Raw genomic sequence first — 54971 nt, 5'->3', positions numbered from 1 at the left:
CGGAAATCCTGTCGGAAGGCGTCCAGTTCCGCCTGTGGGCGCCCGACGCCGAGGTTGTGTTCCTGACATTCGCGGATGGGCGGCAGTTTCCCATGATGATGGGACCGGACGGCTGGTTCGAACTCACCACCGCCGAGGCCGGCGCCGGCACCCGCTATCGCTATCGGATCGGCGACGCGTTCTATCCCGATCCGGCCTCGCGCAGCCAACCCGATGACGCGCTCGCCGTCAGCGCGGTCGTCGATCCCAATGCCTACGACTGGCGCGACGGCGGCTGGCAGGGCGTGCCTTGGGCCGAGGCGGTCATCTACGAGCTGCATCCCGGCACTTTTTCCGAAGCGGGCGATTTTGCCGGGATCGCGCAGCATCTCGACCATCTGCTGGCACTCGGCGTGACTCTGATCGAACTGATGCCGGTGGCCGAATGCCCCGGCCGCTGGAACTGGGGCTATGACGGCGTGCTGCCGTTCGCGCCCGCCCAGCGCTATGGCGGTCCGGAGGCGATGAAGCGCCTGGTCGACGAATGCCATCAGCGCGGCATCGGCGTGATCCTGGACGTGGTCTATAACCACTTCGGCCCGGCCGGCAATTTCCTGCACGCCTATGCCAGCCGGTTCTTCACCGACAAGCACCATACGCCCTGGGGCAGCGCCATCAATTTCGACGATGTCGGCGCCGCCAACGTCCGGCGCTTCTTCATCGAGAACGCGCTCTATTGGCTGGACGAATTCCATCTGGACGGCCTGCGCTTCGATGCGGTGCATGCGATCGAGGACACCAGCACCCAGCCGATCCTGGAAGAACTGGGGGAGACCATTCGGACCGAGTTGCCCGGCCGGTTGATCCATCTGATCCTGGAGAACGATCGCAACCAGTCGAGCTTGCTGGGCAATGGCGTCGGTGGTCCGGGTCCCTATGACGCCCAGTGGAACGATGATTTCCACCACGCCCTGCGGGTGGCCCTGACGGGAGCCGCTGGCGGCTACTACGACGATTATGCCCGCGATCCGGTAGCACGGGTCGGTCGCGCGCTTGCCGAGGGCTTCGTCTATCAGGGCGAGGCGTCGCCCCATCGCGACGGCCGCCCACGCGGTGAGCCGTCGGCCGATCTGCCGCCGAGCGCCTTCGTCAATTTCATCCAGAATCACGACCAGGTGGGCAATCACGCCTACGGCTGGCGCCTGCCCCACTTCGCCGACCGCGCCAGCCTGCGTGCCGCCGCCGCCATCCTGCTGCTGAGTCCGGCCGTGCCGATGCTGTTCATGGGCGAGGAATGGGCGACGGACCGACCCTTCCCGTTCTTCTGCGATTTCGACGGCGACCTGGCGGGCGCGGTGCGCAAGGGCCGCGCCAAGGAATTCGCCGGCTTCGCCGAATTCCGCGACGAGGCGGCCCGCGCGCGCATTCCCGATCCGCTCGCCGAGGCGACGTTCCTGTCGGCGAAGCTCGACTGGCCAGCCCTCGATGAGCCGGCACATGCCGAAATGTTGGCGTTCTACCGACAGTTGCTGGCGCTGCGGCGCAAACACATCGCGCCGCTGCTGGCTCACAGCGACCGTCCCCAGGGTCAGTTCGTCCGCCTGGGCGCCGGCGGCCTCGAGGTCCGCTGGCGGCTCGACGGGGCGGAGCTGACGCTGCTCGCCAACCTGTCCGACGAGCCGCTCGCCGCTACCCAACGCCCCGGCCGCGGCGAGCTGATCTATCGCAGTCACGAGGCGGTGGAAAATCTGCCCCCGCGCTTCGTTTCCGTCACGCTCCAGGGAGCCGCGCAATCATGAGCGTCCATCGCGCCCTGCTCCATCGACTGGCGGCCCATGCGGGGATCGCGACGGAGTGGCGCGACGTCTGGGGCAAGCCCCACACCGTACCGGCCGATAGCCTGATCGCCCTGCTGGACGCGATGGGGGTTCCGGCCCAGACGGAGGCAATCGCGCGGGTCAGCCTGAAGCGGCGTGCGCGATCGACCGCGCTGCCGGCGGCGCTCGTCGTCGACTCCGGCAAGGGAACCTCGGTCGCGGTGCCCGACGCCTCCGTCGGCCGGCGATGGACGCTGTCCTGTGAGGATGGCCGGGACATCGAGGGCGAGCTGACGGAAGGGGAGCGTGCCCTGACGCTGCCCGCGTTGCCGGACGGCTATCACCGGTTGCGGTTTGCCGACGACGGTGAAACGATCCAGGTCATCGCGTCGCCCGGCGAGTGTCATCTGCCGGTGGGCGCCGAAGCGCGCGATTGGGGCCTCGCGACCCAGCTCTACGGCCTGCGCACGCCGACGCAATGGGGCATCGGCGATTTCACCGACCTGGGCACGATCGGCGCCGGCGTGGCGGCCCGCGGCGGCAGCATGATCGGGGTCAATCCGCTCCATGCCCTGTTCCCTGCCGCGCCCCATCGGATCAGCCCCTATTCGCCATCCAGCCGCCTGTTCCTCAATCCACTCTACATCGACGTCACAGCCGTGCCCGACCTCGCGGCCTGCGAGCCGGCGCGGCAGCGCATCGCGAGCAGCGAATTCGGCGACCAGTTGGCGCACGTGCAAGCGAGCGAGCTCGTTGAGTATCCGGCGGTGGCGCGGCTCAAGGCCGGCATCCTACGCCTGCTCTGGCGCTCGTTTCGCGACGATCACCTGGCGTCCACGTCCAGCGAGCGCGGTCAGGCGTTCCGACGATTTCAGCAGGAGTTGGGCCAGCCGCTGGTCCGGTTCGCCCAGTTTCACGCGCTGCAGTCCCATCATCTCGACCATACCGGCTTCGCCTGGAAGGATTGGCCGGACGGGCTTCGTTCGGCCGACGGCGCCGATACGCCACGGTTCGCCGCCGCCCATGAGGACGAAATCCTCTATCACCAGTATCTGCAGTGGGAGGCGGACCGACAGCTGGGCCAGGCAGCCAGGACGGCGGGCCTGTCGATCGGTATCTATCGCGACCTGGCGATCGGCGCCGATCCTTATGGTGCAGACACCTGGAGCGCGCCCGACAGCTACATCACCGGCGCCTCGGTCGGCGCGCCGCCGGACCTGCTGAACCGCCAGGGACAGAACTGGGGGCTGACCGCCTATAGCCCGCTAGCGCTCAGGACCCAGGCCTACCAGCCGTTCATCGCGGCGCTGCGTGCCAACATGCGCCATGCCGGCGCCCTGCGCATCGACCATGTCATGGGGCTGAAGCAGCTGTATCTCGTGCCAGAGGGACAATCGGCCGAGCGTGGCGCCTACATCCGCTATCCGTTCGAGGACATGGTCCGCATCCTGGCCCTGGAAAGCCGGCGCAACCGGTGCCTGGTCGTGGGCGAAGACCTGGGCACCGTGCCGCACGCGTTCCGCCCCCGGATGGCGCGGGCAAAGATCCTGTCCTGCCGCATCCTGATGTTCGAGCGCGGCGCGGGCGACCGGTTCAAATCGCCCACGGCCTACCCGCCCCTCGCCGCCGCCGGCGCCGGCACCCACGATCTGCCGCCGCTGAAGAGCTGGTGGCAAGGCGTCGACATCCATGAGCGCGCGGCGCTGGGGCTGTATCCGACCGCCGCCGCGCGCCATCGCGATGAGGCGGCGCGTGCGCTGGACCGGCATCGCTTGGTTGCGGCCCTGCGCCGCCAGGACCTGATGCCACCGGACCTCGAAGCCAAGCTGGCGGAGGATTTCCACCACGACCTGATCGCGGCGGTGCATCGCTTCCTCGCGCGCACGCCCAGTGCGCTGCTGCTGGTCCAGGCCGAGGATCTGCTGGGCATCGAGACCATGGTCAACCTGCCGGGCACCATGGACGAGCATCCGAACTGGCGCCGGCGCCTGCCGATCCCGATCGCGGAGCTACTGAACGACGCGCGCTTCGCCGCCCTTTCGGCGCTGCGCTCGAACCCCGATACGGTCGAGCCGAGGCAAAAACGTCATGGTTGATCCTGCCTGGGCCCCGCCTCGTGCGACCTACCGGCTGCAGCTGACCCGCGACTTCACGTTCCGGGACGCCCGCGCCATCGTGCCGCTGATCGCCCAGTTGGGCGTCAGCCATGCCTATCTCTCGCCGATCTTGACCGCCCGACCCGGCAGCACCCATGGCTACGACGTGACCGATCACGACGAGATCAATCCGGAACTGGGCGGCGAGGCCGGTTTCCTCGACCTCGCCGAGACGCTGCATCGTCACGGGCTGGCCATCCTGCTCGACATCGTGCCGAACCACATGGGGGTCGGACCCGGCAACGGCCGCTGGATGGATCTGCTACGCTGGGGCCGTCATTCCACGTCGGCGGATTTCTTCGACATCGACTGGCATCCGCCCCAGCCCGACCTCGTCGACAAGGTGATGCTGCCATTCCTGGGCGGGGCGCCCGATGCCCTGGTGGCGAAAGGCGAGATCGAACTGGCCTTCGACGGCGCCCAGTTCCTGGTGCGCTATCACGATCATGCATGGCCGGTCACGCCGACCAGCGTCGGGCCGATCCTGGAATATGCCGCGAACGGCGCGCCGGAGTTAGTGCATCTCGCGCGCGATTTCGCGGCCCTCGACGCCCTGACCGGAGCCTCCGCGGCGCTGCGCCAGCGGGCTGAACGGCTGGAGGCGGAACTCGCACTCCGCAAGGACGCCCATGCCGCGGTGCAGGCCGCCGTCGCCGCGTGGAATGGCAGCGGCCGCCACCGCCTGACCGCCCTGCTGGAGCGGCAATGCTGGCGCCTGGCCGATTGGCGCCGGGCGGCCGGCGAGATCAACTATCGACGTTTCTTCGCGATCAATGACCTGGTCGCGGTCCGTGCCGAGCGTCCGGAGGTCTTCGATGCCAGTCATGGCCTGATCCTGCGCCTGGTCGCCGACGGGCTGGTCGACGGATTGCGTATCGACCATATCGACGGCCTGGCCGACCCGAAGGCCTATTTGGATCGCCTGGCGTCCGCCGTCAGGTCCCGGGGCCGGCACCCTTACATCCTGGTCGAAAAGATCCTCGGCGCGGACGAAACGCTGCCCGCCGCCTGGCCAGTCGCCGGCAGCACCGGCTATGACCGGCTAGGGCCGATCGACCGGCTGTTCTGCGATCCCGACGGCGCCGACACGATCATCCAGGACTATTGCCGCCTGACCGGGCGCCCGGCGGATCCGGCCGGGATGGTCCTGGCCGCGAAACGCCGGTTCCTCGAAACCGAATTCGCCAGCGAGATGTCTCGTCTGGCCCACGCAACCCGAGCTGTCGCCGACGAGGGTTGCCGCGCGCTGCCGCTCGACGCCTTCGAACGAGCCTTGATCGAGGTGATCGCCCGCCTGCCGGTCTATCGCACCTATGCCGACGCCGAAGGCATCGATCCGGTCGAGCGGTCGCGCATCGTCGCCGCGATCGAGGCCGCCGCGGTCGAGCCGCCCGTGCTGGCGACTTTCCTGACCGCGCTCCTGACCAGCGATGTCGAGGCAGAGCCGGCGCAGGCGGCGGTCGTGCGCCTGTTCCAGCAGCTCTCCGGACCGGCCATGGCCAAGGGGCTGGAGGACACCGTGTTCTTCCAGCACGTGCCGCTGCTGGGTTTGAACGAGGTGGGTGGTGAGCCCGGCGGCATGTCGCTGGACCCGGCCTCGTTCCACAAATTCAATGAAGCGAAGCTGCAGGCGCACCCGAACGAATTGATCGCCGGGTCGACCCACGATACGAAACGGGGCGAGGACGCGCGCACGCGGCTGCTGGCCTTGACGTCGGTTTCCGCGCTGTGGCGCGAGCGGCAGGAAACGTGGCGACGGCTTGGACCAACCGCCCCGAGCCCGAACGACGCCGCCTATTTGGCGCAAACCCTCGTCGGCGCTTGGCCGCCCGGCCTCGCGGCCGACGACGAGGACGGTCTCGCAGCCTTTGCCGCCCGTGTTGGTCCTGCGATGCTGAAAGCGGTCCGGGAGGCCAAGGAACGCACGAATTGGAGCGAGCCGGACGAGGTCTACGAGCAAGCGCTGGAGGCCTATGTCGCGGCATCGCTCGATCCCGATCGTAGCGGGCCGTTTCTGGCCGAGCTCGCCGGCTTCTGCGAAACGACGGGATTCTGGGGGGCGCTCACCTCCCTGTCGGCCACTCTGCTACGCCTGACGACGCCGGGCGTTCCCGACATCTATCAGGGCGCCGATGGCTGGAACCTGTCCATGGTCGATCCTGACAACCGTCGGCCGGTCGACTATCGCGCGGCGGCGACGCGCCTCGGCACCGCGCGGACCGGCTTGGATCGGTTGCGCGGGAATTGGCACGACGGCGCGGTCAAGAGCGATCTCGTCCGGCGGACGCTGGAGTTGCGGCGAACTCACCCCGCCCTGTTCGCCGAAGGCAGCTATCGCCCGCTGGACGTCCAGGGCGCGACAGCGAGCCTGCTCGTGGCTTTTGCCCGGGAAGGACAGGGCCGCATCCTGGTTCTCGCCCCGCGCTTCTGGCCCCGCCTCTGGCCCGGCGATGCGACCGGGCCGGCTTGGGGCGATATGAAAGTAACCGTCCCGGCCGGTACCTACCGGAACGTCTTCACCGATGGCCGGATCATCGTGGCCGATGCCGAACCGACGGCCGTCACGACATTGCTTGGTAATTTTCCGGTCGGCCTGCTCGTGACCGACACCCCCGTCTCGTGATTTTTGGCAACGCAGGCGCCGGTCTGCGCGTTGTTCTCACAAGCAGCGGCTCGATCGGAAAGCGATCGAGCAGACCAGCGAACGGAGGATATCATGCGATGGACCACCGGCATTCTGGCGCTCTGGCTTGCCGCTTCCGGCGCGGCCTACGCGCAGACGCGGATAACGCCCCAACCGGATCCCAACAGCGCGCCGCCCGATAAATTCGGCGCACCGATCGATCCGCATCCGAAATCGACCGATGGCTCGGCAGCGCCACTCAGCGAAGAGCTGTCGCGGTCCCAGGGCGTCGTGCATCCAACCGGGTCCGTCGATCCCGGCATGAGCCAGACACCGCCGGACCCGGGGCCGAGGAGCATGCCGGTCATCAAGCCGCCGGCAAAGGACGACGGCATCGCTCCGAAGTGACGCGGACATGAAAACCCCCGGTCGAGCGATCGACCGGGGGTTTATTTACGTCGCTATTCTCCAGCGCGGCGAGGTCGATTCTCGTCGAGCTTCAAGGCGAGCCCAGCCCACTTCTCCGGCATCTCGACACCGTGCAACTGGGCCTCCAGTTCGGCCCGCGCCCGGGAAACGCGGCTCTTCATCGTGCCGACCGGGCAATGGGCGATCTCGGCCGCCTCTTCGTACGAGAAGCCGCTGGCGCCGACCAGCACCAGGGCCTCGCGCTGGGTCGGCGGCAACTTGCGGAACGCCGCGTTGAAGTCGCGGATCTCGACGCTGATCTCCTGGCCGCCGTCGACGGCGGCCAGGTCGCCCTGGTGCTCCATGCTGACTTCGGACTTCCGGCTGCTCCGACGCATTTCGTTGAAGAAGCGGTTGCGCAGGATGATGATCAACCAACCTTTGAGGTTGGTTCCCGGCCGGAACTGATGGCGATTGGCCAGCGCCCTGACGATCGTATCCTGCACCAGATCTTCCGCGAGAGCATGGTTGCGCGCGATCAAATGTGCAAAAGCGCGCAGATGTGGCAGATTTTCCACCAGATCTGCTTTGAATTCATCCTCGTAGGCCACATTCATCCCCAGTCCTGATCGGATGCGAGCCGGCGATATTCCCGATCATCAACTGATAAAAGGGCGCTCGACTGAATGTGTCTGGTATCTAAGGACAAACATCACTTGTGAATTCAAAGTTCCGACCGAAACGGAAATGAGATATTCTGGTGCGTCAGGAACCTTTTACGGCCGGGTCCTCGCCATGGCTGTGGCTCTTGCCGACGAGTTCCGCCTCCCGCAGCTTCTGCGCCTCGGGGCCATCCAGGTCCGCTTTTGCCTTCTGCGCCTGGCTTTCGACCGGCCCGGTCTCGGCGAACTGCTTTGCCTTGCGGTTATAGGCCCGCGTGGCCGTACGGTTGCCCTCGCCCTCGTTCGCCTGGGTCGGCTGGTCGATCTCCCGTTCCGCCTGGACCCAATGATCGAGGTCGCGGCCCGCGGGCTGACCTTCCTGTTCCCACAGGCGATAGGCCTTGTCCTTGATCTGCTTCGCGCGTTCGTCAGACATCGCAATCTCCTTTTTAGACTTAGGGACAAGCATCGGAGCCTCCGGACGGTTCCGCGAAAATTGCGGAACCGTCCGAACTTTTCGACCAACATGTCGTCATGTCGCACCCATCGGTGCCGGTCAGATGATCTCGCGCCGCAGGGTGGCTTCCGCGGTCAAGCCGTAGTAGGACCGAAGCCCGGTATCGAATTCGACCGCGCCCATGTCGGGCCAATTGTCGGAATCAAAACCGGGCGCCTGACGGAGCACCTCTTTGTCGATGCCGATGACATAGGCATCGACGCCCTCTTCATAACTCAGCAGCTCCCACGGCAACGCGAACAGCTTGCTGCCCAGGCCGAGGAAGCCGCCGAATTCCAGGACGGCGTAGCGCACCGAGCCATCATACTTGTCGAGCACCACATCGCGAATGGTGCCCAGATCCTCGTTGGCTCGATTGGTGACAGCGGTTCCCTGGACCTTCGCGGCGCGGATGACCCGGGCGTGGGAACCCGGCGTCCGGGTTTCGATGATCGGCTGCATGAGAATTCCTTTCTGCGTCCCGTGCCGGCGACGGCATGGACAGCGTTACGAAGCGAGGTCGCCTGTCAGGCGCCGGATCGATCGGTATCGTGCGGCCGGGCTTTCTCGGTCGGATCGGTGTGATCGGGCCCTTGGCTCGCGGCAGGCGCCCGACGGTGGTCGGCATGGTCGTCCGGCGTATGGCCGCTCGGTGCGCCCCGATCCGGCCGGGTACCGTGTGCTTGGCCGAGGTCGGGTTTCTGAGTGGCATGGGACATGGCGCATCTCCTTCCCCGACTCAACCGATGGACCCTGCCGCCGGTTCCGCTGGAGGCAAGGGCACCCCGAACGGATGGGCCATGCGGAATAAACTGCTCGGGAGGATCGTTTTCGAAGCAGATGGCATCGGCAAATCCTGACGAGCGTCATCTGTCGAGTCGCGAAGAGACAGTTGCGGAATATCGGCCGATCGTGGATGTCCCGGGGTCCGCAGCGCCGTCGAATTTCTCCCGTACACCTGGATTTTCCCCAAAATGCGGTCAGAAAATCACGACATGAGATTTAGATCATCGCGCCGCATGTCGGATTTATGTCATCAGAGCATTTAGCAACTGACCGTTAACCGGGCAGGCGCACGCTACGATCGTCTATTCATTGTGCAGTCGAGTCTCGAATGCCTCATGATTCAAGCCCCGCTTGGTGGCAGGGCGCCGCGATCTACCAGATCTACCCCTTGAGCTTTGCCGACTCGAACGGCGATGGCTGGGGCGATCTTCCGGGCGTGATCCAGCATCTGGATCATGTCGCGTCCCTCGGGGTCGACGCGATCTGGCTTTCACCCTTCTGCCGTTCGCCCATGCGCGACTTCGGCTATGACGTCGCCGATCACACCGCGGTCGATCCGCTGTTCGGCACGATCGAAGATGCCGACGCGGTCATCGCCCGGGCGCATGGCTTGGGTCTCAAGGTCATTCTGGACCAGGTCTGGAGCCACACCTCGGACCAGCATGCCTGGTTCAAGGAAAGCGCCTCGTCGCGCACCAGCGACAAGGCCGACTGGTACATCTGGGCCGATGCCCAGCCCGACGGCACGCCGCCCAACAATTGGCTGTCGGTCTTCGGCGGCAGCGCCTGGAGCTGGGAACCCCGGCGCCGGCAATATTATCTGCACCATTTCCTGTCGAGCCAGCCGAAGCTGAACCTGCGCCATCCGGCTGCCCTGGACGCGATCCTCGCGACCGGCCGCTTCTGGCTCGACCGCGGGGTCGACGGCTTCCGTCTCGACGCGATCGATTTCATGGCCCACGACCCCATGCTGCGCGCCAATCCACCCCTGCCGCCGGCCGATGGCGTGACGCCGACGAAGCCGTTCGCCCTGCAGCGGCACGACAACGACATGCTGCACGCCGACGCGTTGGCCATCATGGGACGGATCCGCGCGCTGACCGACGAGTATCCGGGCACGGTCACGCTCGGCGAAGTTTCCAGCCAGCCGGGCGCGTTCGACCGTATCGCCGAGTACACGCGGCCCGGGCGCCTGCATCTGGCCTATACGCTGCGTCTGCTGCGCAGCGGCGTGTCGGCCGAGATCCTGGAAGCGACGCTGGCGGAAGCCGCGACCGCGATCGGGAGCCAGGGCCTGTGCTGGGCCTTCGGCAACCACGACGTCGTGCGGCTCGCGAGCCGCTGGGCAGGCTCCGATCCTGCGGCCGAGCGGGCATTCATGACCCTGCTCGGTTGCCTGCCGGGACCGATCTGCCTCTATCAGGGCGACGAACTGGGCCTGCCCGAGGCGCAACTGACCCACGAGCAGCTGCGCGATCCGTTCGGTATCGCATTCTGGCCCGAATTCCGCGGGCGCGATGGCGGCCGGACACCGATGCCGTGGCAGGCGGATGCTCCTTCCGCCGGCTTCACCATCGGTACGCCCTGGCTACCGGTGCCGGCGGAGCATCTCGCCCGCGCGGTCGATCGCCAGGAACGGGATAGCGAGAGCTCGCTCGCCCACTGGCGGCGATTCCTGAAGGCCCGCAAGGCGATGCCGGCGCTCGTCCGAGGCTCGATCGAAGACATTCGCCGCAGCGGCGAGGTCCTGAGTTTCGTCCGGCGGCTGGGTGCCGAAACCGTGCAATGCGTCTTCAACCTGTCGGCCGAGCCGGCCCGCTTCGAGATTTCCGACGCCAGCGGCGAAGAGAGTGATGTTTTAATGCCGCCCTGGGGTACAATGGTGCTGGACGACGGTCGCGCAATTCGCTCGATCGCAGCCTGACGGCGCTTCTTCGGCAAATTTTCTCGTCGAAAAGTGTGGAACTTCCGTCGCCGCTCGAGGAGGAACGTTTCCTCGCGGCGGTCCGTTTGCCCTGGAAACTGCGGATTGATGATGGACGCCCGACCGATCGACGCCCCGGAAATCCTCATCATCGAGGATGAACCGCTCATCGCGATGTATATCGAAGACGCTCTTGCGAGGTCCGGATATCGCACTGCCGGCCCTTTCGAGACCGTCGAGAGCGCCGTCGAGGCGGCCTATCGGTTCAATGGGGCGGGCGCGCTCGTCGATCTCATGCTGGATGGCGTCGATGCCAGTGTGGTCACGGGCATTCTCGCCAAGCGGAACATTCCGTTCGTCATCATGACCGGCCGGGAGGAGACGGTGTCCCTGTCGGTCGGCGTCGGCGCGCCGGTCCTGAAGAAGCCCTTCTTGGCGGGCGATCTTCTGGAAAAGGTACGGGCGGTCTGCGCGAAGTAGGACGGAAGGCAGCCTATGAGCAACCATCCCCCGGCGCCACCGGCACCCGCTTCGCGGATCGACGCGCCCACCGCCGGCCTTGCCCATGATTTCAACAACCTGCTGCTCGCCATGACGGCGTGTCTGGAACTGATCGAGGGCCGTTCGAGCGAGGCGAAGATCGTCAGCATCGCCCGCCATGGTCTCGATACGATCGACCGCGGTGCCCAACTGGTCGAGCGGCTGCTGGCATTGGGCCGAAGCGGGTCGACCGATCGGCCCGCCCCGCCGCCGCCAGTGGAACGCGTCGCAGTACAAGCGCCCTCCAGGCCGCAATCGACGGTACTGGTGGTCGACGACGATGCCGACGTGCGCCTCGTCCTGGTCGAACTGCTGCAATCCCTCGGCTACCGCCCCGTCGAGGCCTCGAATGGGCCCGACGGCATCGCGGCGTCGGAACGGGATCCGCTGCCCGACCTCGCGATCATCGACTATGCACTGCCGGGCCTCAACGGTGGCGAGGTCGCGACCGAGTTGCGCGCGCGCCGCCCAGAACTTCCGATCGTCATCGCCACCGGCCATAGCGACGTCCAGGCGCTGGATCCCCGCTGGCGCCATCTGCCGATGCTGCACAAGCCGTTCCGCATCGCCGATCTCGCGCAGACGATCGCCTCTGCCCTCGAAAGCGACCATCCGCCCAAATGAAAAGAGCGCCGGCGGTTGCCCGCCGACGCTCCTCGTCGCTCGAAGAAGTCCGCTTACTGCTTCGGCGCGCTGGTTGCGTGACCGCCGGTCGCCGGGACGGGTCCCTCGCCACTGCCGGTCATCTTGTCTTCCAGCTTGTATTGCGGCATCGCCGCCAACTGATCCTTGGTCTGATCCAGGGTCAGCCGGTTGTTGTTCAGTTTGAGGCTCGCGAACGGCACGGCCACATACTTGCCGCCGATGCCGGCCGTCGAGCCGTAGCTCAACACCACGTCGGCGACCTTGCCGTCCTTGTCGAGGATCAGATCTTTAACGCTGGCGACATCTTGATTCTGCCGATCATAGACGGACGAGCCGATGATCTTGTTGGCACGCACTTGATTGGCCTGGATCATAGTGTCGGCGGCGAAGGCGCTCGAGCCTGCCGAAACAGCCATCACTACAGCAAGTCCAGTCGCCGCGATGATCTTATTCATTATGGTCTCCATAACCTATCTAATCGCTCCACTGAGCGAACGGTTTACAACCGTCGTGTTCGAAACCGGTTCCGCGACGTCAGGATGATTTGTTTCGTTCTTTATCATCCTCGTGACTGGCGACATGGTCGGCGAGGTGCTCTTCATCGGCCACGACCGATCGGTGGGGTGCGCCGGGCGAGATCGGATCGCTGGCCGGAAAACTGTCGGCCAAGGCATCGTCCAAAGCCTCTTCCTTGGGCGCTGCAGGCTTGCTGGTCTGGGGCTGCGGAATGGCCATGTTGCGTCTCCTCGTGTGAATGGGACTGCCCTCTCAACACGCGTCGCGCGGTGCGGTTGCCCCGTCGCTTAGATCCTGCTCAGTTCGAATGCGGCCCCGACGAGCGCCACATGGGTGAAAGCCTGGGGGAAATTGCCGACCAGCCGTTTAGCGGCCGGGTCATATTCCTCGGAGATCAGGCCAACGTCGTTGCGCAGCGCCAACAGCCGCTCGAACAGCGCCTTCGCTTCGTCACGGCGGCCCTGCTGGAGATAGGCCCCGACCAGCCAGAAACTGCACGGCAGGAACACGCCCTCGCCCGGCGGCAGGCCGTCGACCGCGGTTTCGGTCCGATAGCGCAGCACGAAACCATCGACCAGCAGGTTCCGCTCGATCGCGGCGATCGTCCCTTGGACGCGAGGATCGTCGGCCGGCAGGAAACCGACCGTGGAAACCAGCAATAGGCTGGCATCGAGCTCCGGGCTGCCGAAACTCTGCGTGAAACTTTGCTGGCCCGCATCGAATCCTTCGCGACAGACCGTCTCGTGGATCTGATCGCGCAAGACGCGCCAATGCTCCAGCGGCGCGTCCAGACCATAGGTCTCGGCATCCTTGATGACCCGATCCATTGCGACCCAGGCCATGATCTTGGAAAAGGTGAACTGGCGCCGGCCGCCGCGCACTTCCCAAATGCCTTCGTCGGGTTGCTGCCAGATCGTCTCCAGATGCCCGATCATCGTCCGCTGCAGGTCCCAGGCGGATGGCGGCGCCGCCAGGCCGTTTTCGCGGGAGCGATGCAAGGCGCCCATCACCTCGCCATAGACGTCGAGCTGAACCTGCCCTGCGGCCGCATTGCCGACCCGGACGGGCGCTGCTCCCTGATACCCCGGCAACCAGCTGACCTGCCATTCCAACAGCTGCCGCTCGCCGGCGATGCCGTACATGATCTGCAGCTGATCCGGGGCGCCAGCGATGCTGCGATGCAGCCAGTCACGCCAGGCCTGCGCTTCCTCGAAATAGCCGCCACGCATCAGGGCCATCAGGGTCAGGGTCGCGTCGCGCAGCCAGCAGAACCGGTAATCCCAGTTGCGCGGGCCGCCCAACTGCTCCGGCAACGACGTCGTCGGTGCCGCGACGATGCCGCCGGTCACCTCGAAAGTGAGCGCCTTCAAAGTCAGCAGCGATCGCTGGATCGCGTCCCGCCACGGGCCATCCTGGGTGCATCGCCCGCTCCAATCCCGCCAGGATCGTTCGGTCGATACCAAGGCCGCCTGCGCATCGACGGGATCGGGCGGCGGCAGGTGCGAGGGCGAGTAGGTCATGACGAAAGGCACGGTCTCGCCGGCGCCGACGACGAATTCCGCGACGGTCGCCATCCCCTCGCCCTTGAGCTCGACCGGTGTCCGCAAGGTGACGCCGTTCGGTCCGGCAATGATGCTGAGGCCCGACTTGTCGTTCAGCTGGGTGACCCAGGGCACGGAGATGCCGTAGTCGAAGCGGATACTGAGATCCATCTGCATCGCAACCCGGCCGCGCCGGCCTTCGACCAGACGGACCAAAGATGAATTCGCGCCGCCCTTCGGCATGAAATCGATCAGCGCGACTTCGCCGTCTGCCGTTTCGAACAGGGTTTCCAGTACCATCGTGCCGTCGCGATAGCGGCGCCGCACCGCGACCTCGGCCGCCCGCGGCGCGATGCGCCACCGGCCATTCTCGCTCGTGCCGAGCAGGGCGGCAAAGCAGGCGCTGCTGTCGAACCGGGGCCAGCACAGCCAGTCGATCGCGCCGTTGCGCCCGACGAGGGCCGCAGTCGTGCAATCGCCGATCAGCGCATAGTCCTCGATCGGTAGCGGCAGATCAGCGGGATTGGTCAAGGCGAACTCCTGCATTTTGTCCACCGAGAACAGCGGCTTGCCGGCAGACGTTCCGTCGGGCTTCGGCACAGTTCCCCGGCACGAGCCAGGGAACGAAACGCCAGCGGGGCTTGTTGCCCCTACGGGCCGTCCTGCCGACCGATCCACGGACGGCGCAACGATGAAGAGAAAATCCCCATGGCCAGCGAAGCCCTACATGTTCCCGAGGCGCGTTTGTCCAAGACCGCGCGTCTGCTGCACTACGCCGTGTCCTCCCTGATGGAGGAACTGGAGGCGGTCGATTGGTATCGCCAGCGTGCCGACGATACCGAGGATGACGAATTGAAGCAGGTGTTGCTGCACAACATGCGCGAGGAGATGGAGCATGCCTGCATGCTCATCGAATGGATGCGCCGCAACAACCGCGACTTCGCCGGCCATATCGACACCTATCTCTATTCCGAAGGTCCCCTGCTCGAGGTCGAGAAGAAGGCCGAGGGCGGCGGTGGCAGCGGTCCCTCGCCCAAGCGCGGCGGCTTCACCGTCGGCAAGTTGCAGCGGGAGGATTGACCATGACCTCATCCGATCGCCTGCCCTCGCCCTTGCCGCCCGAAATCTGGGATGCGCTCGATGCGGCGGCCGTCGAGGCGGCCCGTGCGCGCCTGACCGTCCGGCGCTTTCTCGATATCGAGGGGCCGTTCGGCCTGGGCCTGACCGCCATCGAGGTCGGCGACGACTCTCCCTTGCCCGATCCCGATCCTGATGCCGCCGATCTGGCGCTCGGCCATGCCGTGGGCGTGCCGATCATCCGCCGCAGCTTCGCGCTCAGCACCCGCCGGGTCGCGGCCTATCTGGAAAACAATCAGCCGCTCGACCTGTCTCCGGTCGAGGACGCGGCCGAAGCCGTCGCCGATCGGGAGGAGGACCTGATCTATCACGGCCAGCCGGCCTTCAACCTGGCCGGTCTGCTGACCCATCCGGAGCGGCAGAGACTGGCGGGCGGCGACTGGCAGGATCTGTCGCGCGCGCTCGACGACGTGCTCGCGGCGGCGACCAAGCTCGATGATGCCGGCTTTCGCGGCCCTTACGCGCTGGCGCTCGCCCCACCGCTCTACAACGGATTGTTCCGCCTGTATCCCGGATCGGACGTGCAGCAGCTCGACCATCTGAAAAGCCTGTGCACCAGTGGCATCTACAAGGCGCCGATCGAGGGCGGCGCGCTGATCGATCCACGGGTGGGGGTGCTGATCGTCGGGCAGGATCTGCGGACGGGGTACGCCAGCCAGGATGGCATCCATTATCGGCTGTTCATGACCGAGACGCTGGTGCTGCGGATCGACGATCCCGCCGCGGTCTGCACCATCTCCGCGACCGGCGATTTCCTGAAGCGCGGCGATCTGCTGAAGAAGCCCGAATCCGTCCGGAAGTAGCGCCCCGGCTTAGGGAGGCGTCGTCGGGCCGGTCGTCGGGTTCATGGGCACGCCCGGCAGGCGCGGCGCGCCGGCCGGCGGCATGACGGCCCCCGTATTCGATGTGTCGCCCGACTGATTGACGCCGCTGCCATCCACGGTCGGCAGCGGCGTGTTCGCCGGTTCGAGGCGGATGCCCGGAACGGAGGTCACCGGCGTATCGGTTCCGCTGGGCGCAACGGCGCCAGTGGTATGCGGCGCCGTCACGGCCGGCGCGCCTGCCGTTTGCGCCAGTGCGTACCCCGGACTAGCCAGGAGCAGCGCGAGCGCCGCAAGCGACGATTTCCTCATGATGACACTCCTTTGTACACCAACCGGCGGTACTCAGATCCAGCTAGCAAGAACCCCGCAATTCAACGATCGGTTCCCCCGATCGAGCGGCCGCACTTTCGCGAAAAAAATTTACTCGAAATCGGCTTTTGCAGCGCAACCAAGATCGCCGTCGCGTGTTTTGAAAGCGGTCCCCGCAACCGGAAGGCGCTTTCGATGAAGCCATACCCCGCCAGAGCGATCGCAAATCGCGTCCGCGTCCTTTTCGTTTCGTCAGAGATCTATCCCCTGGCGAAGACGGGCGGCCTTGCCGACGTGTGCGGCGCACTGCCGTTGGCGCTCGCCCACGACGGCGACGTCGACATCCTGGTGATGATGCCGGGATATGACAGCGCGATCGCGGCGGTTGACGATCTGCGGGAGATCGCACGGCTGCCCAACCTGCCGGGCGGGCCGGGGCGCCTGCTGATCGGGACCATGCCGGGCAGCGACCTGGAGGTCGTCCTGCTCGACCAGCCCAACTCGTTTCAGCGACCGGGCGGCCTCTATATCGACGACGACGGCCGCGAATGGGCCGACAACGCCATCCGCTTCGCGGCCCTGGCCCATGCCGCGGTCGAGCTGTCGATGGGACGGGTTCTGCCCAACTGGCGGGCCGACATCGTGCATTGCAACGATTGGCACACCGGCCTCATCCCCGTGCTGCTGGCCGGGCAGTCCGGCCGCCGGCCGCGCACGATCATGACGCTGCACAACCTGGCGTTCCAAGGCCTGTTCCCGCCCTGCATGCTGCCGCAGCTCGACCTGCCGCCCGGCAGCTTCTCGGTCGATGGCGTCGAGTATTTCGGGCAGATCTCGTTCCTCAAAGGCGGCATCCATTTCGCGGACAAGCTGACGACGGTCAGCCCGACCTATGCGACCGAGATCGTGACGCCGGAATTCGGCATGGGGCTGGAAGGCGTGCTTGCCCGCCGCAGGAACGATCTGGTCGGCATTATGAACGGCATCGACGAGACGCTGTGGAACCCGGCCAACGACCAGACGATCGCCCATCCTTATTCGGCCGCAGATCTGGATCAGAAGGCCCTGTGCAAGGCTGCGATCCAGCAGGAATGGGGCCTGACGGTCGATCCGGCCGCCCCCCTGCTCGTGTTCGCTGCCCGGCTCGAAAGCCAGAAGATGGCCGATACCCTGCTCGAACTGATGCCCGAGTTGATGGAACGCTCGTCGGTTCAGGTCGCGATCCTGGGCAAGGGCGCTGCTCACCTGCAGGATGGGTTCGCCGCTTGGCCGGCGCGGGCGCCGGGCCGCGCCGCGGTTCGTATCGGCTACCAGGAAGACTGGGCCCATCAGCTGCTCGCCGGGGGGGACATCCTGGTTCACGGCGCGCGATTCGAACCTTGCGGCCTGACCCCGATCTACGCGATGCGCTACGGCACCGTGCCCATCGTGCGTGCCGTGGGCGGCCTCCGCGACTCGGTGACGGCCGTCGGCGCCGTACCGATCGCCGGCGGCAAGGCCAGCGGCTTCCAGTTCGACCAGGCCGATGCGGTCAGCATGCTCGATGCGATCGACACCGCGCTCGAGTTCTACGGTCGGCCGGATTCCTGGCGCCAGCTGCAACGCAACGGCATGACCCGCGACTTTTCCTGGCGCGGACCCGCGGCTCAATATCGCCGGCTTTACGAGGATCTGGCCTTGGATGCTGCTTGATTACAGTATCCGTCGGAAATTCCGGAACAAATACGACCCGATCGGGTTCTCGTTGGGACGATAAAAATCGGAGGCGGCGATGTTACTTCTACTTATCATTCTCATCCTGCTTTTCGGCGGCGGCGGCTTCTACGGCTATCGGCGTAACTACTACGGCGGTGGCGGCGTCGGTATCATCGGCGTGATCCTGATCGTTCTGGTCGTGCTGGCCTTGTTCGGCGGACCGCACTGGGGCGCATAGTCCCGCACCCGCTTCTTCAACGCGCCCCGCGGCCATTGCCGCGGGGCGCGTTGTCATGTCGGGATGATCGATGACGGGCGGCCCTTCCAGCCGCCGTGATGGAGGTCCGCCTTGCCGATCCTTGCGACTGCCTACCTGATCGTCCTGGTGGCCATGGCTTTGATGGACGGCTGCTGGTTGGGCCTCATTGCCAAGGGGTTCTATCAGCGCAGCATCGGACACCTGATGGCGGACCAGGTGAATGTCGCGGCGGCGATCGCTTTCTATCTGCTCTATGCGGCCGGCCTGACCGTGATGGCAGTCCGACCGGCGCTCGTCTCCGGCGACTGGCGCGACGCCGCGCTGCAAGGCGGCCTGCTGGGTCTGTTCGCCTATCTGACTTACGATCTCAGCAATCTGGCCACGCTGAAACTGGTTCCGGTCACCTTCGCGATCGTCGATATCCTGTGGGGCGGCATCCTGAGCGCGTTCGCGACGGGGATTGCGGTCGCCATCGCGTCGAGGTTGTTTCGCTAAAAAGCTTTTCGCTCATACGGTTAATGGGCGTAAGCTGAGAGACGATCATTTGGCTAAAATCTTTCATATTCTTTTGTCGGATCGATCGATTCCGCTTCGGCGTAAAGAATTTGTTTTGTCTTTCTCGTTAGGTTCCAGCGGGTGCGGCGGGCGGTGACGCGGTCGCACGAGCCGAACGCGAAGAACCTTTTCAAACGACGCCGGGTAACGCCGGTGTCAGGCCGGCAGGTCGTAAGTCGCGGTTCGTGTCCGCTGTACATTCGAGAAGGTTCACGATGTCTATTTTCCCGTCGGGCGACACTCTTGGTTTGGTTCTGTTTGGATCTCTGGTCCTGAGCATCATCGGCCTGGTCATTTTCCTTTTGGCCAAGCTGGGCGCCCCAGCCAGAAGTCTCACGCATCGCGGGCTGAAGATCAGACTCAATGCCGGCTTGCCGGCCGGCAAGATCGTACTGGTCGATACCGAATGGCGTCCGATCGGCGAAACCACGCCGGATCAGTTCGATAGCTTGGCCCTGCCCCGGGACTGTGCCGCGGCATGGCTTTCGACGCGCGATTTCGGCCGCCTCGAAGCATCCAAAACCAGTTCGCCTCGGCCGATGGCACTGCGACCCGACGTCGGGATCGGGCGCTAACCCAGAAAGCTTCGCGCCAAGGCCGGATGATCGCGGATCTCATCCGGCACCCCGTCTGCTTCGATCCGCCCGCGCGCGACGACGAGGCCACGATCGGCGACGGCGAGCGCCGGGATCACCGCCTGCTCGGCAAGCAGAACGGTCAGACCCTCGTCGGCCAATTTCCGCAACAGATCGAACAGATCGGCGACCAGCACCGGCGACAGGCCACGCGACGGTTCGTCGAGCAGCAACAGGCGAGGCTCGGTCATCAGCGCGCGACCGATCGCCAGCATCTGCTGCTGACCGCCCGACAGGGTCCAGGCCACCGCCGTGAGCTTGTCGCGCAACGCCGGCAGCCGCTCCAGCACCCAGGCGAGACGCCGCCGCCGCTCGCCGGCCCCCTTGGTCGCGACCAGTTCCAGATTCTCAACCACCGTCAATCCGGGGAAGGTCCGCCGTCCTTCGGGACACCAGCCGATGCCGGCGCGGGAGCGCCGTTCGGGCGACCAGCGGGCAATGTCGATGCCGTCGAGCTGGATGCCGCCACCGCGCGGTGCGCGCAAGCCCATGATCGCTTCCAGCAATTCAGTCTTGCCGGCACCATTGGGTCCGAGCAGCGTCGTGATGCCGGCGCCAGCCAGCTCGATCGTGATCGCCGCACTGCGCCGGATCTCGACATGGTCGAGAGTGAGCCGCACGCTCATGCCGACGGCTCCCCCAGATAGGCCGCTCGCACCCGCGGATCGGCCCTCACTTCGTCGGCCGTACCGGCCCGGGCGATACGCCCGTCCAGCAGCACCGCGATCCGGTCGGCCAGCCCCATCAGGAACACCATGTCGTGCTCCACGACCAGCAACGCCCGCCCCTCTGTCGCCAACGCGCGCAATAACGTGCCAAGCCGGTCCCGCTCCGCCGGATCGAGCCCGGCCGCCGGCTCGTCAAGCAACAGGACGGCAGGATCGAGCGCCAGGGCGCGCGCGATATCGACGAGGCGCACGCTCCCACCCTCCAGTGGGCAATCGGAATCGACCCCGACGCGGCGAAGCAAAGCCGCCGCCTCTCCCCGCAGCGAAGCGATGGCCAGAGCGTGACCGAAGCCGGCCCGACCTTCCCGCGCCGCCAGCGCGGCCATGACGAGATCCGTCGGCATCATCGCATCGGGCACCGCCACCGACTGAAAGCTGCGCGCGATGCCCGCCCGCGCGATACGATCGGCGGACAAGCCGTCGAGCCGTGCGGTTCCGAGTGTGATACGCCCTCTATCCGGACGATCCTGGCCGCCGACCAGATTGATCAAGGTGGTCTTGCCCGAACCGTTCGGTCCGATCAGCCCGACGATCTCGCCCGGTCGTAGCTCGAGCGAGATCCCGTGAAGCACAGCGATGCCGCCGTAGGATTTTCCGATGCCATCGACCCGCAGCACCGCGTCGGGGCGCGGCAAGGATGTGGTGACGGCAAGGGGTGCGGGCATGGAACGCCTGGGCCAGAACCGCTCCAGCGAGCCGACCAGGCCCGCAGGAGCCACCAGCAGACAAACAAACAGGCCCAGCCCGTAGGCGATCCGATAGGATGATCCGAGCGGGCGAAGCCATTCCGGCAAATGGCCGATCAGCAGGGCACCCAGCACGCCACCCGCGACCGAGCCGCGCCCGCCGATGACCACCATGGCGAGGCACCCGACCATGACCGAGAATTCCGCCACGTCGGGCGAGACCAGACCCAGCACATGGGCCTGCAGCGCCCCGCCTGCCCCGGCAAATCCGGCTGCCAGGACGAAGCCCTGAGTCCGGATCCGCCCGGGGTCGAGACCGCTTGCTCGGGCCAGGGCCGGATCGTCGCGGACCAGCGCCAGCGTCGGCCCGTTGCCGCCGCGCTTCAACCACAGGGCAAGCCCAGCGCCGATCCCGGCCAGCGTCCAGCCGGCCAGCATCGTCCCGGCGCCCCGCGACAGGCCGAGCCAGCCGACAGGCAGCGGCGGCACGCCGATCAGGCCGTTGGCGCCGCCGGTCAGGCCCTGAGCATCGACGGCGACCAGCCGGACAAGCACCGCGAGGCCGAGGGTCGCGAGCGCGAAATAATGCCCGTCGAGCCGCCGGACCGGTCCGTGAGCGACGGCGGCGAGCAGCGCCGGCAGCAGGATCGCCGCTGGGAGTTCGAGCCAGATCGGCCAGCCGAGCCGGCCGCCCAGGATGCCGGCCGCATAGGCGCCGATCGCGAAACAGGCGCCCTGGGCCAGCGACAGCGCGCCGACCTGGCCGAACACCAGCTGATAGCCGATCGCCATCAGCGCGGAGGAGGCCGCGAGCGCCATCAGCCGCTGCTCGTAGCCCGATCCCGTCGCCACCACGACCAGCAGCCAGCCGGCGATCGCCAGCCCGACGAGCGGCGCCGGCCGCACGAACGCCTTCACGCGCGTCGTCCAAACGGTTCGGGAAACAGGCCGGCCGGACGGACGGCCAGCAGCACCAGCACGAGGCCGTAGAGCGACGCCGTCGCCACCACCGAACTCGCGTAGCCGGCCACGACGCTTTCGAACAGCGCGATCAGCAATGCACCCACGACCGCGCCCTTGAGCGAGCCCCATCCGCCGATGGTGACGGCGACATAGGCGCGCAAGATCAGGTCGTTACCGGACGTCGGCGTCACGAAATACGGGCCGGACAGCAGCAGGCCGACCGCGCCCGCCAGCGCCGCCGCCAGTGCGAAGCTGGTCGCGATCAGCCGGTCGACCGGCAATCCCAGCGCTCGCGCCGTCACCGGATCCTGCGCGCTCGCCCGCAGCCGGCGACCGAACTGCGTGCGGCCGAGCAGCCAGCCCTGGGCCGAGCCCAGGACCAGGCAGGCGACGAGAATGCCGAGCGAGGCGCGCGACAGGCCGAGCGGGCCGAGGTGGATTTCGCCCGTGCCGATCAGCGTCGGACCGGCCTGGGGCGCTGCCCCTTCCAGCGCGTTCATCGCCTCCTGCAGCGTCAGACCGAGCGCCACCGTCGCCAGCAGGCCGGAAATCGGCGGGCGACGACGGAACGGGCGCCAGGCCAACATCGAGAACAGCAACCCGAAGCCCGCCATGGCGAGCGTGACCAGCGGCAACACGGCCAAACCCGAGAGATCGAGCAGGCGGGCGAGCGCGATCGCGACATAGCCGCCGAGCATGACCATGTCGCCCTGGGCGAAGTTGATCGAACCGGTCGCATTCAGCACCAGCACGAACCCGAGCGCCACCAGGGCGTAGGCGGAACCCAGCGCCAGCCCGTTCAGGAGCAGCTGGGCGAGGCTCAACAGGTCGGCCACCACCGCGTCGATGCCCGTCAGTCGGCCGCCGCCACGTCGAGCCCGTCATAGCGTCGGACGATCTGCGGAATGCGCGTGACGCCGTCGTAGCAGAGAATGACGACGCTATGCGCCATGTCGCCGTGCCCGTCGGACGCATAGCGCATGGCGATGCCGTCCCACGATTTGCTGGCCAGTGCCGCGCGCACCGCCTCTCCGGTCCTGGCACCTTGCGCAAGCACGTCGAGCAGCATCTCCGTCCCGTCGTACTGGGCCAGCGCATAGGCGTCGGGATCGGCGCCGAACGCCGCCCGATAATCGGCCAGGAATTTGGTCATTCGCGGCGAACCGCCGGACACGGGCGACGCAGCGGACTCGGCGCAAATCCCCTTCAGCTCCTTGGGGTCGAGCAGCGCCGCCGTGGCCGGCTGGTGCAGGGCGGACCCGGCGATGACCGGCAGGGCGATGCCGAGCGCCGCGATCTGTCGGATCGCCAGCGCGGTCGGCCCCGCATGGAGATGCAGCAGCAGCGCATCCGCACCAGACGTCGAGGCCCGCTTCAGGATCGGCGCCAGGTCCTTGACGTCGGTGTCGATGCCTTCGCTGAACACCAGGTCGGCGCCGTGGCGTTTCGCCGAGGCCGCGATATAGGTAGCGCCGCTCTGGCCATAAGCGGTGGTCTGGTAGACCAGCGCCAGCTTGCGCTTGCCCAGTTGCTCGACCGCGTAGCGGACGTGCGCCTCCTTGGCGAGTCGGTCCGACGGAAAGAAGCGGAAGACCCAGGGATTGCCCTTTTCGGTCAGCGAGGCCGTGCCGGAGACCGTGAGCAGCGGTAGTTTTTCGTCCGCCGCCATCGGCATCAGTGCCAGCATTTGCGTTCCCAGCATCGACGCGACGACTGCCGGAACCGGGCCGCCATCGAGCACGCGCAGCAAGGCATTGACCGCATTTTCCGGTGCCGTCGCGGTATCGACCACCTCGCCCGTGACCGCGAGGCCGGCCGGTGCCTGTTGCAGCGCGAGGAGCGCGCCGTTGCGCTGGCTGGTGCCCTCGAGCGACAGGAACCCGGTGACCGGCACCAGGATCGGCAGGCGCACCGGGTCGGCAGCCGCCGTGGCGCCCGCCACCACCAGCATCAGCAGAGCGAGGCGCCTCACGATGCGCGCGCCGTCGCGACCAGGCGACCGACCAGATCGACGATCTCGCCATCGGTCAGGTCGTCGGCCGCGTCGCCGACGCCGATCTCGGCCATGGTCAGATCGGGCACAGCGGTCTCGGCGAACCGGCCGAACAGCCAGACCCCGCTGTCGCGCGCCAACGCCTGATGGGCCGCGTCGAGCGCCTTGGCCGATGCCGGCAGATAGAGTTGAAAGGCGTTGGTGTGCGGTGGCGCCGGCACCGCGGTCACGCCCGGAACGGCCGCGAGCGCCGCCGCAAGCCGACGCGCCCGGTCGCGATAGGCCGGCATCAGCGGCAGGTAGCGCTTCAGACCCTCGGCAGCACTGATGACGAAAGGAAATGCGGTCCATAGATTGCCGCCATGGCGTCCCTGCCAGACTCGCGCTGCCGCGATGAAGTCGACCGGGCCGGCCAGGATCGATCCGCCGAGCCCGCCCAGCCCCTTGTAGAACGAGACATAGGCCGAATCGGCGAGACCGGCGATCTCAGCCAGCGGGCGGCCGTAGTGTGGCTGGGCCTCCCACAGCCGCGCGCCATCGAAATGCAGCGGCACGCCCCGGCTGCGGCACCAGTCCGCGATGGCGACGAGATCGTCCCAGTCGGGCAGCTTGAACCCGGCCCGTCGCAGCGGCAGCTCCACGGTCACGACACCGAATTCCTCGGCCGCCGCCTCCAGGTCCGTGACGCCGAACGGCCGATGGTCCAGGCCCAGGCGGACGCCTTGGAGCCCATGCAGCCGCTCATATGCCGATCGTTCGTCCAGATCGATATGGCATTTGGGATGCAAACCGACGGTGTGCAGGCCGGAACGATCGGCCCAGATCCTCAGTGCCGCCTGTTGCGCGATCACACCCTTGGGCATGAAGACCGCCGCCGGCTTGCCCAGCAGGGCCGCGACGTCGCGCTCGAGCGCCTGCATCGCCTCGCCCTCGCCATAAATGTCGCGGGGCAGATCGGCGAACGGTGACTGGGCGAGTTGGTCCAACGTTTCGCGAACGGTCTGGCGGCGGTGACCGGACAATGCGCGACGGCACAGATCGCGGATCTCGGCATGGGCGGTCGGCATAACCCTCTCCTGCCGCGCGGACCGCGGCCGTGGTAAGCTTCGTTTCCGGTGGACCCTAGAAGCGGAACCCATGTCGAGACAAGGCGTCGTATTGCGGATCGCCCTCGCAAGCTGCCTCATGGCTTGGCCGATGGCCGGCAAGGCGACGGAAAACCTGCTCGATTCCCAGGCGCCCTATTGGGAGGCCGGGCCCCGCGACCCGAAGCTGAGCAACGCCTGCTCGCTAGGCCGGTTCAACGAACGGCAGATGGGCCGCTTCATCGTTCGCCTGCATGCCAAGGCCGGCGGTGCCGCCGTACTCGGCGTCGCCAAGGGCAGCGGCCTCAATCTCTGGGACCCGAACCAGCTTGCCGTCGCGACGGAGGATTATCTGTTCCGCCAGGACGGCACGAGCGCCTGCGAGGTTTTCGTCGGCGGCCGAAAGACCCTGCTCCCCGGACAGAAGGCGCCAACAAAGCCTCCCGTTCCCGTTCCTGCGAACCCGGCGACGCCGGCTCAGCCGACCGTCCCCGGCGCCTCGCCGAAGAACGGGCCGCCGACCTGACTTTACAGCCCCGCACCGGCGTGGTCGAACAGTGCCCGCTTGAGCATTATCGACAAGGGGACGAGATGATCGGACGAACCATCGCTGCAATGATGATTTTCGCGCTGGCCGGCGGGGCCGCCGAGGCCGGCACGTTGCGGAACGGGACCTGGACGCCGACCGGCTGCGGAACCGAGCCGACGCCGCCCGCAATCAACGGGTCCGGACGTGCGGCCTACGAGGCGAGCGTCAAGGAGGCCAATGCCTACCAGCAGGCGGCCAAACAGTACGAGGATTGCTATTTCAACGAGGCGCAGGCCGACAATCACGCGATCGGCGGCGCCCTGTCCGACCATCAGCACGAAGTCCAGGCGCGGTTCGACAAGCTGTCGGCCGATTCCAAGGCGGCGGCCAATCGCCTGAACGGCAAAAAGGACTGACAATGGAATGGCCGGTCCGGGCTGTGCACCCGGCCGGTCGAGTTTCCGGAGACGCGGTCGCGATCAGATGATCGTGATGCCGAACGCCTCCAGCCCCTTCTTGCCGTCGACCACGTCGACGCGCACCCGCACGCCCGGATCCAGGCCCTGCAGTCCGCTGCGGCGCAGCGCGGTGATATGGATGAAAACGTCCTTGCCGCCACCATCGGGCGAAATGAAGCCATAGCCCTTACCCGGCTCGAACCATTTCACTGCGCCGTCGAGCGAGCCTGATGGCGTCTGGACCGCATCGCGATCGAACCCACCGCGCGGCGCCGAGGGCGCCACGATCGTGGTCAGGTCGACATCCAGCACATTGACCACCAGCGGTCCCTTGGCGCCGTCGCCGATCTCGCAGACCAGCGAGGCGCCCTCGCTCACGTCCTCGAACCCGGCGCGACGCAGGGTCGCCATCGGCAGGAACGCGTCCTGCGTGCCATCGGCCGGCGTGACGAAGCCGAACCCTTTGCTGGCGTTGAACCATTTCACCTTGGCATCGACCCGGCGGCCGGAAGGTGGATCATCGGTGCGGAAAAAGCCCGGACGGTGGTCGTACATGGCTGCTCTATGCTCGGATTGACACCAAGAGAACACGAGCATAGCCGAAGAAAACCCGTTGCGACAGTCCTCCGCGGAGGAGTCGCAACGGGTTTTTCGCCAATTCCGCCTATTTCTCAGGCAGCGATCATTCGGAGGCAACCACCTTCTGCCGTTGCTCGCCCAGTCCCTGGATGCCCAGATGCATTTCATCGCCTGGCTTCAGGAACCATGGCGCCGGCTTCATGCCGAGACCGACGCCCGGCGGCGTACCGGTCGTAATGACGTCGCCCGGATGCAGCGTCATGTATTGGCTGATGTAATGCACCAGGAACTGCACGCCGAAGATCATGGTCTTGGTCGTGCCGGTCTGGCAGCGCTTGCCGGACACGTCGAGGAACATATCGAGCGCCTGAACGTCGGCGATCTCGTCGGGCGTGACCAGCCAGGGACCCATCGGGCCGAATGTATCGGCGCTCTTGCCCTTGGTCCATTGCCCGCCCCGCTCGATCTGGAATTCGCGCTCGGAGACGTCGTTGACCACGCAATAGCCGGCGACGTGCTTCAGCGCATCCGCTTCGCTCACGTAGCTGGCCTTGGTGCCGATCACGAACGCGAGTTCGACCTCCCAGTCGGTCTTCTTGGAATTGCGCGGAATGACGACCGTGTCATTCGGGCCGACGATCGAGCTGGTCGCCTTCATGAACAGGATCGGTTCTTCCGGTACCTTGGCGCCGGTCTCGGCCGCGTGGTCGGAGTAGTTGAGGCCGACCGCGACGAACTTGCCGACCTGGCCGACGCAGGGCCCGAGCCGCGGACTGCCCGCGACCAGCGGCAGGCTCGCCGGATCGAGTGCCTTCAGCTTGGCGAGGCCGGCCGGCGACAGCGCCTCGCCGGCGATGTCGGCGACCTTGCCCGTGAGGTCGCGGAGCTTGCCCTCGCCATCGAGCATGCCGGGCTTTTCCTGGCCGACCGGACCGTAACGCAACAGCTTCATCTGCTTTTTCCTCCTGGATATCCTGCGCGGAGCTTGTTCGATCGGGGAGATCGCCGACGGCAAACCACCGTACCGATCGCCTCCGCGTGCAAATTGGACGGGCAGGTTAGGCGATTAACTCAGACTTGTCTCGCCTGACACGGCACGAATCGGACGCGGCGTTTTCGCCCCAATTCAGGAGCCCGGGCCAATTCTGCCGAAATCGAGCCGCCGCAGGCCAAGGACGGCAAGCCCGCCGAGGAGGCCCCAGAAGGCGGAGCCGATGCCGAAGAAACTGAGGCTGGAAGCGGTCAGCAGGAACGTCACCAAGGCCGCCTCGCGATCGCCATCATCCTTGAGGGCGGCCGAAACCGAGGCGCCGAACGCGCCGAGCAGCGCCAGACCCGCGACGGCCTCGATCAGTAGCGGGGGCGCCGTCGCGACGAGCGCTGCCGCGGCTGCCGACAGCAGGCCCAAGAGCAGATAGCAGAGCCCGGCCGTGACCGCCGCGGCCGCACGCCGCTCGGGTCTCGGATCCGCGTCGGGACCAGCGCACAGCGCGGCGGTGACCGCGGCGAGATTGACCGTAAGCGCGCCGACCGGTGCCGTCGCGAGCGACGCAAGGCCGGTCAAGAGGAAGATCGGGCGTGGCGGCGGCCGGAAACCGAAGGTCGCGAGGACGGCCAGGCCCGGCACGTTCTGCGACGCCATGGTGACGACGAACAGCGGCACCGCGATGCCGACGAGCCCGCCCCAGGACAAGGTGGGCGGCGTCAGCACCAGGCCCGGCCAGAGCCCCGCTTGGGCCAGCCCGTGCGATCCGGCGCCGCCGACGTCGAAACCGAGTAGAGCCAGGGCGACGATCGCCGTCGCCGGCAGCGCATAGAGCCGGGCGAAACGGCCGACCACCAGCCAGGTGAGTATGACCGGAAACGCCAGGAGCGGCATATCGGCGAGCGCGTGAAACGGCGCCAGGCACAGGTTCAACAGGATGCCGCCGAGCAGGGCATTCGCGAGCGAGGCGGGGATCGCGCCGACCAGCCGGCCGATCGGTCGCCACAGGCCGGCGACGACGACCAGCAGCCCCGCCACCGCGAACGCGCCTTCGGCTGCGGCAAAGCCGCCGGCGATCGGGCCGGTCGTCGCCAGCAGAGCGGCACCCGGCGTCGACCAGGCGATGCTGATCGGCATGCGATGGACGAGGCTGAGGACAATCGCCGTGATGCCCATCGTGACGCCCATCGCCAACAGGCTCGAGGCCGCCTGCTCCGTGGTGGCGCCGACGGCATTGAGACCGTTCACCACGACCGTGACCGAACTGCCGTACCCGACCAGCGCCGTCACGATACCGGTCATGATCGCCTGCCGCGAGATGCCGGGCTTTGCCGTTTCGATCGCCGCCATCTCCCTCCGCCTTCGAACGATCATCGGTCGCAGAGGCCCTTTACACGCTCAAGCTGCTGCGGCGGTCAAGTCACGCATCTAAAAGCCGCAAGACTCAGGTACATTTTTGCGACACGCAAGCGCTCGTTGTCGGTTTAGCTTTCAAAACCATCAAATCTCCGCAATACTCGGCCCATGGAATCGCGACAGTCCATAAAACTCATGGTGACGCTAATCTGTCTTTGCGGATTGGCCGGGGCCGTCTGTGCGCCCGGATACGCGGCAGAGCCGACCACCACCACCAAGAAATCCAAGAAGCACGGCGGCGATACCACGCTCGCGCCGGCGACCCAGACGCCGGCGGAACAGTATGATGCGCCGCTCCAGCTCAATTTCGACCCGCTGAAAAGCGTACTGCTCAAGTCGGAACCGGCCATTCCCTATCAGCCGCAATCCCCAGCGAAGCCGGCGCCCACGGTCACCGCCAAGGGCGACGTACCCGATCAGCCGCACTTGGCGCCGCTGCTGCGCGAAAGCTCCCTGCCCGACAGCTTCGGCGACCGCGGCACCTTCTTCGAACGACACGAATTCGGCATCCAGCTGCGCGATCATTTCTGACACGTTCTTCGACGTCATGATCGGTGCTGGTTCGCAACTCTCGCTCTGAATATACAAATACAAAACGTGTCAATATATAAATCATCGTGATCGATATGTTGAATCAGCGATATCCCTCGTATCGTTTTGCGGCCCAACTCTGAAGCCCTCGTGGCCTTTCAGAATGGATCCGCCGATGTCGCACCCTGTGAAACACCGCCTCCGCCTCGTGGGGCTTGTGGCCCTGCTGGGCCTGTCCCTTTCGGTCGGCGCCGCCCAGGCGGCAGGCAAGATCAAGCTGGGCGTCATGGCCGGCGGCGAGGAAGAGGTGGCGGAAGTCGCGAAGAAAGTCGCGGCGGGCCAGGGGCTCGAGGTCCAACTCGTCACTTTCCAGGACTACGCCCTGGTCAATGCCGCGCTCGAGGCCGGCGACCTCGATGCCAATGCGTTTCAGCACAAGCCCTATCTCGATGCGCAGATCGCGGCGCGCGGCTATCACATCGTGCCGATCGGCTTCACCATTGTCGAACCGATCGGCTTGTATGCGAAAAAGGTGAAGAGCCTCGATCAACTGCCCAAGGGTGCCAAGATCGGCATTCCGAACGACCCCAGCAACGGCGGCCGCGCGATCAATCTGCTGGCGGCGAACAAGCTCATCGCCGTGGCACCCGGCAAGGGATTGCTGCCGTCGCTGGCCGATGTCGCCGACAACCCGCGCGGGTTCAAGTTCATCGAGCTGGACGCCGCCCAACTGCCGCGCTCGCTCGACGACCTCGATGCGGCGGTCATCAACACCGACTATGCGATCGGTGCCGGCCTGGATCCCCGCACCGGTTCGCTCGCGATCGAGCCGCGCCAGAACAACCCGTATGGCAATTTCATCGCGACGCGCGAGAAGGACAAGGATCGGGCAGACCTGAAGATCCTGGTCGCTGCCTATCAGTCGAAGGAGGTCGCGGCCTTTCTCGACCAGCGCTTCAAGGGCGCGATCCTGCCGGCCTGGTAGCCGACAGAGGGCGGCCCGTCCCGAGTCGCCCTACCCCTGCCGGACGATTTCCAGGATCGCCTGGCCGTAACGGTCGAGCTTCGATCGCCCGACGCCGGGAATCGCGGCCAGCGCCGTTATATCCGACGGGCGCTCGACGCTGAGCGCCACCAGGGTCGCGTCGTGCAGGATGACGTAAGGTGGCACACCCTGCTCGCGCGACAGCTCCAGCCGCCAGTGCCGCAGCGCCTCGAACAACGTCGCGTCACTGCCTTCCAATTCCAAGGCGGCCGCTCCGCGGCGCACGCCGCCGGAGGGGCGGCGCGGCGACTTTTCCTCTTTATGCTCGCGGAACTCGACAGTCTGCTCGCCCTTGACCACGGCGGTCGCCTTCGGCCCGAACAGCAGCCCGCCGTGGCCTTCGACGTCGACCGCCAGATAGCCGCCGGCGACGAGCTGACGGAAGATCGCCTGCCAGGCATTGCGGCCGATGTCGCGGCCGACCCCGAAGGTCTTCAGCAGATTATGGCCGCGCTCGAGGATCTTGTCGGTTTCCTTGCCGGTCAGCAGGTCGACCAGATGCTGCACGCCGAAGCGCTGGCCGGTACGATAGACCGCCGACAGCGCCTTCTGGGCCGCGACCGTGCCGTCCCAGCTCTTGACCGGGCTCAGGCAGATGTCGCAGTTGCCGCACGGCCCGGGCAGCGAATCGTTGAAATAGTTGAGCAGCACCTGGCGCCGGCAGGTCGAGGTTTCGCAGTAGCCGAGCAGCGCATCGAGCTTCTGCAACTCAACCCGCTTCTGCCGGTCGTCGAGTTCCGAGCCCTGGACCATCTGCTTGCATGAGATCACGTCGGCCAGGCCATAGGCCATCCAGGCGGTCGCCGGCAGCCCGTCACGTCCGGCGCGGCCGGTCTCCTGGTAATAGGCCTCCAGGCTGCGCGGCACGTCCAGGTGAGCGACGAAGCGGACGTTCGGCTTGTCGATGCCCATGCCGAAAGCGACGGTCGCCACGACCACCACGCCCTCGTCCTTCAGGAACCGATCCTGGTGGCGCTGGCGCGTTTCGGCGTCGAGCCCAGCGTGGTAGGGCAGTGCCAGGCGGCCGTGCTGCGACAGGAAATCGGCGATCTCGTCGACTTTGCGGCGCGACAGGCAATAGACGATGCCGGCGTCGTCCGGATGCTCGGTCTTGAGGAAATTCAGCAACTGGTTGCGCGCGTCCTTCTTCTCGACCACCCGATAGCCGATGTTCGGCCGATCGAAGCCCGAGACGAACACGCGCGCATCGCCCAATTGCAGCCGGTCGACGATGTCCTTGCGCGTGGGCCCGTCCGCGGTCGCAGTCAGCGCCACGCGCGGCACGTCCGGGAACCGCTCGTGCAGAATGCTGAGGCCGCGATATTCCGGTCGGAAGTTGTGCCCCCATTGCGAGACGCAATGGGCCTCGTCGATCGCGAACAGCGCGATCTTGAGCTGGCTCAGCATGTCGAGGAAATACGGCATGACCAGCCGTTCCGGGGCGACATAGACCAGGTCGAGCGCGCCCTCGCGCATCTCTTCCTCCAGCCGGCGCGATTCGCCCGGATTGAGCGAGGAATTGAGGTAGGCTGCGCGCACGCCGGCCTGGCGCAGCGCGTCGACCTGATCCTTCATCAGCGCGATCAGCGGCGAGACGACGATGCCGAGACCGGGGCGGACCAGGGCCGGGATCTGGTAGCACAGCGACTTGCCGCCGCCGGTCGGCATCAGCACCAGCCCGTCGCCGCCGTCGATCACATGCTCGATGATCGCCTGCTGCTGGCCGCGGAACTGGCCATAGCCGAAGATCTCGCGCAGCAGGTCATGGGCGCGCTGGTGCGCGGCGGTGGATTGTTCGGAGGCGGGTGCGAAGGAGGACGACATGGGCGGAACGGAGACTGCCACCCCCGCCCCCGAAAATCGAGCCCCCTCGCACGCCGGTCCGGAACGCGTTACGGCACGAACAGGCTGGAACAATGGCCCGGCTGCGCCGGCGACGAGGCGATGGCACCGCCGTGCGGGATGCATTGGTCCGGCGGCAGGGCCGCACCCTGCTCGACGTAGCCGACCAGCAGATCGAACGCCTTCTGGGCATGCGGCTCGATCAGTTCGAGCTGTGGGAAGCTGCCCTTGAAGGTCTCGATATGGTTGCCGTTCTGCACTTCGTAGAGCCGGTACGGCGGCGTGCGGTCGTGCCGCCGATCCTGCTCGCGATCGTCGCCGCGGCCGGCATCGACCGCGCGCGCATAGGCGCGGGCCTGGTCGTTGATCGGCAGCAGCGCATCCATGGTGCCGGCGACCGTGATCAGCGGCCGCTGGATATGCCCGGTCGTGGTGAAGGCCGCGAGGTTGGCGCCGACGTTGGAGGCGGACAGCCGATCGACATAGACGTAGTTGGCCGGACCGGCGCCATAGGTGTCATAGCCGGGGTCGAGCCGCTTCTGCCACTGGCACTGGGTTACCTCCCAGAACTGCGCCCAATAGAAGCCCCAGAGCGAGTTGGTGCCCGAGACGATGTCCGGCGGATAGCCAGCCGCCACGATGTTCTTGGCCGCGGTGCTGTTGGGATCGAAGCCCGAGGCGACATAGTCGGGATAGTTCAGCAGCGCAGGCGGCAAGGATGCCAGGATGTTGCCCCGCGTTGGATCGACGTAGGTTCCCTCCCAATCGACGCCGCCGTCGAACAGGTCGGGCGCCGTCTCGACCGCCCGGCGCACCTGGTAGCCGCCGTTCGAGGTGCCGACCGCATAGGTTCGGGCCGGGCGCCGGCCGTAGCGCAGTTCGACCGCGTCGCGCCCGAGCCGGGCCGCTGCCAGCATCGCCTCGTTCCAGCGGGTGAACAGCGCCGCCGGGTCGTTGTCGTAGAAATGGACGTAGATCGACGAGGCCGGATTGAGCCGGCAGGCGAGCGGATCCGCGGCGCTCGACAGCTGGAAATTATAGACGCCCTTGTTCTGCGAGACGTAGGCATAGCCTTTCTGCAGGACGTAGTCGCTCCAGGCGATGTCGCCGTTGAACTCGCTGCGCGTTCCCGACGCGCCGGCAACGACCAGCTTGCCGTTCCAATTGTTGGGCAGGCGAACGAGGATGCGCGCCTCGCCGAGCGGATCCTTGGCCAGGCGGGCCTGGATCTGCAAACCAGGCACCGCATGGGTCAGCGGCGTCTGGTCGGGCGCGCTCGGCGCGATCGTCGCGCGATCGGTCTGCGGCGTGAAGGCGAAGGCCGGCAGGCCGGCCAGCGCGTTATTGGCTGGCGTCGTCGCCGGGTTGGCGGTGGTGAGGTCGGCGCTGTCGACGCAGGTCGCATCGGCGATCTGGCCATGGAGCAGGGCCAGCAGCTGGTCGCAGCGGCCGGCAGCCGCAGCCGGCGCCTGCCAGCCGATCGACAGGGCGAGGGCGGCAAGGCCGCCCCATCCCGCAAGGCGCAAAGACTCCATATCGTCTCCCCTCGTTGGTTTTTTTGTGGGATCGTTTTCAACGAAGGTGCGGATATGAAGCAGAACTATAGGTGAAGCCGGCGGACGTGGATACCGGTCGCGGCACGGCTCGGCGCAAAAAAGGCCCATCCGGAGTCCCCACACCCCGGATGGGCCAGCCGCACCAAACCCGCGATCAGAAGGTCGGCAGGTTCGGCAGCGGCTTGTGGAACCACTTCTCGTGAATGGCATTGAGCTCGCCATTGTTCTTCACGAAATAGACGAAAGTGTTGACCCACTGGTGCAGGTTCCACTGATCCTTGCGCATGGTGATGCCATTCGGTTGCTGCAGCAGCGTGAACTTGCGCTCGATGCCGGCGCCCGTATTCTGGGCGAAAATCGTGTCGCCGGTCAGGCCGGTCTCGGCGATGGCATCGACCTGGTGGGTGATGAGCGACTGATAGGTGCTCGGATCATCGTCGAACCGGGACATCTTGACCTGATCGCCGAAGGTCGAGCTCAGGATCACGTCCTGCACCGTGCCGCGCGGCACGCCGATCTTCAGGCCCTTAAGATCGTCCATCGACGTGATCTTCTTGTCCTTGGGCGCGAAGACGACATTCTCGATCGCGCTGTAGGGAATCGAAAACAGCACCTGCTTGGCGCGCTCCGGCGTGACGCCGAAGGTGGCGACGATCAGATCGACCTTGTTGGTCAGCAGGAACGGGATGCGGTTGGGGCTGGTCAGCTGGACCAGGTTGACCTTCACGCCCATGTACTTGCCGAGCAGCTTGGCCACTTCGATGTCGTAGCCGTCCGGCTCCTGCTTGTCGTTCAGGATGCCGTAGGGCGGCAGGTCGACCAGCACGCCGATATTGATCGAGCCCTTCGCCAGAATCTCGTCGACCGTCTGCGCCGCCGCCGGCCGCGCCGCCGTGGCGAGGCCCAGCATCAGCAGGGCCGCCGCCGCATATCTCAGAAGTTTCATCGCCGTCTCTCCCCAAGGTTTGTCGTTGTATCCCGTGTCTAGCGCCTGTAGGCCTGCGCCAGACGTGCCTCCAGCCGCCGGCTCGCGATGGTCAGCGGCCAGCAGATGATGAAATAGATCGCCGCCACGGTGCTGAAGATCAGGAACGGCCGGAAGGTGGCGTTGTTGAGCAGCTGCCCGGCCCGGATCAACTCGACGAAGCCCAGGATCGAGGCGAGCGACGTGCTCTTCACCAGATTGACCAGGAAGCCCACGGTCGGCGCCACGGCCAGCCGCAGCGCCTGGGGCAGCACGACCTTCCTCATCGTGGCAAAATAATGCAGCCCCAGCGACCGCGCCGCCTCGAGCTGGCCCTTCTGCACACCCTGGATGGCGCCGCGCCAGATCTCGCCCAGGAAGGCGCCCGCATTCAGGCTCAGGCCCAGCATGGCCGCAACCCACGGATCGACCGACACACCCACCATGTCGCCGCCGAAGAACACCAGGAACAGCTGCAGCAGCAGCGGCGTGCCCTGGAACAGGCGGATATAGGCGATCGCGAGCAGACGCAGCACCCGCTGCTGCGAGGTGCGCATCAGCGCGATGGTGATACCGACCACGCCGCCGCCGGCAAAGGCGAGCGCCGACAGCAGCAAGGTCCAGCGCACGGCAAAGATCAGGAATTCTATGTCGGAAAAGTTGAGCGTGCGCATCAGCGATGCTCCGCCCGGGCGAAGGCCCACCGGTCGATCAGTGCGAACGCGGCCTGGAACGCCATCGACAGCACGAAATAGATCACGAACACGATGATGTAGGTCTCGAACGGGCGGAAAGTGCGCGACTGTACGTCCTGGGCAGCCGCCATCAGCTCGTCGGCCGAGACGACCGAGACGATGCTGGAATTCAGCATCAGCAGGATGAACTGACTGCCGAGCGGCGCCAGCATCACCTTCAGCGCCTGGGGCAGGACGACCAGCCGGAAGCTCTGCAACGGGCGCAACCCGATCGCCTTGGCCGCGTCCATCTGGCCGACGGTGATGCTCTCGATACCGGCGCGCACGATCTCGATCGTATAGGCGCTGCCGTTCAGCACCATGGCGACCAGTGCGGCGTCATTGGCATCGAGGCGAAACCCGATCGTGGGCAGCCCGAAGAAGATCATGAAGATCTGCACCAGGAACGGCGTGTTCCGGATGATTTCCACATATCCCGCGATGATCGCCTGGATCGGTTTCGGCCCCGACGTGCGCAGGAGAGCGCCGACGATGGCGAACGCCAGGCTCAGCACCATCGCGATCGCCGACAGGCGAAGCGTGTAGACCATGCCCCACAGCAGCTCGTCCAGATTCCCGGGCTTCAGGATCTCGCCGAATTGGAAGATATAGTTGCTCATGCCGGGCAGGAACCCCGGTCAGGCCATCTCGACACGCGCAAAGCCTCCCCCCGAAATCGATCTTCCGCCAGGCATCGAACGGCCCGGCTTCGTCGGCACGCTGCAGTCAACCAACTTGTACGACGAATGTCGAGCCCCCGTTTGGCCAAGCGGCCTGACCAGAGCGATTTTTCCTCCGATGATAGCACGCGAACGATCCTCTGCCATGCTTGCGGGCTTTGCTGCATCGCAATGCATCGCCAGGCAGGCGCACTCATGCTAAGAGGGCGGCGCCATGCTCTCCATTTCCAATGTCACCTACCGCATCGGCGGCCGCGCGCTTCTCGAGAACGCGACGGCCGTCATTTCCGCCGGCCATCGCGTCGGGCTCGTCGGGCGCAACGGCGCCGGCAAGTCGACGCTGTTCGGCCTCATTCTGGGCGAGTCGCAACCCGACCAGGGCGAGATCGAGATCCAGAAGGGCGTGCGGATCGGCATCGTGGCCCAGGAGGCGCCGGGCGGGGCCATGACGCCGCAGGACGTGGTGCTGGCAGCCGACCTGGAACGGGCGGCGCTGCTGCACGAGGCGGATCATTCCGACGACGGCGAGCGCCTGGCCGAGGTGCACATGCGCCTGGTCGACATCGACGCCCATACCGCCCCGGCGCGGGCGTCGGAAATCCTGGCCGGCCTGGGTTTCAGCGAGGAGATGCAGCAGCAGCCGATGTCGAGCTTCTCCGGCGGCTGGCGCATGCGCGTGGCCCTGGCCGCGGCGCTGTTCGCCCAGCCGGAACTGCTGCTGCTCGACGAGCCGACCAACCATCTCGATCTGGAAGCGACGGTCTGGCTCGAGGCCTATCTGCAGAAATATCCGCACACGCTGCTGGTGATCAGCCATGACCGGGCGATCCTGAACGCCTGCGTCGATCATATCCTGCATCTGGATAGCCGGCAGCTGACCTTCTACACCGGCAATTACGACTGGTTCGAGAAGATGCGCGAAGAGCGCATGGCCCAGTCCAAGTCCGAAGCGGCCAAGCTCGACGCCAAGCGCAAGCACCTGCAGAGCTTCGTCGACAGGTTCAAGGCCAAGGCGACCAAGGCGCGTCAGGCGCAGAGCCGCATGAAGATGCTGGCCAAACTGGGCTCCGTCTCGGTCATGCGCGACGACCCGACCGTCAGCTTCGATTTCCCGGAGCCGGCCGAGCTGTCGCCGCCGCTCATCTCGTTCGACAAGGTCTCCGTCGGCTATATCCCGGGCAAGCCGGTGCTGCGCGACATCGACCTGCGGATCGATCCGGAGGATCGCATCGCCCTGCTGGGCTCGAACGGCAACGGCAAGTCGACCTTCGCCAAGCTGGTCGCCGGGCGCCTGCAGCCGATGGAGGGGCATCACCATCGTTCGGGCAAGCTGTTCACCGGCTTCTTCGCCCAGCACCAGGTCGAGGACATGGATGGTGAATCGACGCCGTTCAAGCTGATGGCGGAACTGATGCCGGGTGGCCGTGAGCCACAGGTCCGCGCCCGCCTGGGTCGGTTCGGTTTCGGCCAGGAAAAGGCGAACACGCAGGTCAAGTCCCTGTCCGGCGGCGAACGCGCGCGGCTGAATTTCGCGCTGATCACCCATGCCGCCCCGCCCATGCTGATCTTCGACGAGCCGACCAACCATCTCGACATCGAAAGCCGCGAGGCGCTGGCCGTCGCGATCAACGAATACAAGGGCGCGGTCATCCTGATCAGCCATGACTGGCATCTGCTGGAACTGACGGCGGATCAGCTGTGGCTGGTCGGCGACGGCAAGGTGAAGCCGTTCGACGGCGACCTGGAGGATTACCGCAAGCTGATGCTGGGCAAGTCCGGCAGCGGCAACACCAAGATCCCGAAAGACAAGCGGCCGAAGAACAAGCCGGCAGAGACGCCCCAGCCGGAACGCCCGCGCGGCGGCGACCGGCGCAAGGAATTGGATGCGCTGCGCAAGCTGTCGCGCGATGCCGAAGCGGCGCTGGCGCGCCTGACCCAGGACAAGGCGTCGGTCGAGAAGTCGCTGCTCGAGCCCCATCTCGACGGCGGGCGGCGCGGCCAACTGATGCGGCGGCAGAACGAACTCGCGACCGCGGTCGCGCGTGCCGAGGAAGCCTGGCTCGAAGCCGCCGAAGCATTGGAAACCGCTGCGGCCTGAGCGGATTTTTCACGAACTGTTTCAGGTTTTTCAGGCCATTGTGCGGGAGGCACCGCTTGCTTTCTTCGGCACTGCACCCATTATCCTAACAGCCGCCGTGCCGGCCGATCGCGACCGGCGAACACAGTGCGAAATCCAACCTGCGAGGTCTTCATGCACCGCACCAAGATCGATCTGGCCGACAATGTGCGCGCCGCCATCATCGGCGAACTGGGCTCGGCGCTCGCCGACTCCGTCGACCTCTCGGCCCAGGTCAAGCAAGCCCATTGGAACGTGAAGGGCCCGAGCTTCATCGCGCTCCATGAGCTGTTCGACCAGGTCGCCGCCGACGTGCGGAACTTCACCGACGAGATCGCCGAGCGCATCGTCATCCTGGGCGGCACCGCCCATGGCACGGTGCAGGAAGCGGCCGGCAAGACCCGCCTCGCCGTCTATCCGAGCGACATCTCCGCCGGCGCCAACCATGTCGAGGCGCTCAGCAGCGTGCTCGCCGCCTATGGCAAGAACATCCGCGCCTCGATCGACACGACCGCCGAACTGGGCGACGCCATCACCGCCGACATCCTGACCGGCGTCGGCCGCAGCACGGACAAGTGGCTGTGGATGGTCGAAGCCCATCGTCAGTCGGATTCGTAAGGCCTCACCAGCTAGCGGACACGACCCGCGCCATGACGATCTAGGACGGCGTGCCGGCCCGTTCCTTCACGCCGATCTCGTCCAACGCCGCATCCATCGCGACGACCGCGCCCGCCATGTCTTCCGGCGTGATCGCGCCGATGCAGCCGACGCGGAAGCTCGGCTCCGGCGTGTTGTAGAAATTGCTGATGAGGAAGCCGCGCGTCTTCAGTGCGTCGACGAAGCGCTGCAGATCCCATTCGGGATCGGCCGGTGCGGCGACGTTGACGATGATCGGGCCCTGCAGGTCTTCCGGCAGGCACGGCGTCAGGCCGAGCGCCTTGACGCCCTGGTACAGCGTCCGCTTGTTCTCGCTATAGCGCGCGAGCCGTCCCGCCTGCCCTTCGGCCTCGTACAGGTCGAGTGCCACGGCGAGCGCCGCCACGGCCTGGGCCGGCGGGGTGAAGCGGGCTGAACCGGGGGTGCTGCGCACATTGCGGCGCGCACCGGGCGAGCCGCCGCCGCTCTGGTGGTCGTAGACGTCGCACAGGTCGAGCGACCAGCTGCCGGCATTGCCGTGGCAGGCGTCGAGCCGTGCGATCGGCGAGACCGTGAAGCTCATGCCCGGCAGCCCTTCGAGACCTTTGTTCGACGTGAAGCTGACCGAATCGACGGCATCGAGTGCGCTGATGTCGAACGGCAGGATACCGAACGCGCTGACCGCATCGACCAGCACCCGGCGGCCGAGGCGGCCGGCCGCGGCGGCGATCGTCGGCACGTCGTGGATCAGGCCGGAGCCGGTCTCGCTATAGACCAGCGCCACATGGCCGATCGACGGATCGGCCTCGAGTGCCGCCTCGACCGCCACGACGTCGGTCCGCGTCCGGGCCGGCACCGGCAGGCGTACGACGACCCGTCCCGCCTCATGGGCCAGCTTCGCCAGCCGATCGGCATAGGCGCCGGTCATCGGCAGCAGCAGCTTGGCGCCGGGCGGCACGAAGGTGCGGACCGCCGCCTCCATGGCGAAATGGCCGCAGCCCGGCAACGGCAGCACGGCGTGCCGGTCGGGTCGCCCGCCGGCGATCGGCAGCAGCCGCTGATAGACGTCGGCGTAGACCGCGCGAAACTCGTTGTCCCAGGGTGCGTAATCCACCGCCATCGCCGCGCGGACGGAGGGGTGGGTCATGACCGGGCCGGGTATCAAGAGCTTCATTGCGAGACCATTCGAACGGAACGACGAGCCGGGAGTGTCCGGCAGACCGTCCCGCCGACGAAGCGGCTTCTGCGCAGGCAGCCCTGCTTAGCGCGCAGGGCTGCCTTCGTCGAGCAGATAGGCTGCTCCGGCCGCCGCCGAAATCTCGCGCAATTCCTGGGCGAGCCGTGCCGACAGCGGAATGCCGTGGCGCCGCCGCTCTGCCCGTGCCCTGACCTCCGGATCGCCGGCGACCTGGACCGGCTGCGCCGGATCGACCGGCCGCGTCGCGTGCAGCGCGTCGATCATGTCGTCGAGATCCTGCTCGAACCCGCCATCCTCGCGGAACGAGCTTGGATCGATCGCCAGGAAGAAATGCCCGACGTCGTGGCGCGCCGCCTCCGGATCGCGCCGCTCGCGCAGCGGGCCGTATTGGGCGCCGCTCAAGGTCGTGCACAGCACCTCGACCATCATGGCGAGACCATAGCCCTTGTGACCGCCCATCGGGCGCGAAGTGCCGAGCGGGGTCAGGCGGCGATGCAGCAATCCTTCGTTCGCATCGGTCACCGGCTTGCCGTCGGGATCGACCGCCCAACCCTCCGGGATCGGCTTGCCGACCCGGGACGCGATGGTGAGCTTGCCGAAGGCGGCGGTGCTGGTCGCCATATCGAGCAGGAACGGCGGGTTGCGCCTGGCCGGGGCCGCGAACGCGATCGGGTTCGTACCGAACATGGCGTCGGCGCCGAACATCGGCACTACGTTCGGCCGCGCGACCGCCGTCATCGAGATGCCGATCAGCCCGCGGTCGCTCGCCATTTCGGCATAAGCACCGGCGGCGCCGTAGTGATGGGAATTGCGCACGGCCACGACGCCGACGCCAATGGCCGCTGCTTTGTCGCAGGCGAGCCGCATGGCCAGTTCCGAAGGCACATGGCCCAGGCCGCCGCCGCCGTCGACCAGCGCCGTCGCCGGATTCTGGCGCACGATGCGGATCTCCGGCCGAAACGTCAGTTTCCCCTGGTCGCGGAACCGGTGGTAGAGCTGCATCATGCCCGCACCATGGCTGTCGATACCCGACAGATCGGCCCACAGCATGATGTCGAGCGTGGTCGCGATGTGATCTTCGGCCATGCCCCAGGCGGCGAAGATCGCGCCCAGCTGGTGCCGCAGCAGATCGGCGGAAACCAGAATCTCGTCCGATGCCATTCCCAGAGCGCTCCCTCGATCATCTCGGCGATTTTCGATAGAGGGGAGCCCAGGCGCATCAGGCCTGTCAATCCGGTGCGGCGAAATAGTCTGACGAAAGAGGCCGGTTCAGGCGACGCCCAGGGTCGGCATGCGATCGAGCGGCAGGGAAAGGTCGAGCGGGGACGGATCGACCAGCGCCACGGCGACCAGGTCGCCCGTAGCGAAATCGGGATGGCTGAGCGCCTCGTCGATGCCCCGCAGCACGATCTGCACGGTATTGGGATCGTGGCGACCGAGCAGTCGCGCGTAGAGTGCGATTTCGGCGATGATCCGGTCTTCCATGCAGATCGAAGCGAGACAGAGCGCGTCGATCAGCTGGTTGAGGCCGCTCGACAACAGATCGGCACCTTCGGCGATATTGCCCAGAAGCGGGCAACTGTCGGCGACAGGTGGCGGCGGCAGGATCTCGAGCGCAATCGTCATGGCCGATCCACGGATCGCATCCAGATAGCCGGCAATGCGTGTGCGGTGATAGGCGAGTGCGCTGTTGGCGATCGACGAGGCAAGCGCCGATACGCGCTCCTGGTCGCTCAGCGACAACTCCTCGAAGGACTCGATCGTCTCCAGCAGAACGCGGCCCGGGCCAAGGCCGATATTGCGGAGCGTCTGGTTGATCGTTTCGACGAGGGCGCGCAAAGATTCCTCCTGCCGGGTCGCGTCCCGTTGTCGCAAAGCGCTGTTAATAAAAATTTAATTTTAGTTCAGAAGAGATTCGGAAATTTCAGCATCGATGACAAGTACTTAGCCGCTATACTGAGTTTCCGATTCAATCTGGACTACGTCCGCGCTTTACGGGCATCACGACATCTATCGGCTGATAGATTTGACAGATCCGGGTACGCTTCACCTGAGGCGGGCTTCACAGGTAACGCCGAGGCAACTTGGAAATCCGCTGTTGCCCACCGATTCTCCGGCGGAAAAGCCTCCCTTTCAGCCGCCCGATGGTGAAATTCGCGATGATTCGGGTTCGTTCGCCCGCCGTTAGTCCAATCTTAAGAGCGGTTTTGCACAGTTGTCCCTGACCTTGGGGGACATGCTCCCGGGGCCTAGCGGAGGCGACGGTCATGCTCGATCATTCCCGGCCAATTTGTGACAGGCATCTGGACATGGCGACCGCCATGTCGTGTCAGCGCGAGCCGGCTTGCTTCGCCTTTCTCTGCTCCAACGCGGTAGCAGCCCCCCAGCCGATCGACCGGCTGAATTTCGATATCGCCTCGGCGGACTTCCATCGCGGGCGCGCCTCGGTCTGGGCCACGCTGGAAATGCGCGGCGAGGCCCGTTCGGAAGGCGGCACCTGCGAAGCGCTGACCCTGCTCGGCTTCGACGAGGGTTTCCTGCGGCCGTTCATCCGCGCCGTGCTGGAAGCGGCGGCGACGCGCGTGCCGCATCGCATGTCGATCCGCCCCGACCCCGATTATCCGGAAGCGCCGCGTGTCGTCGATTACGTACGCTCCTCGGGCGGCATGCCGATCACCGAACTGGTCGTCATCCCTTATGACCAGGTGCTGGCCATCGTCGTCCCGGTCGACAGCGCCGAGATCGAGGAAACCCTGTTCCAATTGCCGCGCACCGACACGTTCCTGCGCGCCTTCACCCGCATGTCCCACCTCGCCGATGCGGCCCTGCGGGACACCATCACCGAAATGAGCCGTCTCGGCCGGATCGTCGAGACCGCGCCGGTGCCGGAAGCTCAGCCGAGGAAGGCGACCTCGACCCGGCCGAAGGTGCCGTAACTCGCCACCCCCTTGCCGCCCGGTCCGACCGGCGTCGCGCCATCGAGCGAGCCGGTCGTGACCACGTCGCCGCGCTTCAGGCCGCCGGTACGCGTCATCAGGTGATTGGCGGTCCAGACGACCAGCTTGACCGGGTCGCCGGCCGGATGGGTTCCGACCGCGCTCTGCTTGATCTCGCCATCGATTTCCAGGTCGACCTTCTGGGTCGCGAAATCGAGCAGGCCCCAGTCGGCGAGCGGCCCGCCATAGACCAGCGCGCCATTTGCATTACCGTCGGCTAGGATCTCGGCCGACGGAAAATCCGTCTTGTCCTTGTAGCGGCTCGACAGTACCTCGATGCAGGGACAGAAGCCCTCGATCGCGGCCACCACCTCGTCATATCCGTAGGGTTGCGGCCGGGGCGGCAGGTCCTGGCTCATGCGAAAGGCAAATTCCATTTCGAGCGCCGTGCCGGGCAACGTGGCCGGGTCGAGCACCGTGCCCGATGGGAAGACCCGGTCGGCATAGATCGGCGCGATGCTGATCGGCCCGGTCGGACCGCCCTGCCCGACCTTCCACGCTCCGATCGCCCCCAGGGCCGCGCTGACATGGTCCTGGATCGCGTAGGCATCCTCGATCGTGGTCGGCCGCAAGGCTTCCGGCAACCGGTCGATCGCCTGCCCGGTCCGATGAGCGGCGATCAGCAGGCGGGCGGCTTCGAGGGCGCGATCGGTCATGTCATCTACTCCGGCGATTGAAAGCGCCGCAGTGTGGCTGAATCTTCGAGCGCTGCAAACCGCTTCCGCCCCGCTGAAACGAAAACGGCCCGGCGAGACCGCTCCCGCCGGGCCGTTGGAATTGGCTGATCTCAGGGCTTGGCGGGCAGCAGGATGATCGGCTCGAAATAGCCGGTCTTGTTGAACGCCCGCCGCTCGACGTTGGCATAGGTGTGGCTCGGCCCGTCATCCGCGTCGGTCGCGTTGGCGGCACTCTTGCCGTTCACCGAAATGTTGCCGCCCCATTTGCTGGAAACGTCGCCATCCTGGAACTTGGCGCCGCCATCCGGCGCGCGGTTGGTGACGTTGTCCTGGGTGAACGCCTGGGCACTGCCGATCGACACGGCGAACCCCAGGGCGAGAACGGCAAAGACGGACAGACGCATCGGACGGGACCCCACCAGAAAGCGGACTTCGACGATCACCTTAGCCGGTCTCGTGCGTGCCGACCAGAGGCTGCGGCGATCGGCGTCGGGGTGGTTGAAAATTCTTGCTCCCTGAATTTGCAATTTAGAACACATCATGAACAAACTATCCGACCGACCGCGAACGAGGCGTCAGATGAACAATCAAGCAGTGTGTCAGTTCGGACTTCGGACGATGCCCGCAGGTTCGGCGTGAGCTGTGGCAAAGCGGGGCTATCGCTAGCCGGTGTCCCTATGCTCAACAGCGGAGAAGGCGGCTTCTTTTCGAGATCACCCTCGGAGATCCGCTGGCTTCTAGCCGAAGCCTATCAAAGCCCACCGGACGTCACCGCGCTTAAAGCCGGTCTCGACACCGTCGCCCGCGCTCTCAACAACGGCCAGATTGCGCGGGCAATGATCGCTGCAGTCCTTCTCAAGTTGCCGGAATTGGATTGGGCCGGAGCAGTTAGGATTGCTCGTACCGAAGATGTACTCACTAAATACAATCCAGATGAACCAAGAGACTGGCACGGTCGATGGACGGAAGATGCCCCACTCATACTTCCGCCGGGGAGGCGTATCGATGAACTAGGTGATATTTTAGAGTGGATCGCCAATGCGCGTCCTGAGGACGCCCCGATCATTCGGAGTGAAATCAAGCGCTATTACTATGATGTTGGCGACGTCCGGGGCGGCAATGCACTCAACGAAGCTCTGAGCAACGTCGTCTACGGCGAACCGACCAGAGCGGAACGCCAGGACGTTCTGGACACCTTCGAGATGTATACCCGGGCAGACCCCGCCGAGATCGCCCAGATCGGTCGCGATCTCCTGGTGATGGGGCTTTCGTTGCCACTCGAAGCGGCCGCGGAAACGGCAGAAGTCACAGCGCCCAACGTTTGGAAGATGGGTTGGGCTGCGAGAGGCCTCCATATCGAGAAGCTTCTCGGTGGCAATCTGCCACCTGGTTTTCGGGTCATCGATCGCTTCGCCAATGGAATAGCGACGAGCATCAAATCCATCGATTTAACCGCGGCAAGCTATCAAAATGCCGCCAGATTGACGGCCCGACTCAACCGTTATGTCGATCGTGTAGCCAGATTTGAAGGCGACGAACTTGGATCAACGGTAATAGGAGCCGACGAAATCAGTGGGCGCGCGCTGCATCTGGGGATTCCGGACGGAAGTCTTACAAATGTACAACGAAACGTCATCAAGCAGGTCGAAGCTCGCGCAAAAGCGCGAGGCGTAGAACTGATCGCAACCCAATTCTAAAAAGGAAGATCATGTCGTATATTTGCTATCTCAGAAAAGGGATCGTTTACCTCCCCAATATGAAGAAAACCGAAGCTGGTTTTCACATAGGAGTCGAGCCGGTATTGATGATAAATGTAAATAAGATGGAGGAGCTTAGCCGCGCGATTCACGAGACATTGTCGAAAAGCATTCCGATCGTTCCGACGCCGCCCCGAGATGCCAAACTGAATAACATCCTCGAAGTCACCAAACTTCGGTCTTGGTCGGCTTTCGAGAAGGACGCGGTGCGCTGGGTCATTAGCGAGCATCAGAGCACCTGGAAAATCGCGATTCAGCGCAGCCGCAAGGACGGGGGCGGTGACGACAAGGAGAACCTCATCGTGTTTCCGCCGGGCACGACCGTGGACGAAGTGTCCGAACGCCTATTTCAAGTAGTTCTGGAAAAAGCCCGGGAGCGGGGCGAGGTCTGAGGAATGCCTCAGACCCGCACCACATGGGCGAAATAGGCGTCGACCGAGCCGACGATGCCGTCGGCCAGCTTGCGCCGATAGGCGGCGTTGCGCAGCAGCTTGTCCTCGTCGCGGTTCGACAGGCAGCCGAGTTCGACCAGCGCGGACGGAATGTCGGGCGCCTTGAGCACGGCGAAGCCGGCGGAGCGGTGGCTGTGCTCCAGCATGCGCACTTCGGTACCGAGCTTCGTCACCAACTCGCGCGCCAGACCGATCGACAGGTTGTTGGTCTGGCGGCGGGCCAGGTCCATCAGGATGTTGCTGACCTCGGGCGTCTGGCCGGCCATGTTGACGCCGCCGACCACGTCGGAATGGTTTTCCTTGGCGGCGAGCGCCGCGGCCGAGGCGTCCGACGCCTTTTCCGACAGAGTGAAGACCGAAGCGCCGCGCAGCGAATGGTCGGGGATCGAATCGGCGTGGATCGACAGGAACAGGTCGCCATTGACCGCGCGGGCGCGCACCACGCGCTCCTGCAGCGGAATGAATTCGTCGCGCGTGCGGGTCAGCACCGGATGGAAGCGGCCGGTCGCCTCCAGCAGCCGGGCGATTTCCTGGGCCGCGTCGAAGGCGACGAATTTCTCGTAAGTGCCGCTATAGCCGATGCAGCCCGGATCGATGCCGCCATGGCCGGCGTCGATCACGACGGTGCGGCGCTGGGCGGGAGATCTGGTCACGCGGGCCTGGGCCTGGGCCAGCGCTTCCGGCGTCAGCGCCAGACTGAAGGCGCCGAGCCCCATGAGACCGGCTACGCGCAACAGCTCGCGACGACCGATGGCATCGTTCGACATCACTTCATCCCCCTGGCCCGGGATACCGCGAAACCCCTTCGCCGGCATCCGCGACGACCTTAGGCGCGACTCGATAGCGCCTATTCCGAGTCTCGACTATAGACTCGACTCGAACGGAGCGCCACATCCAATTGCGATAGAACGGAAAACGGCGATTGCGACGTTACGACGCGTCCGCCGCGGAGTCCAGCACCAGCTGCACCCGGTCGCTGGCGAAGCGCGTCAGCGACACGGAAATGGGCTTGCCGTCGCCGTCGACATCGACCGCCTCGGTCAGCAACACCGGGCGCGTGACCGGCTGCTTCAGCAACCGCGCCTCCTCCGCCGTCGGCATCCGGGCGATGACGCGGGTCATGGCCCGTGCATAGTCCCCGAGGCCACATCGTTGTAAAGCCTGAGTAATCGAGCCGGTTTCGACGACATGGGCCAAGAGATCCGGGAAGCGGCCGAGCGGGAAATAGCCGGTCGACAGCGAGACCGGGAAGCCGCCGGCGCTCGACAGCGCCTCCATCACCAGCACCGGCTGGCGGGCCGGCGCCTTCAGCAGCTTCGCGATCGCCGGCGGCGGCAGCACCTCGCCAGAACTCAGCAGAACGCGGGCGGCCTCGCGCCGGTTGCGCGCGATATTCTCGGTAAAGCGCGTGCGCCGGCCGATCATGTAGTCGATGACACCTTCCTGCACGAAGGTGCCCCGGCCCTGCTCGACCCGCAGCAGGCCGCGCTGGACCATCGCCTGGACCGCCCGGCGGATCGTATGGCGATTGACCTGGAAACGCAGGGCCAGCGCCTGTTCCGTCGGCAATCGTTCGCCCGGCGCCCAAGCCCCGCCAGCGATATCGGCGCTCAGGCTGCGGTCGATCTGGCGCCACACGGCGACGCCATGGCCGCGCTCGATCGTGCCATCCTCGCCGCCCTCGATCATCCGTCGCCCTCTCGCGATCTACCGACGATTGTCAAAAACACGTCACACGAAGCCGCTTTACTTTTTTCCGGCCGGGATCGATCTTGTCGCCTGAGAGGTACGGATGTCTAGACAAATATCGGACTCGTCCAACCCCGGTGAATTCGCTGGCCGCCAGGGCTGGATGGCGACGCTCGCCAAGGCACCCCTTGCCGCCCTGGAACAGGCGTGGGCCGCGCTGGATCCCCCGCCGGTCTTCACCCGCCTGCGTCCGACCGAGACGGGTCTGGTCATGGTGCGCGGCCGGATTTCGGGCAGCGGTCGGCCGTTCAACCTCGGCGAAATGACCATGACGCGCGCCGCCGTGCGCCTCGAGGCCGGCGCCACCGGCTTCGGGCATGTCGCCGGCCGCAGCACGCGCCATGCCGAACTCGCCGCATTGTTCGACGCGCTGCTGCAGGATCCGGCGCTGCACGACGACCTGATGGTGCGCGTCGTCGGCCCGCTCGCGGTCCGGGCTTCGGCGGAACGGCAGCGCAAGGCGTCCGAGGTCGCGGCGACCAAGGTCGATTTCTTCACCCTGGTGCGAGGTGAGGATCGATGAACGTGCAGCCTGCAACTCCGCCGATACAGCCCGGCTTCGCCGATCCGGTCGACGATGCCAACGGCGTGTTTCGCCTGGTGCTGAAGGCCATCGCCCATCCGGGCACGATCGTCGAGATCACCCGGCCGGCCTCGGTTCCGGAGGGGACTCTCGGCCGAGCCGCGATCGGCGTGGCATTGGCGCTGGTCGATTTCGAGACCCCGGCCTGGCTCGATGCGGTCGCAGCCCCGGTCGGCCCGCATCTGCGCTTTCATTGCAATTGCCCGATCGTCGCCACCCCGGACCGGGCCGCCTTCCTGTTCGTTGCCGATCCCACCCGCATGCCCGCACTCGCCGACCTGCCGCTCGGCAGCGACGCCTATCCGGACCAGGGCGCCCCCCTGGTGATCGAGGTCGCGACCCTCGCCGCCGACGGCCCGCTGGTGCTGGAAGGTCCCGGGATCGACGGCCAGGCGCATCTTGCCGTCGGCGGTCTGCCGCCGAGCTTTTGGTCCCGCCGCGCGGCCCTCGCCCCGCTGTTCCCGCGCGGCATCGACATCCTGCTGTGCCACGGCGACCGCTTGGTGGCATTGCCGCGGACTACCGCCGTCCGGGAGCGCTGAGCCATGTATGTCGCGGTCAAGGGTGGCGAACGGGCGATCGATGCGGCCCATGCGATGCTGGCGCGCGAACGGCGTGGCAATCCGGCGGTCGCCGAATTGGATCTGGCGCAGATCGCCCAGCAGTTGGGCCGGGCGGTCGACCGGGTGATGGCCGAAGGCTCGATCTACGATCCGGAACTGGCGGCGCTGGCCATCAAGCAGGCGATGGGCGATCTGGTCGAGGCGATCTTCCTGCTGCGCGCCTATCGCACCACCCTGCCCCGTCTCGCCGCCTCGCTGCCGATCGAGACGGACCAGGGCCTGGTGCGCCGGCGCATCTCGGCCGTGTTCAAGGATGTCCCGGGCGGTCAGGTATTGGGCTCGACCTTCGACTATACTCACCGGCTGCTCGATTTCGCGCTGGCCGCCGGCACGCCGCTGCCACCGGCCCCAGCCACGGCCGAACCGATGGGAACCGCGCCGCGGGTCGCCGACATCCTGGGCCGCAGCGGGCTGATCGAGCCGCCGCCGCGGGACGACGGCGCGCCGCCCGGCGACCTGACGCGCCAGCCGATCGATTTTCCGGCCGATCGCGATCTGCGCCTGCAGAACCTGGCGCGCGGCGACGAGGGCTGGCTGCTGGCGCTCGGCTATTCGACCCAGCGCGGCTATGGCCGCAACCACCCGTTCGCCGGCGAGATCCGCGTGGTCGATGTCGCGGTCGAGATCGTGCCGGAGGAACTGGGCTTCCCGGTCGAGATCGGCGAGATCGCCGTGACCGAGTGCGACATGGTCAATCAATTCGCCGGGTCCACCGAGGTGCCGCCGCAATTCACCCGAGGCTACGGCCTGTCCTTCGGCAACAACGAGCGCAAGGCAATGGCCATGGCGCTCGTCGACCGCGCGCTGCGGGCGCGCGAGCTGGGCGAACCGATCGAGGCGCCGGCCCAGGACGAGGAATTCGTGCTGTCCCATTCCGACACCGTCGAGGCCTCGGGCTTCGTGCAGCACCTGAAGCTGCCGCACCATGTCGATTTTCAGTCCGAACTCGATCTGCTGCGCCGGCTGCGCGCCGAGCATGATCGCAGTCGGGAGGCCGCGGAATGACCGAAACCCTCGCCGGCTATAATTTCGCCTACCTGGACGAACAGACCAAGCGGATGATCCGGCGCGCGATCCTGAAGGCGGTCGCGATCCCGGGCTACCAGGTGCCGTTCGGCAGCCGCGAGATGCCGCTGCCCTATGGCTGGGGCACCGGCGGCATCCAGGTCACGGCCAGCATCATCGGTCGGTCGGACGTCTTGAAGGTGATCGACCAGGGCGCCGACGACACGACGAACGCCATCTCGATCCGGCGCTTCTTCGCCCGTACCGCCGGCGTCGCCACGACCGAACGCACGGCGGCGGCGACCATCATCCAGACCCGCCACCGCATTCCGGAGATCCCGCTCCGCCTGGGCCAGATCATGGTCTACCAGGTGCCGATCCCGGAACCGCTGCGCTGGCTGGAGCCGCGCGAGACCGAGACCCGTACGATGCATGCCCTGAGCGAGTATGGCGCGATGCATGTCCGCTTCTACGAGGACATCGCGCACCACGGCCGGATCGCGACGAGCTACGATTATCCGGTCATCGTCAACGACCGCTATCTGATGCGGCCTTCGCCGATCCCGAAGTTCGACAATCCGAAGCTCGACCGTAGCCCGGCCCTGCAGTTGTTCGGTGCGGGCCGCGAGAAGCGCATCTATGCGGTGCCGCCCTTCACCAAGGTGAAGAGCCTCGATTTCACCGACCATCCCTTCACGGTCGAAAGCTGGGATGCCGCCTGTTCGATCTGCGGTTCGACCGCGAGCTATCTCGACGAAGTGCTGACCGACGATGCGGGCGGGCGCATGTTCGTCTGTTCCGACACGGACTATTGCCGCAACCACGCGACCGGGACCACGCGATGAGCGCGCTGCCGATGCTCGATGAGGAACCGCCCCTGCTCGTGGTCGACGGCCTGACCGTCGCCTATGGCGCGCGGGTCGGCTGCCGGGACGTCAGTTTCGAACTTTGGCCCGGCGAGGTGCTAGGCATCGTCGGCGAATCTGGCTCGGGCAAGACCAGCCTGCTGAACGCGCTGTCGGCACGGATCGAGCCGGCGGCCGGCACGATCCGCTACCGCCTGCGCGACGGCACCATGGCCAACCTGTTCGGCCTCAGCGAAGCGGCCCGGCGGCAATTGCTGCGCACGGACTGGGGCGTCGTGCACCAGAACCCGCGCGACGGGTTGCGCCTGGCGGTCAGCGCCGGCGCCAACGTTGGCGAGCGGCTGATGGCGGTCGGCGCCCGGCACTATGGCGAGATCCGGGGCGCAGCACTCGATTGGCTGGGCAAGGTCGAGATCGACCGGGACCGGATCGACGACCGGCCGTCGAGCTTTTCCGGCGGCATGCAGCAGCGCCTGCAGATCGCGCGCAACCTGGTGACCAACCCGCGCCTGGTGTTCATGGACGAGCCGACCGGCGGGCTCGACGTGTCGGTCCAGGCCCGCCTGCTCGACCTGATCCGCGGCCTCGTAGCCGACCTGGGCCTGTCGGCGGTCATCGTCACCCACGACCTGGCCGTGGCACGGCTGCTGGCCCACCGGCTGATGGTGATGCGCGGCGGCGAGGTGGTCGAGAGCGGCCTCACCGACCAGGTGCTGGACGACCCGCAGCATCCCTATACCCAGCTCCTCGTCTCCTCGATCCTGCAGGTCTAGGCATGGAACCGGTTCTCGAAATCCGCGGCCTCGCTAAATCCTTCACCCTGCACAACCAGGGCGGCGTCACCCTGCCCGTGCTGGCCGGGGTCGATCTGGTGGTCCATGCCGGCGAATGCGTGGCGCTGCACGGCCGGTCCGGCACCGGCAAATCGACCCTGCTGCGCACCTTGCAGGGCAACTACCGCGTCGGATCGGGCCATGTCTGGATCCGTCACGGCGCCGTCCGCATCGATCTCGCCGCGGCGAGTCCGCGCCAGATCATCGAGCTGCGGCGCGGCACGATCGGCTATGTCAGCCAGTTCCTGCGCGTCATTCCGCGGGTCCCGGCGCTCGACATCGTCGCCGAGCCGATGCGGGCGCGCGGCGATTCTGCCGGCGCCGCCGGCGATCGGGCGGCGGCGCTGCTGACCCGGCTCAACGTGCCCGAGCGGCTGTGGCACCTGGCGCCGGCGACCTTCTCCGGCGGCGAACAGCAGCGCGTGAACATTGCCCGCGGCTTCGCCGTCGACTATCCCATCCTGCTACTGGACGAGCCGACCGCATCGCTCGACGGCGAGAACCGGGCCGCCGTGATCGGCCTGATCGACGAGGCGCTGGCACGCGGCACGGCGATCATCGGCATCTTCCACGACGGCGAAGTGCGCGATAGGGTCGCGAGCCGGCTCTATGACATGGTGGAAGCGAAGGCGGCGGCATGACCAGACCCCAGGATGCGGTATTGACCAATGCCCGGCTCGTGCTCGAGGACCGGGTGCTCGACGGCACCGTGGTGATCGAGCACGGCGTGATCACCCAGGTCGACGAAGGGCGCTCCAGCCTGTCCGGCGCGGTGGACCTGCACGGCGACTATCTGTTGCCAGGCCTGGTCGAGCTGCATACCGACAATCTGGAAAAGCATTTCGTGCCGCGCCCCGGCACGCGCTGGCCGGCCATGGCCGCCATCGTCGGCCACGATGCCCAGGTCGCCTCGGCGGGCATCACCACCGTGTTCGACGCGCTGTGCGTCGGCGAGACCTCGTCGGGTGGCGACCGGCTGGAAATCCTGGCCGGCATGGCGAACTCGATCCGCGAGGCGCGCTCGAAGAACTTGCTGCGCGCCGAGCACCTGCTGCATCTGCGCTGCGAGATCAGCCATCCGGACACCGCCGCCCTGTTCCGGGAATTCATCGGCGACCCGGGCCTGCGGTTGGTCTCGATCATGGACCATACGCCGGGCCAGCGGCAGTTCACCACGATCGAGAAATACCGCTATTACTACATCAAGAAGTACGGCTGGTCGGACGCCGAATTCGAGACGTTCGTGGCCCGGCAGACCGAAGCGTCTGCGCGCTACGGTGCCGGCAACCGGCGAGCGATCGTGGCGCTCGCCCATGAAAACGGCCTGACGCTCGCGAGCCACGACGATGCGACCGTGGCCCATGTCGACGAGGCCATCGCCGACGGCATGGTCGTGGCCGAATTCCCGACGACGATGGATGCCGCGAAGGCCTCGCGCGGCCAGGGCATGGCGATCCTGATGGGCGCGCCCAACGTGGTGCGCGGCGGCTCCCATTCCGGCAACGTCTCGGCGCTCGACCTGGCCCGGGACGGGCTGCTCGACATTCTGTCGTCCGACTATGTGCCGATGAGCCTGATCCATGGCGCGTTCCTGCTGTCGCGGGCCGAGGTCGGCCTCGACCTGCCCGCCGCGGTCCGCACTGTCAGCGCGACGCCCGCCGCCCGGGTCGGGCTCGACGACCGCGGCCGCATCGCGACCGGCCTGCGCGCCGACCTGGTGCGGGTGCGCGACACCGGCGACATGCCGCTGGTGCGCGGGGTTTGGTGCCGGGGCGACCGGGTGATCTGAACCGGTACCTATTTTTGCCACGGGGCTGCGACACCGCCGACCCGCGTATCTCCAAGTACGTGCATGAAACGACTTGGAGACATAAAAAAATGTATCGCACCAAGCTTCTTACCGCCTGTACCGCGCTTGCCCTGTCGGTCGGCCTCGTGGGCAGCGCCTCGGCGCAGACGGTCGGCTCCGAGCAGCAGCGCGACGTCGACCAGCAGCAGCGGATCGACCAGGGTCTGAAATCCGGCCAACTGTCGACCGGCGAGGCCGCCCGGCTCGAGCAGGGCGAGGCCCATGTCGACCGGATGGAATCGAACGCCGATAGGAACGGCAACCTGTCGGCCGCCGAGAAGGCGCGCATCCAGAACGCGCAGAATCGTGAAAGCGCCGCGATCCATGGCGACAAAACCAACGCGGTCACCGGCAATCCGAACAGCAAGTCCAGCCAGCGGATGCAGGCCGACGTCGGCCGCGACGTCCGCCAGGACCAGCGCACCGAGCAGGGCATCAAATCGGGCCAGGTAACCAATCGCGAAGCCGGCAGGATCGACCGTGGCCAGGCCCATCTGGACCATGCCGAGGCAGCCGCCGGCGCCAACGGTCACGTGGGTGCGGCCGAGCAGTCCCATGTCCAGCACGTCGCCAACCGTCAGAGCGGCAAGATCTATCGCCAGAAGCACAACGGCCGCACCCGCGGTTGATCCCTGCCGAACCACTAAACCCTTTTGGAACGGCGCCGCCGCGCGCTAGGCTCGATGGACGATCTTCGCCAGAAAGCCGACCCCCGATGTCCGTCGCCGTTCCGTCCCTGATTTCCCTGAACCTCGGCCTGCCGCGCCCGCTGCGCGCCGGCGACCGCGAGGTGCCGAGCGGCATCCGCAAGGCGCCCGTGACGGGACCGGTGTTGATCGGCCGGGACGGCTGCGCGGGCGACGGCCAGGCGGACCTGGTCAACCATGCCGGTCCGGACAAGGCCGTCTGCGTCTATGCGTGCGAGCACCTGCCCTATTGGTCCGAACGGCTGGGCACGCCCCTGGCGCCGGGCGCGTTCGGCGAGAATTTCAGCGTGGCCGGCCTGGTCGAGCGCGATATGCACATCGGCGACACGCTCGAGGTCGGCGCCGCACGCTTCCAGGTGACCCAGCCGCGCGGCCCGTGCTTCAAGCTGGGCATGCTGCATGGCGAGCCGCACCTGAGCCGCTGGGTCCAGGAAACTGGCTTCACCGGCTTCTACCTGCGCTGCCTGGTGCCGGGAACCGTCGGCATCGGAGACCCGATCCGGCTGCTGGAACGCGAAGAATCCAACCCGACCGTCAGCGAAGTCGTCCGCGTGACCTTCCACGACCCGGACGACCATGCCGCGATCGACCGCGTCGTCGCCTGCCCGCCCCTCGCCGACGCGTGGCGCGGCATCTTGCAGCG

59 protein-coding genes (1 of these 59 running past the window's edge) are annotated in these 54971 nt (G+C 66.3%); 31 read left to right on the top strand and 28 right to left on the bottom strand.

Going from position 1 to position 54971, the window contains the following annotated elements; genetic code table 11:
• The 4 genes from treZ to VGV37_RS13835 form a co-directional block, all read left to right on the top strand.
• On the top strand, window positions 1–1778 hold the 3' portion of the coding sequence (gene treZ / locus VGV37_RS13850) for a malto-oligosyltrehalose trehalohydrolase (RefSeq protein ID WP_326880280.1). The gene continues 31 nt to the left of window position 1, outside the view; the window shows 1778 of its 1809 coding nt (coding positions 32–1809); its start codon lies beyond the left edge, outside the window; its stop codon occupies window positions 1776–1778.
• Window positions 1775–3892 carry a 4-alpha-glucanotransferase gene (malQ, locus tag VGV37_RS13845; RefSeq protein WP_326880279.1) on the top strand — a complete coding sequence of 706 codons (2118 nt, stop codon included), beginning with the start codon at window positions 1775–1777 and terminating at the stop codon, window positions 3890–3892. Before treZ ends, malQ begins: the two co-directional genes overlap by 4 nt.
• Window positions 3885–6575 carry a malto-oligosyltrehalose synthase gene (gene treY / locus VGV37_RS13840; protein ID WP_326880278.1) on the top strand — a complete coding sequence of 897 codons (2691 nt, stop codon included), beginning with the start codon at window positions 3885–3887 and terminating at the stop codon, window positions 6573–6575. Before malQ ends, treY begins: the two co-directional genes overlap by 8 nt.
• A 93-nt stretch (window positions 6576–6668) precedes the next feature.
• Window positions 6669–6983 (top strand): hypothetical protein, encoded by a 315-nt coding sequence (locus VGV37_RS13835; RefSeq protein WP_326880277.1) that lies wholly within the window; start codon window positions 6669–6671, stop codon window positions 6981–6983.
• Window positions 6984–7036: 53 nt separating this feature from the next.
• Here VGV37_RS13835 and VGV37_RS13830 read toward each other — a convergent pair whose 3' ends face one another.
• From VGV37_RS13830 to VGV37_RS13815, 4 genes are all read right to left on the bottom strand, one after another.
• Window positions 7037–7600 carry a sigma-70 family RNA polymerase sigma factor gene (locus tag VGV37_RS13830; RefSeq protein ID WP_326880276.1) on the bottom strand — a complete coding sequence of 188 codons (564 nt, stop codon included), beginning with the start codon at window positions 7598–7600 and terminating at the stop codon, window positions 7037–7039.
• A 148-nt stretch (window positions 7601–7748) separates the two neighbouring features.
• On the bottom strand, window positions 7749–8081 hold the full coding sequence (locus tag VGV37_RS13825; RefSeq protein ID WP_326880275.1) for a DUF2934 domain-containing protein: 333 nt from the start codon (window positions 8079–8081) through the stop codon (window positions 7749–7751).
• A 120-nt stretch (window positions 8082–8201) separates the two neighbouring features.
• Window positions 8202–8603: a PRC-barrel domain-containing protein gene (locus tag VGV37_RS13820; protein ID WP_326880274.1), complete on the bottom strand. Its 402-nt coding sequence runs from the start codon at window positions 8601–8603 to the stop codon at window positions 8202–8204.
• Between the two features lie 65 nt (window positions 8604–8668).
• On the bottom strand, window positions 8669–8860 hold the full coding sequence (locus VGV37_RS13815) for a hypothetical protein (protein ID WP_326880273.1): 192 nt from the start codon (window positions 8858–8860) through the stop codon (window positions 8669–8671).
• Window positions 8861–9255: 395 nt separating this feature from the next.
• Here VGV37_RS13815 and VGV37_RS13810 point away from each other — a divergent pair, with 395 nt between their 5' ends.
• From VGV37_RS13810 to VGV37_RS13800, 3 genes are all read left to right on the top strand, one after another.
• Window positions 9256–10851 carry an alpha-glucosidase gene (locus VGV37_RS13810; RefSeq protein ID WP_326880272.1) on the top strand — a complete coding sequence of 532 codons (1596 nt, stop codon included), beginning with the start codon at window positions 9256–9258 and terminating at the stop codon, window positions 10849–10851.
• Between the two features lie 108 nt (window positions 10852–10959).
• Window positions 10960–11331, top strand: coding sequence for a response regulator (locus tag VGV37_RS13805; RefSeq protein ID WP_326880271.1), 372 nt, complete (start codon window positions 10960–10962; stop codon window positions 11329–11331).
• 15 nt (window positions 11332–11346) lie between these two features.
• Window positions 11347–12015 (top strand): response regulator, encoded by a 669-nt coding sequence (locus VGV37_RS13800; RefSeq protein ID WP_326880270.1) that lies wholly within the window; start codon window positions 11347–11349, stop codon window positions 12013–12015.
• 53 nt (window positions 12016–12068) lie between these two features.
• Here the strand turns inward: VGV37_RS13800 and VGV37_RS13795 are convergent, their stop codons facing one another.
• From VGV37_RS13795 to VGV37_RS13785, 3 genes are all read right to left on the bottom strand, one after another.
• Window positions 12069–12491 (bottom strand): PRC-barrel domain-containing protein, encoded by a 423-nt coding sequence (locus VGV37_RS13795; protein WP_326880269.1) that lies wholly within the window; start codon window positions 12489–12491, stop codon window positions 12069–12071.
• A gap of 79 nt (window positions 12492–12570) precedes the next feature.
• Window positions 12571–12771 (bottom strand): hypothetical protein, encoded by a 201-nt coding sequence (locus tag VGV37_RS13790; protein WP_326880268.1) that lies wholly within the window; start codon window positions 12769–12771, stop codon window positions 12571–12573.
• Window positions 12772–12839: 68 nt separating this feature from the next.
• Window positions 12840–14624, bottom strand: a complete 1785-nt coding sequence (locus tag VGV37_RS13785; RefSeq protein ID WP_326880267.1) for a glycoside hydrolase family 15 protein — start codon at window positions 14622–14624, stop codon at window positions 12840–12842.
• Between the two features lie 177 nt (window positions 14625–14801).
• On the opposite strand from VGV37_RS13785, the gene VGV37_RS13780 reads away from it, so the two are divergent.
• Both VGV37_RS13780 and VGV37_RS13775 read left to right on the top strand, forming a co-directional pair.
• The gene (locus tag VGV37_RS13780) at window positions 14802–15173 is read left to right on the top strand and encodes a ferritin (protein ID WP_326880266.1); all 372 of its coding nucleotides are present in this window, start codon (window positions 14802–14804) and stop codon (window positions 15171–15173) included.
• 2 nt (window positions 15174–15175) lie between these two features.
• Window positions 15176–16033 carry a family 1 encapsulin nanocompartment shell protein gene (locus tag VGV37_RS13775; RefSeq protein WP_326880265.1) on the top strand — a complete coding sequence of 286 codons (858 nt, stop codon included), beginning with the start codon at window positions 15176–15178 and terminating at the stop codon, window positions 16031–16033.
• Window positions 16034–16042: 9 nt separating this feature from the next.
• Here the strand turns inward: VGV37_RS13775 and VGV37_RS13770 are convergent, their stop codons facing one another.
• A complete protein-coding gene (locus VGV37_RS13770) occupies window positions 16043–16363 on the bottom strand; it encodes a hypothetical protein (RefSeq protein WP_326880264.1) in 321 nt (106 codons plus the stop codon).
• Window positions 16364–16558: 195 nt separating this feature from the next.
• Between VGV37_RS13770 and glgA the strand changes: the two genes are divergently transcribed.
• From glgA to VGV37_RS13750, 4 genes are all read left to right on the top strand, one after another.
• Window positions 16559–18055 (top strand): glycogen synthase GlgA, encoded by a 1497-nt coding sequence (gene glgA, locus VGV37_RS13765; protein WP_326880263.1) that lies wholly within the window; start codon window positions 16559–16561, stop codon window positions 18053–18055.
• Window positions 18056–18134: 79 nt separating this feature from the next.
• A complete protein-coding gene (locus VGV37_RS13760) occupies window positions 18135–18296 on the top strand; it encodes a DUF3309 family protein (protein WP_326880262.1) in 162 nt (53 codons plus the stop codon).
• 111 nt (window positions 18297–18407) lie between these two features.
• A complete protein-coding gene (locus tag VGV37_RS13755) occupies window positions 18408–18812 on the top strand; it encodes a DUF2177 family protein (protein WP_326880261.1) in 405 nt (134 codons plus the stop codon).
• 245 nt (window positions 18813–19057) lie between these two features.
• The gene (locus tag VGV37_RS13750; RefSeq protein ID WP_326880260.1) at window positions 19058–19447 is read left to right on the top strand and encodes a hypothetical protein; all 390 of its coding nucleotides are present in this window, start codon (window positions 19058–19060) and stop codon (window positions 19445–19447) included.
• Here VGV37_RS13750 and VGV37_RS13745 read toward each other — a convergent pair.
• From VGV37_RS13745 to VGV37_RS13725, 5 genes are read right to left on the bottom strand one after another with little or no spacing between them, the layout of a single operon-like run.
• Window positions 19444–20133, bottom strand: coding sequence for an ABC transporter ATP-binding protein (locus VGV37_RS13745; protein ID WP_326880259.1), 690 nt, complete (start codon window positions 20131–20133; stop codon window positions 19444–19446). The genes VGV37_RS13750 and VGV37_RS13745 overlap by 4 nt on opposite strands.
• Window positions 20130–21839, bottom strand: coding sequence for an ABC transporter permease subunit (locus tag VGV37_RS13740; RefSeq protein WP_326880258.1), 1710 nt, complete (start codon window positions 21837–21839; stop codon window positions 20130–20132). Before VGV37_RS13740 ends, VGV37_RS13745 begins: the two co-directional genes overlap by 4 nt.
• Window positions 21836–22720 (bottom strand): branched-chain amino acid ABC transporter permease, encoded by an 885-nt coding sequence (locus VGV37_RS13735; RefSeq protein WP_326880257.1) that lies wholly within the window; start codon window positions 22718–22720, stop codon window positions 21836–21838. Before VGV37_RS13735 ends, VGV37_RS13740 begins: the two co-directional genes overlap by 4 nt.
• A 17-nt stretch (window positions 22721–22737) precedes the next feature.
• Window positions 22738–23856: an ABC transporter substrate-binding protein gene (locus VGV37_RS13730; RefSeq protein ID WP_326880256.1), complete on the bottom strand. Its 1119-nt coding sequence runs from the start codon at window positions 23854–23856 to the stop codon at window positions 22738–22740.
• Window positions 23853–24944, bottom strand: a complete 1092-nt coding sequence (locus tag VGV37_RS13725; protein ID WP_326880255.1) for a threonine aldolase family protein — start codon at window positions 24942–24944, stop codon at window positions 23853–23855. Before VGV37_RS13725 ends, VGV37_RS13730 begins: the two co-directional genes overlap by 4 nt.
• A gap of 70 nt (window positions 24945–25014) precedes the next feature.
• Here VGV37_RS13725 and VGV37_RS13720 point away from each other — a divergent pair, with 70 nt between their 5' ends.
• Both VGV37_RS13720 and VGV37_RS13715 read left to right on the top strand, forming a co-directional pair.
• Window positions 25015–25488 carry a hypothetical protein gene (locus VGV37_RS13720; RefSeq protein ID WP_326880254.1) on the top strand — a complete coding sequence of 158 codons (474 nt, stop codon included), beginning with the start codon at window positions 25015–25017 and terminating at the stop codon, window positions 25486–25488.
• Window positions 25489–25577: 89 nt separating this feature from the next.
• Window positions 25578–25907, top strand: coding sequence for a hypothetical protein (locus VGV37_RS13715; RefSeq protein WP_326880253.1), 330 nt, complete (start codon window positions 25578–25580; stop codon window positions 25905–25907).
• A 63-nt stretch (window positions 25908–25970) separates the two neighbouring features.
• On the opposite strand, the gene VGV37_RS13710 is transcribed toward VGV37_RS13715, so the two are convergent.
• The 3 genes from VGV37_RS13710 to VGV37_RS13700 form a co-directional block, all read right to left on the bottom strand.
• Window positions 25971–26504, bottom strand: coding sequence for a cold-shock protein (locus tag VGV37_RS13710; RefSeq protein WP_326880252.1), 534 nt, complete (start codon window positions 26502–26504; stop codon window positions 25971–25973).
• Window positions 26505–26631: 127 nt separating this feature from the next.
• Entirely contained in the window at window positions 26632–27480 is an 849-nt protein-coding gene (locus VGV37_RS13705; protein ID WP_326880251.1) for a fumarylacetoacetate hydrolase family protein, read from the bottom strand.
• Between the two features lie 174 nt (window positions 27481–27654).
• Window positions 27655–28863: a benzoate/H(+) symporter BenE family transporter gene (locus VGV37_RS13700; protein ID WP_326880250.1), complete on the bottom strand. Its 1209-nt coding sequence runs from the start codon at window positions 28861–28863 to the stop codon at window positions 27655–27657.
• A gap of 201 nt (window positions 28864–29064) precedes the next feature.
• Between VGV37_RS13700 and VGV37_RS13695 the strand changes: the two genes are divergently transcribed.
• Window positions 29065–29460, top strand: coding sequence for a hypothetical protein (locus VGV37_RS13695; protein ID WP_326880249.1), 396 nt, complete (start codon window positions 29065–29067; stop codon window positions 29458–29460).
• 175 nt (window positions 29461–29635) lie between these two features.
• Window positions 29636–30445: a MetQ/NlpA family ABC transporter substrate-binding protein gene (locus VGV37_RS13690; RefSeq protein ID WP_326880248.1), complete on the top strand. Its 810-nt coding sequence runs from the start codon at window positions 29636–29638 to the stop codon at window positions 30443–30445.
• 30 nt (window positions 30446–30475) lie between these two features.
• Here the strand turns inward: VGV37_RS13690 and recQ are convergent, their stop codons facing one another.
• The 5 genes from recQ to VGV37_RS13665 form a co-directional block, all read right to left on the bottom strand.
• Window positions 30476–32329: a DNA helicase RecQ gene (gene recQ / locus VGV37_RS13685; RefSeq protein WP_326880247.1), complete on the bottom strand. Its 1854-nt coding sequence runs from the start codon at window positions 32327–32329 to the stop codon at window positions 30476–30478.
• A gap of 68 nt (window positions 32330–32397) precedes the next feature.
• Window positions 32398–33882 (bottom strand): 3-hydroxybutyrate oligomer hydrolase family protein, encoded by a 1485-nt coding sequence (locus VGV37_RS13680; protein ID WP_326880246.1) that lies wholly within the window; start codon window positions 33880–33882, stop codon window positions 32398–32400.
• A 175-nt stretch (window positions 33883–34057) separates the two neighbouring features.
• A complete protein-coding gene (locus VGV37_RS13675; protein WP_326880245.1) occupies window positions 34058–34849 on the bottom strand; it encodes a transporter substrate-binding domain-containing protein in 792 nt (263 codons plus the stop codon).
• Window positions 34850–34887: 38 nt separating this feature from the next.
• Window positions 34888–35541, bottom strand: a complete 654-nt coding sequence (locus tag VGV37_RS13670; protein WP_326880244.1) for an amino acid ABC transporter permease — start codon at window positions 35539–35541, stop codon at window positions 34888–34890.
• Window positions 35541–36221, bottom strand: a complete 681-nt coding sequence (locus VGV37_RS13665; RefSeq protein ID WP_326880243.1) for an amino acid ABC transporter permease — start codon at window positions 36219–36221, stop codon at window positions 35541–35543. Before VGV37_RS13665 ends, VGV37_RS13670 begins: the two co-directional genes overlap by 1 nt.
• Window positions 36222–36495: 274 nt before the next feature.
• Between VGV37_RS13665 and VGV37_RS13660 the strand changes: the two genes are divergently transcribed.
• Window positions 36496–38379 (top strand): ABC-F family ATP-binding cassette domain-containing protein, encoded by a 1884-nt coding sequence (locus VGV37_RS13660; protein WP_326880242.1) that lies wholly within the window; start codon window positions 36496–36498, stop codon window positions 38377–38379.
• 153 nt (window positions 38380–38532) lie between these two features.
• Window positions 38533–39015, top strand: a complete 483-nt coding sequence (dps, locus tag VGV37_RS13655; RefSeq protein WP_326880241.1) for a DNA starvation/stationary phase protection protein Dps — start codon at window positions 38533–38535, stop codon at window positions 39013–39015.
• A gap of 40 nt (window positions 39016–39055) precedes the next feature.
• On the opposite strand, the gene VGV37_RS13650 is transcribed toward dps, so the two are convergent.
• From VGV37_RS13650 to VGV37_RS13640, 3 genes are all read right to left on the bottom strand, one after another.
• The gene (locus VGV37_RS13650; RefSeq protein WP_326880239.1) at window positions 39056–40207 is read right to left on the bottom strand and encodes a 2-aminoethylphosphonate--pyruvate transaminase; all 1152 of its coding nucleotides are present in this window, start codon (window positions 40205–40207) and stop codon (window positions 39056–39058) included.
• A gap of 87 nt (window positions 40208–40294) precedes the next feature.
• Window positions 40295–41392, bottom strand: a complete 1098-nt coding sequence (locus VGV37_RS13645; RefSeq protein ID WP_326880238.1) for an Ldh family oxidoreductase — start codon at window positions 41390–41392, stop codon at window positions 40295–40297.
• A gap of 108 nt (window positions 41393–41500) precedes the next feature.
• Window positions 41501–42070 carry a hypothetical protein gene (locus tag VGV37_RS13640; protein ID WP_326880236.1) on the bottom strand — a complete coding sequence of 190 codons (570 nt, stop codon included), beginning with the start codon at window positions 42068–42070 and terminating at the stop codon, window positions 41501–41503.
• Between the two features lie 470 nt (window positions 42071–42540).
• Between VGV37_RS13640 and VGV37_RS13635 the strand changes: the two genes are divergently transcribed.
• The gene (locus VGV37_RS13635) at window positions 42541–43167 is read left to right on the top strand and encodes a hypothetical protein (protein ID WP_326880235.1); all 627 of its coding nucleotides are present in this window, start codon (window positions 42541–42543) and stop codon (window positions 43165–43167) included.
• Here VGV37_RS13635 and VGV37_RS13630 read toward each other — a convergent pair.
• Window positions 43125–43883 (bottom strand): 2-keto-4-pentenoate hydratase, encoded by a 759-nt coding sequence (locus tag VGV37_RS13630; protein ID WP_326880234.1) that lies wholly within the window; start codon window positions 43881–43883, stop codon window positions 43125–43127. The genes VGV37_RS13635 and VGV37_RS13630 overlap by 43 nt on opposite strands.
• 131 nt (window positions 43884–44014) lie before the next feature.
• The gene (locus tag VGV37_RS13625; protein WP_326880233.1) at window positions 44015–44308 is read right to left on the bottom strand and encodes a hypothetical protein; all 294 of its coding nucleotides are present in this window, start codon (window positions 44306–44308) and stop codon (window positions 44015–44017) included.
• A gap of 273 nt (window positions 44309–44581) precedes the next feature.
• Here VGV37_RS13625 and VGV37_RS13620 point away from each other — a divergent pair, with 273 nt between their 5' ends.
• Together VGV37_RS13620 and VGV37_RS13615 are read left to right on the top strand one after the other, a co-directional pair.
• Window positions 44582–45601, top strand: a complete 1020-nt coding sequence (locus VGV37_RS13620) for a hypothetical protein (protein ID WP_326880232.1) — start codon at window positions 44582–44584, stop codon at window positions 45599–45601.
• Between the two features lie 11 nt (window positions 45602–45612).
• Window positions 45613–46053, top strand: a complete 441-nt coding sequence (locus VGV37_RS13615; protein WP_326880231.1) for a hypothetical protein — start codon at window positions 45613–45615, stop codon at window positions 46051–46053.
• 8 nt (window positions 46054–46061) lie between these two features.
• Here VGV37_RS13615 and VGV37_RS13610 read toward each other — a convergent pair whose 3' ends face one another.
• Window positions 46062–46880: an N-acetylmuramoyl-L-alanine amidase gene (locus tag VGV37_RS13610; RefSeq protein WP_326880230.1), complete on the bottom strand. Its 819-nt coding sequence runs from the start codon at window positions 46878–46880 to the stop codon at window positions 46062–46064.
• 163 nt (window positions 46881–47043) lie between these two features.
• Entirely contained in the window at window positions 47044–47802 is a 759-nt protein-coding gene (gene phnF / locus VGV37_RS13605; protein WP_326880229.1) for a phosphonate metabolism transcriptional regulator PhnF, read from the bottom strand.
• Window positions 47803–47905: 103 nt separating this feature from the next.
• On the opposite strand from phnF, the gene phnG reads away from it, so the two are divergent.
• The 9 genes from phnG to VGV37_RS13560 form a co-directional block, all read left to right on the top strand.
• Window positions 47906–48385: a phosphonate C-P lyase system protein PhnG gene (gene phnG / locus VGV37_RS13600; protein ID WP_326880228.1), complete on the top strand. Its 480-nt coding sequence runs from the start codon at window positions 47906–47908 to the stop codon at window positions 48383–48385.
• A 2-nt stretch (window positions 48386–48387) separates the two neighbouring features.
• Window positions 48388–48987: a phosphonate C-P lyase system protein PhnH gene (gene phnH / locus VGV37_RS13595; RefSeq protein WP_326880227.1), complete on the top strand. Its 600-nt coding sequence runs from the start codon at window positions 48388–48390 to the stop codon at window positions 48985–48987.
• A gap of 3 nt (window positions 48988–48990) precedes the next feature.
• Window positions 48991–50073, top strand: a complete 1083-nt coding sequence (locus tag VGV37_RS13590) for a carbon-phosphorus lyase complex subunit PhnI (RefSeq protein WP_326880226.1) — start codon at window positions 48991–48993, stop codon at window positions 50071–50073.
• On the top strand, window positions 50070–50918 hold the full coding sequence (locus VGV37_RS13585) for an alpha-D-ribose 1-methylphosphonate 5-phosphate C-P-lyase PhnJ (RefSeq protein ID WP_326880225.1): 849 nt from the start codon (window positions 50070–50072) through the stop codon (window positions 50916–50918). The genes VGV37_RS13590 and VGV37_RS13585 overlap by 4 nt, the downstream gene beginning before the upstream one ends.
• Window positions 50915–51712 carry a phosphonate C-P lyase system protein PhnK gene (gene phnK / locus VGV37_RS13580; RefSeq protein ID WP_326880224.1) on the top strand — a complete coding sequence of 266 codons (798 nt, stop codon included), beginning with the start codon at window positions 50915–50917 and terminating at the stop codon, window positions 51710–51712. Before VGV37_RS13585 ends, phnK begins: the two co-directional genes overlap by 4 nt.
• A gap of 2 nt (window positions 51713–51714) precedes the next feature.
• Window positions 51715–52413: a phosphonate C-P lyase system protein PhnL gene (phnL, locus tag VGV37_RS13575; RefSeq protein WP_326880223.1), complete on the top strand. Its 699-nt coding sequence runs from the start codon at window positions 51715–51717 to the stop codon at window positions 52411–52413.
• A complete protein-coding gene (locus VGV37_RS13570) occupies window positions 52410–53561 on the top strand; it encodes an alpha-D-ribose 1-methylphosphonate 5-triphosphate diphosphatase (protein ID WP_326880222.1) in 1152 nt (383 codons plus the stop codon). The genes phnL and VGV37_RS13570 overlap by 4 nt, the downstream gene beginning before the upstream one ends.
• Before the next feature lie 89 nt (window positions 53562–53650).
• Entirely contained in the window at window positions 53651–54250 is a 600-nt protein-coding gene (locus VGV37_RS13565; protein ID WP_326880221.1) for a hypothetical protein, read from the top strand.
• 86 nt (window positions 54251–54336) lie between these two features.
• Window positions 54337–54971: MOSC domain-containing protein (locus VGV37_RS13560; RefSeq protein ID WP_326880220.1), on the top strand; the 635-nt coding region annotated here is incomplete at its 3' end.

The organism is Aliidongia sp. (assembly GCF_035943795.1).
Classification (GTDB): domain Bacteria; phylum Pseudomonadota; class Alphaproteobacteria; order ATCC43930; family CGMCC-115725; genus Aliidongia.
The sequence above is the reverse complement of the archived record's forward strand: the minus strand, read 5'-3'. Positions and strand labels throughout refer to the sequence as shown.

Bases quoted from the DNA above. Each gene is read 5' to 3' on its own strand.
- treY (WP_326880278.1), top strand. From the start codon at position 3,885: ATGGTTGATCCTGCCTGGGCCCCGCCTCGTGCGACCTACCGGCTGCAG.
- VGV37_RS13645 (WP_326880238.1), bottom strand. From the start codon at position 41,392: ATGGCATCGGACGAGATTCTGGTTTCCGCCGATCTGCTGCGGCACCAG.
- VGV37_RS13820 (WP_326880274.1), bottom strand. From the start codon at position 8,603: ATGCAGCCGATCATCGAAACCCGGACGCCGGGTTCCCACGCCCGGGTC.
- phnK (WP_326880224.1), top strand. From the start codon at position 50,915: ATGAGCGCGCTGCCGATGCTCGATGAGGAACCGCCCCTGCTCGTGGTC.
- VGV37_RS13745 (WP_326880259.1), bottom strand. From the start codon at position 20,133: ATGAGCGTGCGGCTCACTCTCGACCATGTCGAGATCCGGCGCAGTGCG.
- VGV37_RS13775 (WP_326880265.1), top strand. From the start codon at position 15,176: ATGACCTCATCCGATCGCCTGCCCTCGCCCTTGCCGCCCGAAATCTGG.
- VGV37_RS13825 (WP_326880275.1), bottom strand. From the start codon at position 8,081: ATGTCTGACGAACGCGCGAAGCAGATCAAGGACAAGGCCTATCGCCTG.
- VGV37_RS13680 (WP_326880246.1), bottom strand. From the start codon at position 33,882: ATGGAGTCTTTGCGCCTTGCGGGATGGGGCGGCCTTGCCGCCCTCGCC.
- VGV37_RS13570 (WP_326880222.1), top strand. From the start codon at position 52,410: ATGACCAGACCCCAGGATGCGGTATTGACCAATGCCCGGCTCGTGCTC.
- VGV37_RS13790 (WP_326880268.1), bottom strand. From the start codon at position 12,771: ATGGCCATTCCGCAGCCCCAGACCAGCAAGCCTGCAGCGCCCAAGGAA.
- VGV37_RS13705 (WP_326880251.1), bottom strand. From the start codon at position 27,480: ATGAAGCTGTTGCGTTACGGTCCGGTCGGCCAGGAAAAGCCCGGCATG.
- dps (WP_326880241.1), top strand. From the start codon at position 38,533: ATGCACCGCACCAAGATCGATCTGGCCGACAATGTGCGCGCCGCCATC.
- VGV37_RS13710 (WP_326880252.1), bottom strand. From the start codon at position 26,504: ATGTACGACCACCGTCCGGGCTTTTTCCGCACCGATGATCCACCTTCC.
- phnG (WP_326880228.1), top strand. From the start codon at position 47,906: ATGTCTAGACAAATATCGGACTCGTCCAACCCCGGTGAATTCGCTGGC.
- VGV37_RS13610 (WP_326880230.1), bottom strand. From the start codon at position 46,880: ATGTCGAACGATGCCATCGGTCGTCGCGAGCTGTTGCGCGTAGCCGGT.
- VGV37_RS13725 (WP_326880255.1), bottom strand. From the start codon at position 24,944: ATGCCGACCGCCCATGCCGAGATCCGCGATCTGTGCCGTCGCGCATTG.
- phnL (WP_326880223.1), top strand. From the start codon at position 51,715: ATGGAACCGGTTCTCGAAATCCGCGGCCTCGCTAAATCCTTCACCCTG.
- VGV37_RS13830 (WP_326880276.1), bottom strand. From the start codon at position 7,600: ATGAATGTGGCCTACGAGGATGAATTCAAAGCAGATCTGGTGGAAAAT.
- VGV37_RS13650 (WP_326880239.1), bottom strand. From the start codon at position 40,207: ATGAAGCTCTTGATACCCGGCCCGGTCATGACCCACCCCTCCGTCCGC.
- VGV37_RS13780 (WP_326880266.1), top strand. From the start codon at position 14,802: ATGGCCAGCGAAGCCCTACATGTTCCCGAGGCGCGTTTGTCCAAGACC.
- glgA (WP_326880263.1), top strand. From the start codon at position 16,559: ATGAAGCCATACCCCGCCAGAGCGATCGCAAATCGCGTCCGCGTCCTT.
- VGV37_RS13585 (WP_326880225.1), top strand. From the start codon at position 50,070: ATGACCGAAACCCTCGCCGGCTATAATTTCGCCTACCTGGACGAACAG.
- VGV37_RS13630 (WP_326880234.1), bottom strand. From the start codon at position 43,883: ATGACCGATCGCGCCCTCGAAGCCGCCCGCCTGCTGATCGCCGCTCAT.
- VGV37_RS13670 (WP_326880244.1), bottom strand. From the start codon at position 35,541: ATGCGCACGCTCAACTTTTCCGACATAGAATTCCTGATCTTTGCCGTG.
- VGV37_RS13690 (WP_326880248.1), top strand. From the start codon at position 29,636: ATGTCGCACCCTGTGAAACACCGCCTCCGCCTCGTGGGGCTTGTGGCC.
- phnF (WP_326880229.1), bottom strand. From the start codon at position 47,802: ATGATCGAGGGCGGCGAGGATGGCACGATCGAGCGCGGCCATGGCGTC.
- VGV37_RS13810 (WP_326880272.1), top strand. From the start codon at position 9,256: ATGCCTCATGATTCAAGCCCCGCTTGGTGGCAGGGCGCCGCGATCTAC.
- VGV37_RS13615 (WP_326880231.1), top strand. From the start codon at position 45,613: ATGTCGTATATTTGCTATCTCAGAAAAGGGATCGTTTACCTCCCCAAT.
- VGV37_RS13835 (WP_326880277.1), top strand. From the start codon at position 6,669: ATGCGATGGACCACCGGCATTCTGGCGCTCTGGCTTGCCGCTTCCGGC.
- VGV37_RS13770 (WP_326880264.1), bottom strand. From the start codon at position 16,363: ATGAGGAAATCGTCGCTTGCGGCGCTCGCGCTGCTCCTGGCTAGTCCG.
- VGV37_RS13805 (WP_326880271.1), top strand. From the start codon at position 10,960: ATGATGGACGCCCGACCGATCGACGCCCCGGAAATCCTCATCATCGAG.
- malQ (WP_326880279.1), top strand. From the start codon at position 1,775: ATGAGCGTCCATCGCGCCCTGCTCCATCGACTGGCGGCCCATGCGGGG.
- VGV37_RS13660 (WP_326880242.1), top strand. From the start codon at position 36,496: ATGCTCTCCATTTCCAATGTCACCTACCGCATCGGCGGCCGCGCGCTT.
- VGV37_RS13800 (WP_326880270.1), top strand. From the start codon at position 11,347: ATGAGCAACCATCCCCCGGCGCCACCGGCACCCGCTTCGCGGATCGAC.
- VGV37_RS13695 (WP_326880249.1), top strand. From the start codon at position 29,065: ATGGTGACGCTAATCTGTCTTTGCGGATTGGCCGGGGCCGTCTGTGCG.
- VGV37_RS13715 (WP_326880253.1), top strand. From the start codon at position 25,578: ATGATGATTTTCGCGCTGGCCGGCGGGGCCGCCGAGGCCGGCACGTTG.
- VGV37_RS13700 (WP_326880250.1), bottom strand. From the start codon at position 28,863: ATGGCGGCGATCGAAACGGCAAAGCCCGGCATCTCGCGGCAGGCGATC.
- VGV37_RS13635 (WP_326880235.1), top strand. From the start codon at position 42,541: ATGGCGACCGCCATGTCGTGTCAGCGCGAGCCGGCTTGCTTCGCCTTT.
- VGV37_RS13795 (WP_326880269.1), bottom strand. From the start codon at position 12,491: ATGAATAAGATCATCGCGGCGACTGGACTTGCTGTAGTGATGGCTGTT.
- VGV37_RS13620 (WP_326880232.1), top strand. From the start codon at position 44,582: ATGCTCAACAGCGGAGAAGGCGGCTTCTTTTCGAGATCACCCTCGGAG.
- recQ (WP_326880247.1), bottom strand. From the start codon at position 32,329: ATGTCGTCCTCCTTCGCACCCGCCTCCGAACAATCCACCGCCGCGCAC.
- VGV37_RS13720 (WP_326880254.1), top strand. From the start codon at position 25,015: ATGTCGAGACAAGGCGTCGTATTGCGGATCGCCCTCGCAAGCTGCCTC.
- VGV37_RS13760 (WP_326880262.1), top strand. From the start codon at position 18,135: ATGTTACTTCTACTTATCATTCTCATCCTGCTTTTCGGCGGCGGCGGC.
- VGV37_RS13590 (WP_326880226.1), top strand. From the start codon at position 48,991: ATGTATGTCGCGGTCAAGGGTGGCGAACGGGCGATCGATGCGGCCCAT.
- VGV37_RS13815 (WP_326880273.1), bottom strand. From the start codon at position 8,860: ATGTCCCATGCCACTCAGAAACCCGACCTCGGCCAAGCACACGGTACC.
- VGV37_RS13665 (WP_326880243.1), bottom strand. From the start codon at position 36,221: ATGAGCAACTATATCTTCCAATTCGGCGAGATCCTGAAGCCCGGGAAT.
- VGV37_RS13675 (WP_326880245.1), bottom strand. From the start codon at position 34,849: ATGAAACTTCTGAGATATGCGGCGGCGGCCCTGCTGATGCTGGGCCTC.
- VGV37_RS13625 (WP_326880233.1), bottom strand. From the start codon at position 44,308: ATGCGTCTGTCCGTCTTTGCCGTTCTCGCCCTGGGGTTCGCCGTGTCG.
- VGV37_RS13565 (WP_326880221.1), top strand. From the start codon at position 53,651: ATGTATCGCACCAAGCTTCTTACCGCCTGTACCGCGCTTGCCCTGTCG.